We start from the raw sequence: 57,671 nt of genomic DNA, 5'->3' as shown, positions 1-57,671 counted from the left end.
TGCTTCCGCCAGGTAAGATATGCGTTATTCGGACGTCGTCAGAACACATTCTGACTATATAACAGTATCAATGTAAAGGAGCCGTGAACAAAATATTAGTTTTGTCACGACTCCATCTTTTTGATTTATTTTACTGCTGCCGGAACTGGATTCTTTACAATGGTGGTTCCTTCGTTGCCTTCAATAATCTCTTGAACGTCTTCCAAATCACCAATTACAACCGGATTGCCGGTATTGCGGACAAATGCGACCGCAGCTTGGACCTTTGGCATCATGCTGCCTTTGGCGAACTCATTGGCATCGATGTGTTGTTGAATATCGTCAATGCCGACTTCTTTGAGTTCAACCTGATCAGGTTTGCCGTAGTTATAGTAAACCCCACCGGCAGAAGTCAGGATGATCAGCTTGTCAGCGTCAATCAATTGGGCAATCTTTGAAGCACTGAAATCTTTGTCGATTACAGCTTCTTTGCCAACCAGTCGATTGCCTTTGCGGACAACCGGGATTCCGCCGCCACCGGAAACGATTGGGATAATCCCCGCGTCAACAACCTTCTTGATTGCAGTATATTCGTTGATTTCCAAAGGCTTAGGGGATGGAACCACCCGTCGGTATCCACGGCCGGAATCTTCGATAATAACCCAGTCTGGGTGCATCGACTTTAATTCAGATAATTCGGATTCTTTGTAGAAGGGGCCAATGGGCTTTGAAGGATTCTCAAATGCCGGATCATTTTCGTCGACAATTGTCTGAGTGACGATGGCCATGACGTCTCTATCAATGCCAAGATCAAGAAGTTCTTCTTTCATGGCATTCTGGAACCAGTAGCCGATACTGCCCTGAGTCATTGCCCCGCAAGTATCAAGCGGCATAGCCGGATTGGTTTCGCTGTCGGCAGCATTCTGCTGAAGCAAGAGGTTGCCGACTTGAGGCCCATTTCCATGGGTGATAATTAATTGATCACCATTTTTGATAAATTTTACCAATTCTTTGGCAGTCTTCTTAACTGCCTTCATTTGAGCTTCGGCTGAGGCATCCTTTGACAGGATGGCATTTCCACCTAAAGCGACAACAATTTTAGCCATTAAGTTTCCTCCTATCTGCCGGATGGCACTTGTTGGGTGATGCAGTGAACGTTTCCGCCGCCTAATAAAATCTCACGAGCAGGAACGCCGACAATTTTACGATCGGGATATAAGCGCTGCAGGGTTTCTTCAGCTTTTGCATCATTTGGATCGCCAAAGGTTGGGAAGATAATCCCGCCATTTGCGGTGTAATAGTTCACGTAGCTGGCTGCCAAACGATCGCCTTCCTGACGAGGCAAAGTGCCGTCAACAGCGTCAACGCCTTCGCTTTCTTCCTTAGTGATTGTAACCGGCTTTGGTACATAGAGCTTTTCAACTTGAATCTTTCGACCCCGGGCATCAGTGGCGTTGCTTAAAATATCATAGTTTTCTTTTGAAATTTCATATTGGGGATCATTCTTGTCGTCGGTCCAGGCAAGGGCAACAACACCGGGCTTTACAAAGTTCGCAATATTATCAACGTGGCCGTTGGTTTCATCCAAATAGATTCCGCGTTTAAGCCAGATAACCTTATCCAAATTGAGATATTCCTTGAGGACATTTTCAATCTGTTCTTTTGATAATTGTGAGTTACGGCCGTCTGAAAGCAGACATTCTTCAGTAGTGATCAAGGTTCCCTCACCATCAACGTGAATTGAACCACCCTCCAAGATAAAGTCATCCAACCGGTAACGGTCCGCATGCTCTAATTCAGTCACTTTTTGAGCAACCCGGTCATCCTTATCCCATGGGAAGTAAAGACCATCTACCAGTCCACCCCAGGCATTGAATGTCCAGTCAACACCACGGACATCGCCGTCATCATTGACAACAAACGTTGGGCCACAGTCACGGATCCATGAATCGTCGCTGGAAATTTCAACCACTTCAACATCGTCCGGTAACATGTGACGGGCATTTGCATATTGGGCGTCAGAAACACCGACAGTGACTTGTTCGAATTGAGAAATTGCTTTGGCAACATTGACAAATGTGTGTTGAGCCGGCTTAGCGCCATTTCGCCAATTGTCCGGGCGTTCCGGCCAGAGAATGTAGACACCCTTGTGGTGTTCAAACTCGCCAGGCATCCTGAAACCGTCTTTTTTAGGTGATGATTGTAAAGTTTTCATCGTATTTTGCTCCTCTTAATAGTCGTTAGCTTTTACTTAGGATTTCTTCTGTGTGGTGACTGCTCGCCTTTTCTTTTCTCTTCAAAGGGTGATGCTTTTCAGCAGCTCTGATACAGATTTCGCCCAGTAAAATGGTGATAATTGTGCCAATCAAAATTGGAATCTTGGTATTCAATTCTTCGGCACTGCCATTAAGTGGGAATGCTGAAAGAATGGTGGTGATTGCAAGTAAAGCAACCGGAATCCAGGTCATCAGGTTGATCATTAAATGGTTGCCGGGAACTTTGAATGGCCGTTCAGTGTCTGGATCGACTTTCCGCAGCTTCCAGAATGACGGGAACATCAACAGATATGATCCCAACAATGCAACGACGTTCAGTGAGAAGAATGCCCAGAAAATGTTTTGATTAGGAATCAGTGGTGAAATAACCACAAGGATTGCGGCAATTCCGCCATTTAACAAGTTGGCACCGGTTGGCATCCCGGTCTTTTTGCTTTCAATCCCAAAGACTTTTGGCAAATCATGGTTCTTAGCTGCATATGAAGCAACGTAGTTCACGCCGGCCGACCAGGAAATCAAGTTGGCAGCTAAAGTATACATGAACAGGACTGCAATCAGGATAACGAACCAATTGTTACCGCCAATTAATAATAGAATACTTTCCATTAAACCACTTGAAGTGGATAATTGGCTGCTTGGAATCGCAACACCCATGCCGAATGCGGCAAAGACATAGAAGACTGCGATCAAGACACCGCCCCAGATAATCGCTTGGGGAATTTGTTTCTTAGGGTTTGGCATTTCACTGGCCATTGAAGTCACCACTTCAAATCCCAAGAAGTTAAACAGAATAACTGAGATGTAGCCAAGGCTCTTGACGTCCATCTGTGGAAGCATTGTTTTTACGGTAAAGTTACTTGCAACACCCTTGGTCATTGCGACATAGATTCCCAGTGCGCCCAAACTGACCATGATGATAACCTTGGCAATTGCAGCAAGGTTCAAAATCCATTTACTGTCCGCAACCGGATATGACGAAATTAAAGTCACAATTCCAATGAAGACCAGCTGGATCAAGACGTTGGTCCAGGTGCCAAAGTGAGTCGGGAAGACTTGGCCAATTACGCCTGTAAACAATACCGCCAAACTGGCCATCCAAATTGGAAAGTTAATCCAGTACAGCCACGCTGCCCGACCACCCCAACGGCGGCCAAAGGCTTTTCTGACCCAGTCATAGATCCCACCATCTTCATCATAGGTGGTTCCCAGCTCTGCGGATATCAATCCATAAGGCAGGAAGAAGAATACTAACAGAATCCCCCACCAGAAGAATTGCGAAGGGCCAATTGCGGCTGCCGGTGCAACTGATTCAACCACCAGAACAACGACCACCGACATCAGCACAGCATCAAATAATCTAAATTTTTTCTCTTTTTGCATTTCTTTCACCTTCACAAATCAGTCTGAACGACACGATTAATGGGTCGTATCGTCAACTAGGTTTAAAATCATTGATTTCAATTTAGGATCGTTGAGATCGTCCAATTGTTTTTCGGTGTAGTTCATTCGTGGTGCCATCAGGTAAACCAGCAGTGATCTCATGGCAGTCAAACGATTTTCGGCTTCATCCCATGCAATTGAGTGTGGTGAATCGATCACGCTGTCGGTTACTTCTTCACCACGGTTGGCTGGCAAGCAGTGCATAAACATTGTGTGGCTGGTTCCCTTACTCATCAGGTCATCGTTAACCTGGTACTTAGGATAGAAGATCTTCATTCTTTCGTCGTATGAAAGTGGTGCTTCGTACAAGCCGTACCATACATCGGTATAGACAAAGTCGGCATCCTTCATTGCGGCATCAGCATCTTCGGTAATTTCAACACTACCACCGGATAATTCAGCATTCTTTTTGCCGATTGCCAGGGTTTCTGGTTTGATTTGGTAACCCTTTGGTCCGAATTGAACGAACTTCATTCCCATCTTTGACGCGATGAACATGAGTGATACACAAACTTGAGTTGCATCCCCGACAAAGACCACCTTACAATCGCTTAACTTCTTACCTGCAGGTAAATTTTCTGCCATGGTAATGATGTCGCCGATTTCTTGAGTTGGATGATTGTAATCGCTCATTCCGTTAAGAACCGGAACAGTTGCGGATTCAGCAAGTTTCTCAACAGTTGAATGCTTGGCAACCCGTGCCATTAAGATGTCCACCAGCCGGGAAAGCACGATTGCGGTGTCGCCCAGGGATTCGCTTTCAGCTGAACCCAAGTGAATTTGACCTGGTGCCAGATACTGTGCATGACCACCAAGTTGGGTCATGGCTGTTTCAAATGAAACCCGGGTCCGGGTTGATGATTCTTCAAAAATCATTCCCAAAGTTCTGTGTGATAATAAATCAGGATAGTTGCCGTTTTTAATGTCGCGTTTGATTTGTAAGCCCAAGTTGATCAAATATTGAATTTCTTCTCGTGTGTATGTGTTGGTATCGATAAAGTCGCGTTTCATAATTAGCATCTCCTATAATTTGTTTGTCGTGTGTTCCAAGAAATTCTCGAGTATTTCTTTACGTCTCTAAATATAACGGATGTAAGCGCTAAAATATATAGGTTGAGGCTTGATAGACCGCGACAGAACAACGATGTACTTTGTTCCACCTTTGTTAACAGGTTCCACGATGTTGATGTATAAACGTTTTACTTACGTTTTGAATAAAAAATCCTTGGACGATGGATTAAATGATTTATCCATCGTTCAAGGATTTGATGTTGATTTGTGAAGCAAACCATAGCGATCCTGGAATGCGATCGCCTTTTGTTCTCCTACCAAAAAGTCATTATACAAGCCGATGCATCTCCGGTATCATTAAAGAGCTGACCTGTTTCTTTGAAACCAAGAGAGGTGGTGATTATTTGTCTTCATTGTTGGCACAAATGATAGTTGCAATTTTAGCGGGAATCGTTGTGGCATTATTCAGCAGCTGGTTAAATCATCGCTAGAAAAACAACCAAAATATATGAAAAAGGGAACCCGGGCATGGGTTCCCTTTTTGATTATTTGTCTTCATTGCACATGTTTATTATGCCACGAAATAAGATTAGACGTCAATAACTATTATTCAGAATTAAAAAGCAAATGCACGCCTTAATGTCTTGCCCTTAAGCTAATATTAACGGTCCAACACATGTTCCTTATCCTTCAAGCTGATCTTGCCGTCTAAAATTTCATATGTCTTATCGGCAAAGTCCAAGAGCCGCAGATCATGAGTTACCACGACCACCGCTTTATTTCTGGTTTCAGCCAAGTCTTTAAACAGCTTACCCACTTCTGCAACTTTTTGACTATCCAGTGCTGCTGTTGGTTCATCGGCCAAGACAATGTCCGGATCGGCATACAATGCTCTGGCAATTGCCACCCGTTGAGTTTGACCACCGGAAAGTTCGCCGGGGAATTTGTTAATCAGTTCAGAAATGCCAAGCTGTTCAAGCAGGCCCTTCAAGCCTTCTTTGCTTAGATTTCCTTGATGCTTGACCTTATCGACAAAGTCGAATTGTTCTTTGACTTTCAGGTATGGAACCAAATTGTACGATTGAAGAACGAAACCGACCTGGTTCAATCTTAATTTATCCCGCTGAGCTTTGGACAGATTTTCGACAGAATTCCCTTCGACTTCAACAGAACCGGAAGTTGGTGTCTGCAGGCCACCGGCAATCGTTAAGAAAGTACTTTTACCAGATCCGGATGGACCGACAACCAGGATTAATTGACCACGGTCCGCTGCAAAATTGACATCCTTCAAAACGTGGACCTTGCTGATGCCTGATCCAAAGTATTTATTAATATTCTTTAATTCAATAACTGCCATAATTAACCTCCAATTACACTGACGGGGTCAACGGTGGCAATTTTCCGAGCCGGAATTGCCGCACCAATGACACCCATAATCATCAAGCCGATTGAAATCCAAATGAGCACTGGAATATTGAACGCCATCGGGACTCCCACCGGCAGCATCCAACCAGTCAATGCCGCTAATGCAGCTCCAATTAGCACACCTGAGGCCATCAGGACCAGTGATTGGCTGGTAATTGTGGACACAAGGGCTTTGGCCGGAATTCCCTGTGCTCTCAATACAGCGTATGTTGGCAGCGCCTGCATCGTCAAAATGTACAGGAATACCGCGATCAGAACCAGTGAAATAATCATCAGGAATCCAATCATAAAGCCAAAGGTTGTATTTTCAGCTGAATACCCGGGTAATTTCGAAATGAATTTATCCATGGAATACGTCTTCAAATGTGAACTGTGAGCCTTATAATTGGCATTTTTAGATACAATCGCGCTTCCGGTAACTGCCGCGTTTGGCATCCCCCGCAGATATTTCCAAGTGGAGACTGTTCCATAAGCCACAGGGGCCACGTTTAACTTGGCATTCTTGGTGAAGCCAACGATCTGATATTTATCCTTGAATGAATTCAACGTCACTTTGTCGCCCAACTTGTAGCCATCGGTCTTAAACTTTTCATCAACGACAATTTGGTGATTGTTCCTAGCTTTGTGGCCGGCCGTCAACTTCAAATCTTTAATAATAAATTGTGACTTCCGGGCACCAATGAATGATGCAGAAATTTTCTCTTTGCCTTTATGCTTGGCAACGACTGGGGTTGAGCCGATAACCGCCTCTTTGGACGTCAGCTTGGCATCCTTTGCCTGATCCTTGGTGATGATCGATTGGGTCAAGCTGATATTAGAATCCTTGTTCAACACAATACTCTTGGCATCCCAGGAATTGATTGCCTGGGTATTTTCACCGGCGAGTCCAAATGCCAGACTGGTCAGAATAAAGATTAAGTATGCGATTAAGACGATCATTGAAACGATCAAACCATAACGCAATTTTTCATGGCGAATTTCTTTTAATGCTAAATACATTATGCGTGCTCCTTTCCTGCTAACAAGTTCAATGCGTCTGAAAGATGATTCATTACCCTGGCCTGAGAATCCGGATTGATGATAATTTGTTTGATTGCCTCATGGCTCAAAATCATGGTTGCCCACTCAGGTGCGGTGACCGTTGCGGGATCAACACTCCCTTGCGAAATCAACGATTCGTTTTTCATTAAATGCATCTTAATCAAGCCAAAATATTCACTGTCACGGGCGCCTTGAACGAATGCCTTGACCTGATCAAGATAAAACTGAGGTTGAAATTGGCCTCCCGTTTCATTATTAATCTCACTATGAATATCGCGCATTGCAACGCCATATAAATATTTGTACGCATCGGTCAGATCGTCAAAGTACTTATAAAAAGCTCCCCGGGCAATCCCGGCAGTTTTCACAATGGGGGCAACTTGGGCGGTTGCCAGTGGTTCCGATGAAAATTCTTTGAGCAGTGCCCGTCGAATCTTGGTCTGCTTTTCATCGCTTAAATTATTAAAAGTTGTCGATACCATTTTCTCCTCCTTGAGTGACACTGTGTCATTAACTTATGAACTGAGTATAAATCATCAGTGACATCGTGTCAACAATTTAATTAAAAAACCGCAAAACTGCCAACAACGGCGGTTCTACGGTTAGTTATTTGTTTAATATCTGGTTGTTGATCTCAATAGTTCAGGGTTTCGATTCGACAATAGCATTGCATGCCCGGTGGAATCAAAAATCATACTTTCAAATTCCCGATGTGAATTAAACCGAGTGTATTTGATGTCACTTGGACGCAGACTCCCGCGACCATTCAGCTTTCGAGCTGGAAGGGTTTGGATTGAGTCATCTGAAACCAGGTACAGCCGGCCATTATGTGGGTTATATCCCATTGCCTGTTGATGAGTCCCGGTCTGCTTTCTGAGCATTTGCTTAGCCAGTCGAACTCGAATCGAGTGACTGCCCAGGCGGCCCTTATAAATCTTGACATGGCCGCTGGAAATTCCCCACCAGTATGCATTGCCGGAATTATCAAACGTCAGGTCATGTCCTGCAGGAACCATGGCGCCACGATTGTTCATATGGAACTTGATGGCTTTGTTTGGCTTCAATGAAGACATACTGATTCGTTGAATCGTTGACCAGGCAGTCGGCTTCATATCGGCGCGATCACGCCACATCCAGATGGAATGCTGCTTCTTGTTGTAAGCCAAAGATTGGCCATGACCAACATCAAACATCGGACCGACTTTCATGCCAGCAGTCTTCTTGTTCAATGAGTTTTGAGCCTTGCTTAAACTCATGTGATCCAAGGTGCTCTTATTATAGCGAACGATGAATCCTTTGCCATGGAATTGATGTGGCGCATACAAGACAAATAAATATTTGCCCGCCAATGCTGCCGCTTGAGGATTTGTCACATCACGGCTGGATTTTCCCAATGCCATATGTGTTGCTGGTAACAGATACTTAGTCTTCAAAGTCCACTTGGTACCGCGCACACTCTTAATAGTCTCGCTGCCGCTTGGATTCTTGGACCAGCCGTAATTTCCGGCCTTAACAAACTGAACTTTGCTGTTGTTCAAGATCCGTAAACTCGAACCTGAATACTGGCTAATTGCATTACTGTGCTGAACGATCATTGAAGCATCAGCCGTCCCAGCAAACGATGTACTCAACAAAACTGCCGTAGCAATTCCCACAGACAACTTACCAAATTTCATAGTACCCCTCCAGATATCTCATTAATTTGATATATTACATAACATTATTGTACATCTTAATAGCCAAAAGGGAATACCAAGTTTTTAATAAGGTCGATCTGCCTGCAAAACTTCGGGACAGTGGTTGACCAACAAATTACCTCTTGAAGAACCATCATAAGCAATCCCTTCAAATTCTCGTTTGGGACCAAACTGTGTCCATTCAAAACTACGATTGGTCAAATGACCATGACCCTTCAGCTTTTTAGCTGGAAAGCTGGCGATGGATGCATCGGACATCATCAATAAACGCTTGCGTATCGGGTTATAACCCATACTTTGGATCCGGGTTCCCGGCAAATGTTTCAGCACTTGATGGGTTAGACGGAAATGAACTGAGCGGTGATGGATCTTTCCTTTAAAGATATAGGCACCCCATCCTGGAAATGACCAGAAGTAGGCATTGCCCGAACGATCGAAGGTTAAATCATGGCCGCCGGGAACAGATAGCCCATGACTGCGTAACCGGAATCGAATGGAGTAATCTGGTCTGAGACTGGATGCTTTGATATGTTGAATGTACCCCCAATTACTGACAGGAACTCGGGGTGCTTTTTCCTTATCACGCCACATGTATAAACCGTGATTTTTCCAATTGTACGCCAATGATTGGCCATGGCCGGTCGTAAAGATTGGCCCAGCTTTGATATATTTATGGATTTGTTTTTGAGTCTTGGAATATTTGCCGTGGTGCTTATGATAAGCGTCCCGCAACTGTTTTGGATGCAGTCTAATTCCCATGGCATCCAACTTTTTAATATTAAATCTGACAATTCTGCCTTTATTTTTCAAGTTGGTTGGACAATAGACGATATACATGTAACTTTTGCCGTTCATTGCAATCGACTGAGGGTTCCCCCATCGTTGACCGTTCTTACCGGGCAGAGGCAAAATGTATCGGGTGTGGAATTTGACCTTTTTGCCGCGGGTTGATGCAATTTCATGTTCAATACCGGTGTGGGCAACGTGATAATACTCTTTAGGTACCTTGACATAGTGAACTCGATAATTGTTTAACTTACGCAGCTTTCCTTTATGCAGTGCCGATGAACGTTGATGATAAACGTGATATTTGGCGTGGGCATCAATCGGCCCTTTGCCAATCATAAATAATGCCAAAAATAAGACAACACAAATACATGTCTTAATGAACCTCATACAATTCCCCCTCAGAAATTAATGATTCTTAAGATTTCGTAAAGTTCCGAATACATCAATATTAGACTTTTTAGTAACAAAAGTAAATGTAAATTATATGTAAACAGTAATAATTAAATGGTGCCAGGGTATCAAACCAAAACATCTTATGTTTGTCCCAACAATCTTTATTGTAATAGGTCAAACCACTCATCGTCTAATTTTAAGTTTGAAATCAAATTAAACACTGCCATTGGCTGATACAAAAAATACCCACAGCCAAATTGATGGTTGCGGGTATGCCGAATAGTTAAATTTTAAAGGGATTTGGCTATTCTTGAGATGATAACGAATCAAGCATATTAATATTTTTCAATTTATAATGGGTGATCACACCAACTGCCAGGCTGAAGCAGGCAGTCAAAACCGCCGACCAGATGTATCCCGGATAATGAACGGTCAGCGGGAATAAAATGGCACCAGTCTGGGCCTTGATCATGATGAAGTGATGGAGAACCAACCCGATGAACCAGCCGAATACAATCCCGGCCAGAGTCAAAACCACATTTTCCCGCGCAACATATGCGGTCACTTCATTATCATAGAAACCAAGCACTTTAATCGTCGACAATTCCCGCATTCGCTCAGAGATATTGACGTTGGTCAGGTTGTACAAAACCACCAAACCAAGCGCTGCGGATAATGCAATGAAAATGAGGACGACTGAGCTCAAGCCAACCGTTCCCAATGCACTCCCAGCATACCTTGGATAGGTGACGTTCAAGACACCGGACTGCTTCAGCAGGTTTCGGCTGGTTTGTTGGCGATCACCTGTCGAGACACTCTTAAGCTTGAGCAACCGTGAATTGGCTGAATACTTCGTTGAGGATACTTTGTTAAAATACTTGGAGGTTAGATACATATAATGGCCGGCATAATTTTTAGTAACGGCTGCCACCCTGACCTTGAACAGCTTGTTACCAAGCTTGGTGGAAAGAATCGTCCCCTTCTTGGCATTCATATCGGTAGCCAGTTTCTCCGTGATGATCACGCCTGAGTTGGTTAACTTTTCATTTTGATTGGTTTTACTGTTTTTTAATGAAACATATTGTTCAAAATCAGCCGATGATTTTGGTGCAACCATCGTTACCGTGGCGTTACGTTTGGTTCCTTTTGTCGGTGAAACGGTAATTGACTGAACCATGGCTGACTTTTGAGATTTAATGTTTTTATCATCAATCTGTTTGTTGGCATCCGATAAGGTCACAATTCCCTGATAGTGCTGAACCTGATTAAATTGATCGGGAATCAAATCATTAACCGAATCACGAATTCCAAATCCGGCCAGCATCAACCCGGTACACCCGGCAATCCCGACAATCGTCATAATCATCCGAGTCTTGTACCGGAACAAGTTTCGATAGCTGACCTTTTGGTTGAAGTTCATTCGGTTCCAGAGTGGCTTAATGCGTTCCATCAGGATTCGTTTGCCGGCTTTTGGTGCCCGTTCACGCATCAATTCAGTAGGCTTTTCCCGGAGATTGATAATCAACACAACTGCAGCACTTCCCAGTGTCGCGACCAACCCGGCGATTACCGCTTCAACAATGAACGCCCAGGGAATGACCCCATGATACTGAGTTAGGTTATTATTACTGAGCATGCTGAAGATGAATTTAGGCAGCGTCATCGTTCCCAAAATACCACCTGCAATCGATCCTAACACCCCTGCCAGAACTGAGTAGATAACGTATTTCATGGAGATAAACCCTTTAGTATAACCGAGAGCCCGCATCAAACCGATTTCGCGCCGGTTTTTTTCAATCATTCTGGAAATTGTCGTGAAGGTAATTAGGACCGCAATAAACAAGAAGAAACCAGGGAAGATAACGGCAATTGCCGCAATACTCTTAGATTCATCAAAGTAATCCTGATAGCCGACGTTGGCAGTTCGATCATTATACATATAGATTGCCCGAGGAGTTTGTTGAAGTTCTTTTCGGGCTTCCTGCAGTTCGGTAATACCTGCCGTGAGTTTCTTGGCGGCAGCTTTTGTCGTTGCACTTTGATATTGAGCTGGTACGGCTTGCAGCTGTTTAGCTTGTTTCTGCAGCTTAGCCAATTGGCGATTAATCTTAGAGAGCGCCGTTCCCGTTAGCTCTGTTCGCCGCTGGGTTGGTCGGGCTTTCAATTTACTTTCCAACTGTTCCTGATCATGATTGACACGTTGATTATACGCACTGGTCCCGGCGGTTAAGTCAGCAGTGTTATCGAATCGCACCGCAATCGTGGCGAACGCTTTTTGGTCAAATGCCTGTTCTGGTGTGTAGGCAAAATAGTCCACCTCGCCACTGCCAACGTTGGTCGTCCCACGATCGGTTGAACTGACGAATAACGGTGAGTTGACAAAGCCGACAATTTTAAACGATTTGGACTTTAACCCATCCGTTTTGGGCAGCGTATATGTTTGCCCCAATCGATAACCGTCTGATTTGGCTTTAGAATCCAAGACAATTTGATTATTCATGGTTGGTAAATGGCCGGAGACAACTTTGAGTTTGTTAAGTTTGGCTGCTTTTGAGTAGGAATAGACTTGAACAACTTGATTCTGTGACTTCTTGATTGTCACCATGTGACTTGCTTCAGCGGTTTGGACATTGTCATCACTTTTGACCAAATTCAAATCTTTCTTGGTCAGTCCCAAAGTCGACGTTACATTCAGATTACCCAAATTCTGCTGGGCAAAATACCGGTCGGCTGAGTTGTCCAAATCAGGGCCGGTTGCCCGAATTCCAACGTATAGTAATGATCCCAACAGGATGATCAGGACAATCGAAATAAACTTACCCCAAGAGTAAGTTATTTCACGAATTGTTGCTTTAAAATAGGTCGAATTCAACTTCCCACCTTCCTACAAAATGGCTTTGGAATGAAGTGCTGTATAAATGGCTTCTTCCATTGCTTCCGGCTTAGTGATCGGGGCAAATCGATGAATCAATTTACCATCTTTACCAATCAAAAACTTTGTATAATTCCACTTAATCTTGCCATGGCCGGATTCTTCCTTGAGGTGAGCAAACAGCGGATCCTGATCATCGCCATTGACAGCTACTCGTTTAGTCATCGGAAATGTAACCCCATAATGTAGGCGGCAGTATTCGTCTGTTTCCTGGTCATTGCCAAGCTCTTGATGGAATTGGTTCGAAGGCAATCCGAGAATTACCAGTCCCTCGTCCTTATACTTTTTGTACAGCTCTTCCAAGCCTTCAAGCTGAGGGGCCAGACCACACTTGCTGGCAGTATTCACAACAATAACAACCTTATCCTTAAAATCGCTCAAATCAATTGTCTTACCGCTCATTTCAGTCTCTTGGTAGTCATAAATTGTCTTCATTGTTAGTCACCCGTTTTTCTGTATTTACGTTAAGTGTAAACTAAAAGGCTCAAAAACAAAACTGGTTTTGTTTTTGAGCCTTTTAGGGTACTTATTTAGATACGTACATCCCTTTTAAGTTAAATGATAGTCCAGCACTGTTGTAAACAATACCTTTAACCTTTGGATTTCTCATCTGCGGAATGGTTGCTTGATACAGCGGTGCTACACCTTGATCAGACATAATCACTCTCGACGCATCAATCATATCCTGCCAACGCTTGTTTGGATTGGTTGCATCCGTTGAAGCAGATTGCTTAACCAACTTGTCGTAACTCTTGTTGGTCCAACCACCTTCATTAAACGTATTATTTGACTGCAATACCTGCAGGAAGGTGTATGGATCAGAATAGTCGGCACCCCAATTTGAAACAAAGAAATCAAATTGATGATGAGTTTGACGTTGAATCAGAGCTTTCAGTGGAACTGAAGAAACATCAATTTTCAAGTTTGGAAGAATTTTTTCCAGCTGTCCTTGAACGTAAGCAGCTGAATGTTTAGCCGCGGTACTGTCACCACAGAGCACTTCCAAATGAAGCGACTTTTTATTGAGTTCTTTTAAAGCCTGCTTGTATTTTGTCTTGGCTTTGGTTGGGTTATATTCAAGCCCAGTATCTCCCTGCTTGGCTTCTTTGGTAAAATCTTCACCGGTTTTAGGGTTGTTTGCCAATCCTTGGGTTACAAATCCCTGGGCTGGAGCCGATCCATCTGCCAAGACATTTTTGGTAAATGACTTTCGGTCCATCGCATACGAAAACGCCTGACGCAAAGCCCTGTTTTTAAATGCCGGGCGAGTTCTTTGGTTGAATTCAAGATAGAAAATTCGTGAATCTTTCAAAAGATGCATGTCTTTATTCTTCAATTCATTTTTCACTTGTGACCCAGATAATGTGGCTACATCCAATTGATTTCCTTGATACATGTTGTACATCGTTGAAGGGTCTTTAACGACTTGATCTTTTATCTTGGCCAAATATACATGCTTCTTGTCCCAATAATTTTTGTTTGCAGTCAGCGTCCACTTCTCATTGGTACCAGTCCAGCCATTCATCTTGAATGGTCCATCGAAGACCATCTTTGAAGAAGATGTTCCGTAAGCCTTACCATATTTCTCAACGGCTTTTTGATTTTGAGGGAAGAATAATGGGAAAGCCATCAAGAGTTTAAAGTACGGGATTGGCCGCTCAAGGGTTACTTGGAGTTTATTATCGCTAAGAGCCTTCACTCCCAACGCGCTTGGTTTTGCCTTGTTGGCCTGAATTTTATTGGCGTTCTTAATTCCATCAAAAATATAACCATACTGTGAAGCCGTTTTTGGATTAATGGTTCGTTTCCAACTATATTCAAAATCATGTGCCGTGACTGGATCACCATTACTCCACTTGGCGTTCTTCCGGAGATTAAATGTATAAACCTTGCCATTTGGTGATTCGCTCATCTTTGTTGCAATTCCTGGCAGCAGTTTGTGGTTCTTGCCTAATCTGAACAATCCCTCGTTTGTGTTACCAACCATTGTGATATCAATAGGCTGTGTTAGCTTCGATGGATCCAAAGTTGTTAAGTCTTCCGTCTCCGACCAATTGACGACCTGTTTGGCAGCCATGTTGGCCGTCAGATTACCAGAATTCTCTGCAGATTCTTTCTTGCCACACCCCGACAATAATAAAACGATAGCCGCACAGCCACCGATAAAGTACCCAACTTTTTTCATCTTGAACCTCCATGCGAGTTCTCTCATTGTATAAAAATTCATCTCATTTGTTGATTAAAGCATAAAGGTATATTTCACGGGTGTCAATGTCGAAAACTAATAATATGGGAATCTTGTGAGTTCCCCCCTTAAACCAATACTTTTTATGGGATCTAAAAAACAGCAATGAGTTTGACATTCATTGCTGCAATTTTTACATCATCTATTCAAATTGAGCTTCATAAAGCTGCTTATAATACCCATCTTCATTCATCAATTCATCATGAGTCCCCCGCTCGACAATCTTGCCATCATCGACGACCAGAATCTGATCGGCATTATGAATAGTCGACAACCTGTGAGCGATCACCAGTGACGTCCTTTGTTCCATCAAGTTTTCCAAAGCATGCTGGATCGTCTTTTCGGATTCATTATCCAACGAGGCAGTCGCTTCATCGAGAACGACAATCTGGGCGTCCTTCAGCAAAGCTCTGGCAATCGCAATCCGCTGCTTTTGGCCACCGGATAACCGAATTCCTCGTTCACCAACCTGGGTTTTCAGTTGATTAGGCAGGCCCTTGATGAAATCATCAATGTCCGCCAACTTGGCAACTTTCCATAACTGGTCTTCGGTGGCACCCGGCGTTCCATAGCGGATATTATCGGCAATGGTTCCGTCAATAATGAAGATATCTTGAGAAACGATGGCGATATTTTGCCGCAGCGACTTCAATCTGATGTGCTTAATTGGAATGCCATCAAAGTAAATCTGACCGCTGTTAACGTCGTACAATCGATCCAATAAATCAGTAATGGTCGATTTGCCGGCACCGGAATGGCCCACCAATGCTGTCTGCTTACCGAATGGAATGTCAAAACTAACATCTTGAATGGCTGCTTTGTGTGGTGACTGCGGTTCGTCCGACGCATATGAGAAAGTCACATGATCGAACTTTACCCCGGACTTGATCTGTGGGAACGAAACGGCGTCCTTCTCGTCAACAATTTCCGGCTTCAAGCCCATAATGCTGACAATTCGGCCATAAGAAACCAACGATTGCTGGAACTGATTTAACAGTCTCGAGAAGGCACTGATTGGACTTTGCAGGATGCCGACATAACTCAAGTAGGCAACTAGCTGCCCGACTGTCAGCTGATTTTTGAACACAAATAATGTTCCCAAAAAAAGCACGATTGCTGTTCCCAAATACTCAATGAAAGTAACCAATGGCGAGAAGATTGCCTGGTTGCGGGTTGCTTCAATAATGTTGTCTTTGTTCATGTTAGCTAGTTTGTCAAAACGATGTGACTCCAAGTCTTCGGTCGTGTAACTCTTGATCAACTGGATTTGAGTCAGTGTATTTTGCAGCTGATTGGTCATCAGTGCCTGTGACTGCCGAGCCTTTCGATACGATTCCCGAATCCGGGTTCTAAAAATCCGGACAGCTAAGAAAATCAGTGGGAACGTCAAGCTAACTGCCAAAGCCATTTCCCAGTTAACAAAGAATACAAACCCCAGAACCCCGACAAACGTGAAGATACTGCCGATCAACGACAGCATGTTTGGTGAGATCAGGTTCTGCAGATTATTAATGTCAGAAGTCAGCCGGACCATCAAATCTCCGGTTTTACTGGATTCAAAGAAATGCGTATCCAGTCTGATCAGATATTGATAGAGCTGATTTCTCAGATTAGTAATGGCCCCTTGGCTCATCACCCCCATGTAATAGGTGGAAACGTATGTGAAGATCCCAGAAATTGTGACGGTCAGCAGCAGCAATCCCACGACAATTGCCAACTGAGCAGTACTCTTATTTGGAATAACGTGGTCAATGATATATTGATTAAATTGTGGCAGTAAAAAGTCCATCAACGATAGAATGGTCAGGACAACAACGTTCACGATCAGGATCCACGGCCGCTTAAGAACCGTTCCGAACACAAATTTGAACATCCCCATCATCGTCACGCCGGCCTGAATCTCATCGTTGTCTTGGCTTGGTGCCTGCTTCATATGCTCACCCCCGGTAACTTGTCGAATTACTTATGACGGTATATTATTCCACGAATGAGCAGGTAAGGTCAACGGATTAGCTTGCCCTTTTATATGGGGTTGAACTGTATTCAAACAAATTCATGATATGATGAGGATGCGTAGTTAAGTGAGCTCTTAATGAGGTGGTAACATGAAAAATATTAAAACTAAAAGATCAGGTGACGACATTACCGTAACTGTTCCAAAATCGTTCAATATCAGTTCTGGTGTGTCTTTTGAACCAATTCTGACGCCAACTGGAATTTTCTATAAGTTTGCAGATAAGGACGACTTTTGGGATTTTGATGCAGATATTCTCACCGATTTGATTAATCAAGGGTACAAAGGTGTTGAATTAGTAAAACAATTCAAGCAATCCAAGAAAAGCATTTCATCTGCCATTCCAAAATTGGCTGAAGAAGCTAAGCAAACCGCCCAGAAAACGACAAAAAGAGAATTTGAAAGAGAAATTGGCCTCTAGTTAATTGTTAATAGGATTTGCGGAGAAGGTGACATTCATGAATAAAAAGGAAAGGCTGATTATGGCCTTCTCAATCGTTATTGGGTATGTATCGGCGCAGTACTTGATGCAAACTTTTATTAAAATTCAGAATTCCACGCCCATTCCAACCCAGCTGGTCAACTTGGTCATATTTCTATTAATTGGCTATCCACTTTTTCTTTTAATCAACACATTGTTGAAATGGTTTTTTCGTAATATCAGTAATAAATAATAATAACGGGCTCTCTGCTAAGTTTGTAAAATACTTAGTGGAAAGCCCGTTATTTGTTGTTAATGGTAGTTCTTAGATGATTGATTGAATTTTTTGTAAAAAGTGATAGATTCTTTGCCAAATAATTCTAACTAATCTTGGTCTTCTCCAACAACAAGTCCGCCAACTCATCAGCCGAAATGTCCCCAAGATTGCCTTTAATATCAACTTTATTTAATGCAGCGACCAAAGCATCCTTGGTAAGTTCAACCCCATTCAAAGCTTTTTCAATCACTGAAATATCACCACCAGTGATAAAGTCACCGTAAATCTTAATATCAGAGATTGTATTGCCACTCAATGAATAGTTAAAACTGACCGTTCCGATGTCATAATGCTTGGATACATAGTAGTCAAAACCAGGATTCTTTCCGTAGTTCCACTCGTCGGTATCATACTTGCCCTTCAAACGCTCATCAATGATTGACCAGTCGTGATCATTCAAATGATAGGTTTCGATGTCATCCAATGATTTGGCGTTGAACAACCGCAGCAACAAAGCCTTCTTAAAGCCCTCAATATCCAAGTTCTGGAATTCTGGTTTCAAGAATGGCTTAACGTTGGTAACTCGGCTTTCAACAGATTTAACCCCTTTGGATTCCAACTTGTCCTTTTCGGGAGTCAGAACCTTGGTGGCGACATCCATTGCCAAATCAAACATCAACGTTCCGCCGGCCGCATATGACTTGCCGACCTTAAACATCGTCATCCCTGAAAACTTCTGATTGCCAATCACCATATCGTTTCGACCGCGCATCTCGGCATCGGTTGCCCCCATGTCATGCAGGGCATCAATGATTGGTTGGGCAAAGTATTTAAAATCACCAAAGTGCTCATCATCATTAATCACAATATTTTCAAAAATAATATTGCCATAATCGTGGTAGACCGCCCCACCACCGGAAGTCCGTCGAACCAGCTTAATGCCTTTTTCCTTCAAATAAGGCATGTTGACTTCGGCATAGGCATTCTGGTTAACGCCGACAATGACTGCCGGTTGGTTGACATACATAATCAACCCGTGGCCGGGGAGCTTCAAATCATTTACAAGATAATTATCCAACGACTGATTCACAATCGGATCATAGACAGGCTTGCCATTTCTTGATGTATCAATAAAGAACATAGATGAACCTTCTTTCATACGACTAGTTCTGGAACCGTTACCATTATGATAGAACGAAAGCTGGCGAATGTATACGCCATCCGTCAATTAGTGAATTTTTTATGAAGATTGTGAAGATTTTGTGACCGTTCTGTGAAGGATGTCTGAACTTATGGGTTAAGTGGTTGTGGAAATAATCCTATACGCTTAAGGTTGAAATAACATTTTATTCATATTCAAAATCTGATGATGACACAAACTGACAATGAGGTGATCGTTCTTATGGTAAAAAAATTTCATCTTCACACTGGCCAATAAAATTTTGGACTGGTTGGTTTCTATTTATCATGCTTCTGATCGTTCTTTCCTACGAAAAAGGCTTGCTGAACGTTCATGCAACGGTTCTCAACACAATGTCCTTGGAAACCATCAGCACTAGTATATTCACAACTCTAAAAATCCTGTTGGTGTATTTGGCAACATCTATCATCCCAATTCGGTGGCTATATGTTATCCCAACGCCTTTTTTTATCTCGACCTTTGATTTGTATTTTCTTCAACTAATCTTCAACATTTTCCATGGGACGCTTCTGATAACCGCAGTGTCTGCGGTACTGACAATCGCATTTATCGGCATTATCTATGAATTATCTGTTATCAATGTCCAAACAGTTGATAATTTGAAATACCAGCAGTTTGACCATTTTATCAGTCGCTGGTGGCACTCTTTAATTTCAACAATCAAGCCAAAATGGAAGCTTCTAGTGATCCTCGCCATTTCATACGTGGTTGTTTTGTCGATTACAAAATCATAATTATGTGGCAATAAAGGTGGTAACTCAACGTTTGAGAAATCTGACACATTTAACTAAAAGGGAAATCTCACAACAAATTCAATCCGAAATTTTCTATTTTGTACTATTCGTACTCATGGCCCTTTGCTTTTTCACATCATGGGCCCAATATTCTGCGTACAAAAACGATTCAAATGATTTAATTCAAACCCAACAAGCCTATAAAGAATCAATTGCCAGGGGTGATCCAACTTTGAGTAGTGGCTCATCCACGCCTGACGGTGAAAATAACTCAAGTATTGAAACTGATTTCAAGACGGCACGGATCAAAGTGAAGCAAGATTTGATGGAGATGGCTCCTCGAAATAGTGTTGATCACATTTTGAGTTCAGCAATGTTTATTATCTTTCCCGCGACTATGGTGGTTTATACAGTCTGCTTTGCTTATCGAGATTTGAAAAATCATCAGTTAAAAATCAAGCTGTCAATGAACAACGTCCAAAGCGTGATTCTCTCAAAACTAATAAGTTTGAGCATCATTACGTTAATTAGTTTAATCTTTGTCTGTTTATCTTCTTTTGTCTTTCAGTTGGGATTCAATAATTTTATCCACATCCCCGATAAATTATCATTCATTCAATATCTTGCTGACGGGAAATCCTACCTACCGTTGGCGCCAATTCAATTTTTGGCAATGTTTGTCCTAACCATGTTACCACTGGTAGTCAGTTATTATCTCACATTATTGGTACGAAATCCTTGGGTGGTTGGCGTTGCTATAAGTGGGTATTTTGCCGGCATGCCGATATTAGGAACATTCGATTTCAAACACAATGCGCTTCTGATTTACGCACAGTTATTCCATGAAAATGTATCATTTTCACCAATCAAAATTAATGGTGATTTTACATTTATGGGATTTGTAGGCTGTTGTGTGATAGTTCTTCTGTTTTCGGTACTCGTTCACTATATTGTGACTCGTAAAAAATATTTAATCCGCGTTTTGTAACCTTTCCAACGTAAAAAGTGCTAATTTTTAGACACAAGGGAGATGTTTCCAATGACAATGCAGCAACTCCGTGACCGCATGATTCAGTACCTAACAATCACAATTCCGCTGGGTACATTCATCGTTTCAGTTCTTGCCCTCTGCTACTTCGTGTGGTGGAGTGGTGATCATTCAACTGGCGCTTTAATTTACAGCTTAATTCCTTTTATCATGGGCATCCTGATTTCAATTCCCGGCTGGTTTTGGAAACGTGAAGCTCAAAAACATGATAACAAACAAAAATAAAGCATTGACCTCAAACGGCCAATGCTTTTTGTTAGTTAAACTCGGGATCATCACCGCCGTGAGCCTTAGCAGTAAATGACTTCACAGTAATCTTGATGATGCCCACATATTCGATTGTCTTCTCCGAAACTTCAAATTCGCTCAACTTCTGACCGGTTTCATGTGCGAGGACCACTTGAAGAGCGTGCTTCTTCGTTTCTGGATCATCCACCAACTCGGCATCCCCGTAACCCATCACACTGCGATAGGCAAAGCTGGGAGTATTTTTCTTTGGATCTTTCGGAACCATCAGGCGACCGCCATCATCTATTTCAAAGCCCATCCGACCGTCTTTTTTGATCAATTCCCGCTTGGTGCCGACCGGAGCGCCGTGAATATATAAGGTCAACCGGTTATCATCGTCAAATTCATAACCAAAGTTGGTGGGAACTACATATGGATAATCATCCGTCCGAAAGCCGCTATGGATCACATGCGAATCCTTTAAAATTTGTTTGATTTCATTGATGTCGACTACTTCCCGATCTTTTCTGCGCATCCGATCAGCTCCTCTTGTCTTTTCATTAAGTATAGCGATTTTACCCCATCCCGTACATAGACATCTGACTTTCCAGATATATTTTCAAGCCAATTGATTGCGTGCAATCTGTTTACAAGGTACGCTTTTAGTAGATCAAGATGTAATCGGTTTCTGTGCAAACTTATGGGAGGTTTATTTTATGGCAAATTATGATTATGACGTTTTATATATCGGTAGTGGCCACGGCACCTTTGATGGCGCAATTCCATTAGCTGCCCGCGGCAAAAAAGTCGGGGTAATTGAATCCGGCTTAATTGGCGGCACCTGTCCCAACCGTGGCTGTAATGCCAAGATAGCTTTGGATGCACCGGTTAAATTAACTCGATTAACCGAAAAACTGCAAGGGATCGTTAACGGCGACCTTTCAATTAACTGGACTGAAAATGAAAAGCACAAACAGGAAGTCATTGAAGGCTTACCTGACATGATCGGTGGTTTGATGAAGTCGGTTAACATTGACATCATCAAAGGCCACGGAACTTTCCAAGATGACCATACGGTGTTGGTTGGCGATGAACCTAAAACTGCAGAAAACATTGTCATTTCAACTGGTCAACATCCACATCGCGTGGATATTCCGGGCACTGAATTAGCTCATGACAGTGCTGACTTCATGAATTTAACCGACTTACCTGCCAACATCACAATTATTGGGGCCGGCTACATCAGCATGGAGTTCGCAACAATTGCCAACGCCGCTGGTGCCAAGGTCACAGTGATTACTCACGGCGAGAAAGTATTGCGGAAGTTCTACCAACCATACGTCGATCAAATCGTTGCTGACTTGAAATCCCGTGGGGTTGAATTTATCAATAATGCCAAAGTTTCCAGTTTTGAAAAAGATGGCAGTGACTTCATCGTCAATTACGATGGCGGCCAAGTAAAGACCAACTGGATTTTGGATGCCACCGGCCGAGTACCAAACGTTGATGATATCGGCTTGGACAAAGTTGGTGTCGACTACAGTGAAAAGGGCATCAAGGTCAACGATCATCTTCAAACTAACGTGGATAACATCTACGCTTCAGGTGACGTGATTGACAAGGATCAGCCAAAGCTCACACCAACGGCAATCTTCGAGTCAACCTACCTGATGCACACATTTGCAGGTGATACAACTGACGCTATTGACTATCCGGAAATTCCATCAGTTGTCTTCACCTCACCAAGAATTGCCAAAGTAGGTGTATCTGTGGAAGAAGCTAAGAAAGACGGCTTCACAACTAAAGAAAACCACTTACCGGACGACTGGTATCGTCAAGTTACCAAAGAAGATATTGGCGACAACACATTAGTCTACGACAAACAGAATCACTTGGTAGGAGCAACCGAAATCAGCGACCAGGCGGAAGATGCGATCAACGCATTGTTACCGGCAATCGTATTCAAGTTCGACCCGGCCCAATTGGAACGAATAGTAACATTATTCCCAACGATTGCGGCCGATGCGTGGGGGCAAATCTAAGCAGAGTGTGACGAGCAACGTTTTGACACGGAGAGCTAAGGTCGCTTTGATTTAAATCCCGCATTTGGATTTGAATCAAAGTGGCTTAGATCGCAGTGTCAGTTGCGTCGAAACACGTTTCCACTATATAAAAGAAAACCTCAAACAAATATTCAAAACCAAGTAAAACCACAAAAAAATCCCACCAATCACGGTGGGATTTTTACGTTTCTAATGATCCATTTTTCTCAAATTACTTTCAATAAAGAAACTAATAACCAGCAAATAAACCACTAAAATAATCGCATTAACTAAAATTGATAAATGCATGACCAAATTAACGGTCACGACAACCGCCTGGCAGATAATTCCCCAAAGATAAAACCAATTTTGTGAAGCACGCCACTTCTCAGGCGTGCTGCGACTTTGGGGTGTCCGGTAACCAACAATTGCCGATGGCTTTTTACTGCCGAAACGATAGTAAATCGCGGCACCGATAAAAATGATCAAGATAAGAACAGCAAATTCCGTTCCCAACTTCCTGGCCCCCATTAATAGTTCAACTCAAAGTCTTCCGAATCAAAATAATTCAACTTGGCGTTAAATAAGTAATTGCTTACATATCCAAGTGCAACGGGAATCACAAAGAACAGAAGGACAACTAATCCGATATTCAACAGACTGGCATTCCCGTATCCATTAACTGCCGCAATCGGCCCAATTAGACCGGCGAATCCAAAGCCGGCAGACATCGGTGTTCCGGAAACACCGAATAGTGCACCGATACCGCCCATAATTCCAGCGTTTATTGCGACTGGGACAATGAGTTTGGGGCGGGACAAAATATTGGCCATCTGCATTTTTGGCGATCCAAGAAAATGAGCTAATGAGGTGCCGACCGAATTGACTTTCCAGCCGTAGACCGCTAAAGCAAAACTGGCAGCAACAATCCCCAAGTTGGCCGATCCGGCAGCAACCCCGTTGATCCCGATGGCCGCCGCAATTCCAACCGAGGAAATTGGTGAAACGATTAGAATCGAGAAGACCATTCCAATCAGGATCCCCATCACAACCGGCTGGAGTTGAGTCAATTGTTCAACCCCCAAACCAATTAATTGGGTCACTGTTCCAACGGGTTTCAAGGTGATAACGCCAATTCCACCGGCGATAATCAACACCAGCAGTGGAATTAATAGAATCGTGTACGCTTTTAATGCTTGACCCAGCAGTGCAATAATCAAATAGCCGATCATGATTGTGATCGCAATATTAATCACATCACCACTGCCCGCCACGGCATAGCCGGCACCCTTCAGCTGAAAGTTGCCGGCACCGGCAATCGCTGCCAGTGCCAAAGATGACGTTTGAATCGGCGAAAAGCCGGCCATCATGCCAACACAAACAGCACTAATGGGTGCCATTAGCACAGCTGCCATTCCAGTTAATGTCAGGAGGAAAGCAGCCTGTGGAAATACCGGAAGCAAGGCCTTTAATAATTGATTAAGCAGGGCGCCGGGGACCAAAGCAACAATGATCCCAACCGACAAGCCGTTTAGTGTGTTCATTATGAGGTCACGGCCGCTCAGTCGCGTTGATGGTTCCGATATCATATTCATATTATTCTCCTACTTCGTGGGGACTCTTTTGACCATTCAAGATGGTGACAACATCGTTCAATGCAATTTCAACCATGTTTTGAACAGCGACTTCTGTGTAGAAACCAATGTGTGGTGTCACGTTGACATTTGGCATTGCGAGTAACCTTTTCAAGTTGTCGTTATCAATCTGCTTGCCGGTCAAGTCCTGACCGACAATCGTATTTTCCCCTTCAAATGTATCAATAGCAGCCGCAGAAATTTCCTTATTTTCAAGGGCTGCGACTAATGCGCCCGTGTCGACAACCTGTCCACGTGAACAATTGATGAAGATTGCGGACGACTTCATCTTTTTGAAAATGTCCGCGTTGATCATCTGGTTGGTTTCATCCGTCAACGGGGTGTGCATTGTGACGATATCCGCCGTTTTGAAAACCGTGTCGTGATCAACGTAGGTCAATGTATCGTTGAGCTCTGGTCGATGAATTGGGTCGGCAGCAATGACTGTGGCACCCAGTGCTCTGAAAATCCGGGCAACGGCGCTACCAATTTTGCCGGCACCGATAATTCCAACAGTCAACGTATGAATTTCACGGGCTTCAACACCCTTCCAGCTGAAATCCCCATGCTTTTCGCGTTCGCCAACTTCACCAATGTGCCTGAGCAAGCCCATGACATCAGCTAACACCAATTCGCTCACTGAACGTGGTGAATAGGCTGGCACATTGGTAACAATCAAATCATTTTTCTTAGCTTGATCCAAGTCAACAATTTCAAACCCAGTGATCCGCAAGGTAAGCTGCTTGATACCAAATGAATGCAGCTTTTCATAAATCGATGGGTCGGAAATCGGACCATGCTGCTGAATAACGATGCCGTCGTAACCTTTGGCAAGATCGACGGTTTCAGCATTCAATGGCACCGAATTGGTGTCAACTTGGACACCGTTTTGCTTAACCCAGGCATCTAAAGGCTTTTGTTCATCTGGTCGGACGTTGTACATTAAAATTTTCAAAATAATTCAAGCTCCTTCATTTAATTGATTATTTAACGGATTGCTTATCCACGTATTTTTGAATGCGGGTGACTGCTTCTTGAATGGTTCCTTCACTGGCAGCGTAACTGATCCGGACGTAGCCTTCACCACCTGGCAGGAAGTAAGATCCTGGAATCAGGGCAACTTTGGCTTCTTTAGCCAAATCGTAACAAAATGCCTCACTATTTTGGTTCAAGCCGTCAGGAATCTTGGCAAATACATAGAAGGCACCATTAGGATTAGGACAGCTGAAGCCGGCTTTTTCCAAACCAGCAACCAATAAGTCACGGCGTTTCATATATTCCTTCTTCATTGGTAAGGCATCGTCCATGCCGTTCTTGAAGGCTTCTTCAGCAGCAGCTTGGGCATTGGTTGTCAGTGAGGTTATGGTAAATTCACTAACCTTGGCAACTTCATTGATAATATCTTCAGGGCCACAAATCATTCCAACTCTCCAGCCAGTCATCGCGTGTGATTTGGAAACCCCATTCATAACGAGGGTTTGTTCAGGTAGAATTGAGCCCATGGAAACATGGGTGCCGTCGTATGTTAATTCGCTGTAAATTTCATCGCTCAAACAAATAATGTCATGCTTTGAAATGACGTCAGCCAGCTTCTGCAGATCTTCCTTGTGGTATGTAACGCCGGTTGGGTTGTTCGGGAAGTTCAGGATGACGGCCTTAACTGTGTCCTTGTTGGCTTCAATCGCTGCGGATAATTTTTCAGGCGAGAGAACAAAGCCATTGTCTGAGGTATCAACGAAGACTGGCTTGGCACCTGCCAGCATCAAAATCGGCACGTATAAGGGGAAGATTGGGGTTGGCACGATAACCGTGTCACCGGGGTTGATCATCGCCGTTAAGGCAGCGTAAATGGCGCCGGTTGCCCCTTCAGTCATGATGACCTGCTTGTCGGGGTCATAGTTCAGGCCGTACTTCGTGTTCAAGAAATGAGCGGCCGCTTGACGCAAGCCTTCAGTTCCCCGTGAGTTGGTATAATGACTTTCATTATCCTCAATTGCTTTAATAGCGGCCTGCTTAACGTGTTCTGGGGTATTGAAATCAGGCTCACCCAAAGTTAACTTCACGATGTCTGGAATCGCCGAAACCGTTGCGTTGAAGGTTAAAATTGCTGCGGGGGTTAATGCGGCCACCCGTTTGTTCATCTTTTCCGATAATCTGCTCATTATGTTCTCCTCCTAAAAATAGGGTCCTCAAAGTCAACGGAATGACTGTGAGGACCCACCATTGGTATAATCCCGCACAGTCAACTCAGTGATCTGTGCGGCCTTTAATCTGCATTACGAAATGCTCTTGGCTTATCCACAGATCACACTCGGAAAAACCAAAAGTAATATCGACAACTATTCATTTGGATGTTTGAATTATTTTGCATAATTAAAATCTCCTTAGAATATGTTAAACACATGATAACGTTATTAATCTTGTGAATCAAGGGAAAATTTATGATCGCTTGGTACCAAGATGAAATGCCGCCGCGCCAAATGTGAACTGACGGTAACTGACATCAGTAAGACCGGCATCTTGAAACATCTCAACTAATTTAGCTGCCGAAACAAACTCAGCTGTCGTTCGCTGCAGATAAGAATATTCCTGATATTTATTCACGGTGAGCTTTGCCATAATTGGCACCAGATTGAAATAGGCTTTCCAACCCAGCTTGACAATCGGATTTGTCGGCTTGGAGGTTTCCAGACAAGCAACCTGACCGCGATTATGGATCACCCGGGTCATCTCATGAAGTACTTGATCAGCGTCTGGCACATTTCGCAAGCCAAACCCAATCGTTGCCAGGTCAAACTTGTCATCGTCATAAGGCAAGTCCATGGCATCCCCCTTGACCAGAGTGACCCGATCCTGCAGTCCGGCGGCAATAATCTTCTTTTGGGCAATCTTCAGCATTTCTTCACTGAAATCCAAGCCGACCACCTGTCCGGATGGACCAACTGCTTTGGCAAGGGCAATCGTCCAGTCACCGGTCCCGCAGCATACGTCAATCGCGAACGTGCCGGGCTGAACGTTTAGCTGTCGCATAACCAGTTTGCGCCAATGTTTATGATTACCCAGACTGATAAGTGAGTTCATACTGTCATAGTTATCGGCAATTTTATCAAACAATGATTCAACTTTTGTTTCCGGGGTGTTGTTTGTCAGGCTCATTTTCCTGCTCCTTTGTTATAATAGTAAGTGTTTTTTAAATGATTGAATTTTTGGAGGTCAAGATGAGTTTATCAACTTTTTCACAGCTAGTCGAACTCCGAGCCAAGGCAGCCAGTATCTTCCCGTTTTTCACAGGGTTATTTTTCAGCTGGTACCTGCTTGGATCAGTCAACGGACTGTATGCCACGCTATTTTTTATCGCAATGATTTTATTCAACATGACCGTTGATACATTGGATAATTACAACGATTACATGCATTCCAATGAGGAAGAGTGGAAATCCGGCACCAACATTATCGGTGTCAAACACATTTCATTGAATCTCATTCGGACGATGATCGTCGTCATGGTCGTGCCGTCAGCTCTCATCGGCATTTACCTGGTCTTCCAAGTTGGCTTGCCGTTACTTTGGATGGGACTGATTTGTTTCGCAATTGGCATTATGTACTCATCAGGTCCACACCCAATCTCAAGCACCCCATATGGTGAAGTCGCCTCGGGGTTTGCCATGGGTGTGATGATTACCCTGATTTCAGTATACGTCAACTCATTCCAGATGTTTGTCTGGAAAGCATCCCTTTTGGGACAAATTTTGTTGGCGTCAGCTCCGCTATTCTTCTGGATTGCCAACATCATGCTGGCTAACAACATCTGTGACGCCCAAGAAGATGAAGTGAACCATCGCTGGACGATTGTCCACTACATTGGTATCAAGAATTCCCTGTTGATGTTTAATTCCGCCAATGTCTTGGCGGTTTTGTTGGTATTTTACGCCATGTATATCGGCGTCTACCCACTGGCACTATTCTCAATCCTGCTGGCGGTTCCGTTGATCATCAAACAGTCATTGATCTTTAATCATGAACAGATTAAAACCAAAACTTTTGTCTGCGCCGTTCAGATTATGATCTTCGGTTCGCTTAGCATGTGCGTCGGATTCTTGGGCTACTGGATTTATACGCTTATTTATCATTAATGAAAAAGTTTGTCGCTATCCGCATTAAATCGCGCTCCAATAAAAATAATCATTAAGGTCACGATCACCATTTGGAGAGCCGGCATGAATTTCAGCACTAAAACCGAGACAATAACTTGAATGCTAACCAATTTCCAATTGCTCATATACCGATAAATCACCATCGACCGAATGGCTTCTGCCGCTTTTGGTTGGTGGTCTTTTTCGTTTGCCCGGATCAGACGGTTGGATAAATAAAAATAGGCAACCGACCAAAGTAAAAAGACGATAAAATAAAAGATTTCCGGACCCTGCTCGTTCAATCCCCGGCCAACCCAAGCGGTCGCGACAGGAATAAATGATGTCGTGAACATCCAAATGTTGTTCGCCCAGTAAACGTTTTGAGTAATCCAGCGAGTTTGGGAAAACATATAGTGATGGTTGTACCATGCCACCCCGATAAATAAGTACCCAATTGCGTACGAAATCAGGTACGGAATCTGATCCAAAATAGCACTCAGCTCAAAGGATTCCGGTGTTTTAAATTCCAGTATCATGATGGTTAAAATGATCGCCAACACGGCATCAGTGAAGGCTTCAACTCTTGTTTTGTTCATACTGTAATTCCCCCTTAACCATATAGAGCAATTATACAATGTTCCCATTTTTAGGACCGAAAAAAGGCTTTTCCCAAACTGTTTGGGGAAAGCCTATTTCAATGGATAAAAGATTATTCAGTCGCAAAATCTTTTGCTTTTGATTCTTCAAATTTTTCAGTAATTATTTTGGCACAATTTTGAAGCTTTACCAGTTCTTCATCGGTTAAATCAAGCTGTAGTTGTTGAACAATGCCATCGCGGCCGACAATTGCCGGATATGACAGATATGAACCAAGTTCTTCACGGTAGTTGGAAACCGGCAGTTCAGTTTTGGCATCGTTTAAGATGACGTCTGCCAGTCGTACAGCAGCACTGGCGATTGCATAGTTGGTATAGCCCTTGCCCCGGAAGACGACGAAGCCACCCATCCGGGCATCTTCATCAATTTTATCCAGGTCAAGTCCTTCTTTGTCAGCCAATTCAGTGATCGGTTTGCCAAGAACCCGAACCGTTGACCATGCAGTGAATTGGGAATTCCCATGTTCACCCAGATTGTAGCCGGAGACGGAACGAGGGTCGATATTTAATTTCTTTGCCACAGCCCGCTTCATTCTTGATGAATCAAGCAAGGTTCCGGTACCGATGACGTGTTTCTTGGGTAAACCGGTGACAGCCTGATAAATTGACGTGATCGCGTCAACCGGGTTGGTGATCACGATTAAGATCCCATTGAAGCCTGAATCCTTGATCTTGCCAGCAACTGATGCGGCTGCTTTTTGGGTAAATGGGTACTCAATAAAGCGGTCGTTGCTTGGATTATCGCGTTGTAACTGCAGCTTACCAATTGCTGAAATCACGATATCGGCATCTGCTAATTCACTGTAATCATTCACGGCGATGTTAGTATGTGTCGGCAGGTTGGCCATGGCATCTTCAAAGTCCAATGCATCGGCTTTAACCTTTTTCTCATTTACATCAATCAGGACCAAATCATCCGCAAATCCACCGGACACTATGTAGTGAGCAACTGTTGAGCCCACACTACCCATTCCAATAACACCAATTTTTCTTGTCATTAAATCACCTCAAAATTTTTTAATGATGAAAGCATAACACATTGAGATGTTAGTTCAACAGTGAATTTTAATTTAATGAGATTTGTCCAAATTTAGTTTAATGTATTCCGCCAAATATCCTCAGTTAAATAAGGCAGCTGTCTGGCCCGCTGCTGCACGACTTTCAGTCGATAGGTCAGCATGCGGTTGAATGACCGTCGGAAGTCCTTTCCATTCGTTGCGTACTCGGTTTTGGGAAACCGGTCAATGCCGCTATTATCACGATACTCAATTGAAATATCCCGCATCAGCCACTCGTGATTTTTCATGTAGCGCATGACGGCATTTGGTGACGATACCGTCAATCCAATCCGGGTAAGAAACTGTTTTTCTCCTGCCTGGTCACGATAATATTCAGCTTCACGAGCGGATATATAATTGGTGTCGGTCACGACCAGCTGGTTGTCCAGCAACGACTGGAATTTATCATATACCGTGAGCTTCCTGGTTGCCTTTGGATCTTCATATTCAATTCGATTCAACTCATATTCCTGGTGTGAGTTCAATGTCTGAATGACCTGCTGTTTCGTGCCCGCTTCTCCTGCCATCTGAACATGGAAATTGTTCATAATCAAAGGCATGTCAAGAACGAACGCCATTTGAGAGATTTGTGGTGACACCATTAGTGGCAAGACTTTCTCGATGATTAAATTGATCAACGGTTCTTCAGGAACATTTAAAAATCGGTTAGGTTCAATAGACAGTGTTACCAGCACATCATGATTCGGATTGCCTGCCAGTCGTTCACTGGTGATGGTAAAGAACTTACTGACGGTGTAGCCAAATCCAAGCGGACTCCGAACGACATACTGTGTGGAATCAAATAACCTGTAATTGTCATATAAAATAATACTTTGATAGTCATCCTTCCCGGTAACCGGATCTTTGCCGCTTCTCTGCTTCTTTGGAAATGATTCCACAAAGCTCTGAAGTTTGAGATATTGCTGCTGACTCATGGTACTTGTGATCTTGATAGTTTCAATGCCAAACTGTAGCTTTTTTGCCGGATAGTCAATCCGCCGACGGGAAAATTCTTCGGTCATTTTTTTCTGATAGGAATAATTAAAGCTTCGATATTCTGGAGATTGATAACCATTTGAACTAAATACTTCATCGTAACTTGGCAAAATTTATTGCTCCAATCGTCATTTATTGGCTCAATTTTAAGCTGAACGTGCCACCGTGTCAAACTGGAATTTATTTTGGTGGCAACGTTGACAGATATTATTTTTGGCGTTACAATATAAGTATATTAACAATTCGAGTTTGATAATTTGATTTTAGCCACTGGCATTTCGATGTTGGTGGCTATTTTTTTGTCCCTAAATCGTGAAAAGAAAGTCTGTGCAGCTGTGTTCTAAAACTACTCAAACAACCAGTTACTTTGGGAGCTGCGATGACCATACAAAAAGAGTTGGCGCAAAAACTTGCCGCCAACCCCTTATAATTTGTGTCCGATCTGATCGAAGTCCTTATCCTTCCATTGATTCCTTGAACTTTGTCTTAATGTAGTCTGCAGAAATCTGCAGCTTTTTCTTTTCTTCATCAGTTAATCGTAATTCAACCTGTTCGATGATCCCGTCACGGCCGACCACTGCGGGATATGACAGGTAAGTCCCAAGTTCCTCACGGTAATTAGAGACTGCCAGTTCGGTATGGGCATCACTCATCACCGTATTGGCAAGGCGAACCGCTGCGGTGGCCACACCATAGTTGGTATATTTCTTACCATGGAACACATTGAAGCCACCTTCTCGGGCAGTTTTGTCCAACGCATTTAAATCAAGTCCGCGTTCTTCAGCCACCTCAGTGATTGGCCGGCTCAATACGCAGACAGTTGACCACGCAGTGAATTGAGAGTTTCCATGTTCACCTAAGTTAAAGCCGGTAACCGAACGAGGGTCCAAGTTTAATTTTTTGGCAACGGCGCGTTTCATACGGGATGAATCAAGTAACGTTCCAGTCCCGATAACATGTTTTTTGGGAAGTCCAGTAATTTGTTGATAAATGGACGTGATGACGTCAACAGGATTGGTGATTGCCACAATGACACCATTAAAGCCGGAATCCTTAATTTTTTGAGCAACCGATTTAACTGCCTTACTGGTAAACGGCAATTCCGCGAACCGATCGTCATTTGGATTATCCTGAAGCTTGATGTTACCTAATGCGGAAATAATGACATCGGCATCTTTCAATGCTGAATAATCATTAACCGTAATATTTGTGTGCACCGGCAGGTTCGACATTGCGTCTTCAAAATCAATTGCGTCAGCATTGACTTTGTCTTCGTTAATATCAATCAATACCAAGTCGTCCGCAAAGCCGTTCGCAACAATATAATGGGCCGCCGTTGAGCCCACGTGGCCCATTCCGATTACACCAATTTTTCTTGTCATCTATTATCACCTCAAAAGTATTTGTTGAAATGATTTTATCATGACTGGCCAACAATTTGTCATAATACTCTCATTTTGTGATAATCAGGTTAACCAAATACACAAAGATCCTCACAATCATCTCGACTGTGGGGATCTTTTTGGATTCTAAAAACTTATTTCATATAGGCATATTTGTAGTTCCATTGAGTCCCAGCGGTATTATGAATAATTCCCTTTACAGCCGGCTTTTGAAGGTATGAAGTCACTTGTTGATAAAGTGGTGTCATTCCTTGATCAGCATTAAATAATTTAGCTGCTTGAACCAGGTCGTTCCAACGTTTGTCAGCGTTGTTGGCATCCTGATTCTGTGCCCGCTTAATCAGCTTATCATAAGCAGCGTTACTGTACTTGCCGCTATTATAAGGTGTGCCGGTTTCCGGAATCTGCAAGAATGAGATCGGGTCGTTAAAGTCGGCACCCCAGCCGGAAAGTGAAAGGTCAAAATCACCCTTCAAGACTTCCTGGTTGGCCACTTGACCGGGAACGTTTCGAATATTGAGCTTAAATCCAGGCAAATCTTTCTGGAGTTCAGCCTTCATATACTGGGTAATCGGGTTACTGGTTGGATCATCGTTACCTGCCGTAATCGTTAAAGTCACATTCTTGGTACCCAGTGCTTTGAGTCCCTTTTGCCAATGCTGTTTGGCTAGCTTAACGTTGTAGTCAACAGTATTTGGAACTGATTGTTCCTTGGCAAAATCCTCACCGGTCTTTGGGTTGTTCGCAAGTCCCGAGGCCACGAAACCGGTCGGTGTATCCGAACCATCCCCGAGGACTTTCTTGGTCAATTGCTGACGGTTGATTGCTAATGAAATAGCTAGTCGGATGTCCTTATTGCTCATGGCTTTTCGTTTAGCCTGATTGGCATCTTTGAAGTTAAATTTGATATAGCCAACAACTGAGTATGGATATTGTTTGAATTCTTTGTCACCCTTGTAATGTTTAACCTGTTCATTGGAAAGTGGAGTCAAATCCAGCTTGCCTTGTTGATAGAGTTCAAGACCGGTCGATGGGCTGGCAACCACCGTGTAGTTGATCTTGTTCAGCTTAACGACGCCTTTGTCCCAATACTGATTGTTCTTCACAAATTGCCACTTGTTACCGGTTCCGTTCCAGTTTTGAATCTTAAACGGTCCGGAGTACACCATGTATTTGGAGTTGGTACCATACTTCTTACCGTATTTATCAACAATTTTTTGATTCTGTGGTCCAAACAATGGGTAGGCCATTAAGACTTTGAAGTAGGCAATCGGCTTTTCAAGTTGGATCTGAACAGTCTTGTCATTTACAGCCTTGATACCGATCTTATCTGGTGAAAGCTTGCCGGCATTAACTTTATCTGCATTCTTAATCCCACTAAACAAGTATGCGTAAGTGGATTTGGTGCTTGGCTTTAAAGTCCGGCGCCATGAATAAACAAAATCTTGGGCGGTAATCTTGTCACCGTTGCTCCATTTAGCATTCCGTAACTTAAATGTCCAAGTCTTGCCATCCTTGGAAACTTTGCCGCTCTTGGCAAGACCTGGTGTTGGTTTGCCATCTTTACCCAGACGGTAAAAGCTTTCAAACACATTACCTGACTGGCCGTAACCAGTGCTTTTTGAAATATCAATTGTATCAAGTGGTGCCGTTGTGCTAAGATTTAAAGTTTGTTTTTGACTGTTGGACTTGGTTGATGACTTTCCGCAGGCTGCCAAAGTAACCACAAGAACGGCCGCTAAGGCTAACAATAAAAATGATCTGAATTTTCGCATGAATGATTCCTCCAAAGAATTAATTAAGTATTTTCACATCAATCAACATCAGACTACACACCACAACCGCCACCTTTAAGAATTTTTGAATGAAAGAGATAATTTTGCAAATAAAAAAGTGCCATCGCACAGTGTTAAACACTGAAGCGATGGCACTTTGGACATTCAGGATGGAGAAAGCCCCCTACGACTAGAGTTTTCCCTCAAAATTGAATGTATTACCAAAGAAGCCACGATCAGCGCTAACCTGAGCTTGACACATTGAACAGCACATAAATTTAGCAGCTGACATTTGCATGAATGGCTTCCTCCTCTTTCGTTACTTGATGAAATCAATATAAATGATTAGAAATCATTTGTCAAACATTTGTTAAAAATGAGAATTAACAACCCGATTATAATACCTCAGGTAGTACGAGTCAGTTGACACATTTTTGGTAATTCTAGTCACACTGGTGTTGTCAGGCTCCTCGACAACCATCATATCCTCTGGACGCCCAATTGCTGCCAAGACGGCCGCTTTGATGGTAAAGCCATGGGTAACTAAAATGATACTTTGATCGGGATACTTCTCTGAGACGTCTGTCATGAATGCGTCAACTCGCCCAATTACCTGGTTAAAGGGCTCCCCATCGGCTACATCCGCATAACTTGGGAAGACATCATTCAGGGTGTGATCAAATAAATCAGGGTATTGGTCCATTAAATCGGCATTTTTTTGACCATCCCATTTTCCATACGAGATTTCGAGAAGGCGTTTGTCATAAGTTACCGGTAAGTTTGCGCTCTGGTTTAAGATGGCCGCGGTGTCTTTTGTCCGCTGTAGTGGGCTTGCAATAATCTGATCCGCAAACGAGATATCGAAACCTTTCTGCAAACTTTCCGCCTGTTTCTTTCCGGTTTCCGATAAATAGGTTATTTCAGAATTGATTGTTCCCTGCTTCAACCCAGCCGCATTTGCAGCGGTCTGTCCATGCCGCACAAAGTAGAATTCCGTCATCTTGTTGCCTCCCAGTCGTTATCTGTTATCCATTGAATTTACCATGTTATTTATGCACTTGCAAACATCACCGTGTAAAAATATTCAATCTTGTGGTTGCTTTTATCTGTGGATTCTGTTAGATTTTAATTATAAGAAATGGAGGTTGTTCACATGAACATCAATTTTGCTGCCAATAGAACAATGACATCATCCTCCTGGTCTACAGTCACATCTGTGTGGGCCATCTTTTGAGACGCATGAATTCACAAAAGGCCTTGCATAGATGAACTTCTTCATCACTGTGAGACCGCTAATAACGCAAGTTTGAAGCTCTCACAGTCTATCTGTGGGAGCTTTTTATGTCGTTTTTGCTCAGGCTTTTAACTTATACAAAGGAGATTTGGTAATGACTATCTATAATTTTGCGGCTGGGCCCGCAACTCTTCCTGATCCAGTAATCAAACAGATTCAAGACGAACTCCCTTCGGTTAACGGTAGTGGAATGTCCATCATGGAGATCTCCCACCGCTCTGAACTGTTCGACAACATCATCAATACCGCTGAACAGGATGTTCGGGATTTGATGCACGTTCCGGACAACTACCAAGTCCTGTTCTTCCAAGGCGGTGGTACCGGTCAATTTGCAGCCGTTCCAATGAACCTGGCAACTAATCACAAAAAGATTGCGCTGTTGGACAGTGGCCACTGGGCTTCTCGAGCCGGCGACGAAGCTGCCAACCTCGAGTATCAGGTTGACGTTCTGGCTTCCACCAAGGATCAGCATTACCAAGAATTACCCCATTATGATAAACCAATCTCCGCAAGTGATTATGATTATCTCCACATCACAACTAATAATACCATTGAAGGAACCGCCTACCACACGATTCCTGAACATGGTGATGTCACCCTGGTTGGCGATTTATCTTCCAACTTCATGGCTGAAGAATACAACGTCAAAGACTTTGGCCTGATCTTCGGTGGTGTTCAAAAGAACCTTGGCCCAGCTGGCGTCACGCTTGTGATTGTCCGAGACGATTTGATTAAGCCGGTTGAGCACATCCCAAGCATCCTCAACTATAGTCTGTTTGTTAAGAAAAATTCCATGTTCAATACGCCACCAGTCTTCAATATCTATGCGACGGGTCTCGTATTGAAATGGCTGAAAGAACAAGGTGGAATTGCCGGAATTGAAAAGTTGAACAAACAAAAGGCATCCCTGCTCTATGATTTCCTGGATGACTCAAAATTATTTGCCAACCATATCAAACGATCAGACCGTTCACTCACAAACATTCCATTTACCACCGGGGATGACGATCTCGACAAACAAGCGATCAAAGCCACTGCCGATGCCGGATTGATGAACCTAAAAGGTCACCGAAGCGTCGGTGGTCTCCGGGCTAGTCTGTACAACGCCATGCCACTTGAGGGCGTCCAAGCGTTGGTTGACTGCTTACACAACTTTGAAAAACAACAATAGGGGGAATTCACATGTATCAAGTAAAAACATATAACGCCATCGCCCAAGCCGGCTTAGACCGGTTCACTGATAACTACCAAATCAACAAAACGGATGATGCCGATGCTTATCTGATTCGCTCGGTTAATCTTCATGACCAAAAATTTCCTAAAAGCTTAAAGGTCATTGCGAGAGCCGGCGCCGGCTTTAACAACATCCCGTTGGACCAGGCAACCAAAAACGGAACGGCTGTCTTCAACACACCGGGAAGTAACGCCAATGCTGTGAAGGAATTGATCATCGCCTTACTGGTATCATCATCACGAAATCTGTTTGCTGCTGCTGATTACGCTGCCCATAACAGTGGAGCCGATATTTCGCTTCGGACTGAAAAGGACAAAACCAAGTTCAAAGGAACTGAATTAACCGGCCGGACTTTGGCTGTGATCGGTGTCGGTCACGTCGGTTCACTGGTTGCCAATGCTGCCAGCGCCCTTGGTATGAAAGTCATTGGTTACGATCCTTACTTATCAGCCGATGCCGCATGGCATATTTCGACCACCATCACTCGTGCCAATACACTTGGAGAAGCCCTTCAACAAGCGGATTACGTGACTGTGCACGTGCCAAAGAACGAAGAAACCACCGGCCTGATCGGACCCGAACAGATGGAAATCATGAAAGACGGCGTCAAGTTGTTCAATTATTCTCGTGACGGGATCGTTGATAACGAAGCCGCTGTCGACTATTTAGATGCTCGAAAAATCAAAACCTACTATACTGATTTCGGTGAAAATATTTTATTGAATCGCGAAGACGTTGTTGTGACCCCTCATATTGGCGGCTCAACCCTTGAAGCTGAAGCCAATGGAGCTACTCAAGGGGCCAACACCATCATGACCTATTTGGAAACCGGAAATATTCAAAACTCGGTTAATTTACCAAATCTCCAGGTGCCGTTTAACACCCCTTATCGCCTCACACTGATTCATAAGAACATCCCCAACATGGTTGGTCAAATTGCCACTTTGCTGGCAGATGCGGACATTAACATTGAAGGAATGAGCAACGCAGCCCGAGATGGCGTTGCCTACACCATTGTCGATTTAGACGATCTCAAGAACGAGGAAGAACACAAGTTGGTTGACCGGCTTGGGAAAATTGACGCGGTGTATCGAGTACGGGTACTGCAGAAATAGTTTTCAATAGTTGAACCGGTGGATGGCTGATGTCATCCATTTTTTGTGCCATCTATCGCTTATAACTGCCACCTGTCCAAAATAGATACTAATCTGATGCATCAAACTATATGATTAACATAAGAGGTGAGGGTAATGGAGGTTATGGTAAAAATTATTCAAGGGTTAAGCCCTAATACAGTCGAACTCGGAGTAAGAAACAAAGACTCCCAGATCGATAAAATTATTTCATTCATCAAAGGACAGGAAGTTGCACGGATTGTTGGTAAGAAAGGTGACCGTAACCAATATGTGCCCCTTGATATTTGTGTTTCATTTTATGCAAATCAGAAAAAGGTATATGTATCGACGGTCGACCAAGCAACTTTTACAGTCAATAATCGGCTCTATGAACTGGCTGATAATCTGCCTCGTAACTTTGTCCGTATTTCAAATAACGAGATTATTAATTTGAACTTTGTATCTGAATTTCAACTCTCAAAGTCAGGGATTATCCTTATTTATTTCAAAAACGGGACACAAACCAGTTCATCGAGAAGATACTTGAAACAGGTAAAGGAGCGATTAATATGATAAAGAAAGTCATAAATAACGCTGTTATTGGGATTGTTGGCGGTGTATTTATCGGTTTCATGATTTCACTGATACTTTCATATGCAAGCGGCTCAACAACATATTATCCATCTTCAATGGAATTTGTTTCTAGATTTCATGGAACGCTGACAGCAACTGTTACCTCAGCAGTCCTTTGGGGGTTGATCGGCGTTGTTTCTGCAGTAAGTTCTTTGATCTTCACTGATACAGACTGGAGTATTGTCAAAATGACGGTCATTCATTTTTCACTGACTTACTTCATTTGTCTTCCACTCGCATTCTTAGCTGGATGGTTTTCATTTAACTTTGGTTCATTCGTCAGTTTCACAATTATATGGATCATCTTATACACAATTATGTATTTCACAAGTATGATTGCGGCTCGAAAAGAAGTAGCTGCGGTGAATCAGAAGTTAAAAAATTAATCTTCACTATACTTGATTCTTGTCCCAACAGACTATAAGTTAAAACATGAATTTTAGTGATTATCATGAACGACGGCAATATTAGCGAGTATCGTCGTGAACATCATTCGGTCATCTAATGTGACCCGAGAATTCACTTTCAAATCCAAATGTGCTACACTAATATCAACTTCATATTCGACTGCCACCGGGCAGCAACTTTTGGTACTTTTTACAATTCCGTTAGGTCATAGAAGGAATTGTGAGGGGTACCCTTTTTCTTTAGGAGGATTTTTTATGAATTGGGTATATTTGGTTATTGCAGGGATCTTTGAGGTTGTCTGGGCAACCGCGATGAAATACAGTCATGGATTTACCAACCTAACCCCTTCAATCGTCACCATTGTAGGCATGCTAATCAGTTTCTTCCTGTTGGCACACGCCACGAAAACACTACCGCTGAGTATCGCCTACCCGGTTTGGACGGGAATTGGTGCCGTTGGAACCGTCATCGCTGGCATCATTTTATTCGGCGACAAGATCTCTCCCATTACCTGGGGATTTGTGATCTTACTGTTGGTTAGTATTGTTGGCATTAAAGTGACTAGCTAAGAACAGTTTGGACTTGATGAGTAGGCAAAATATGGTAAAATGAACCTTGTAATAGGTGTATATCTTTTCACACCCGACCTCGTCAATCGGGTACACTTAAGCCGCGGAGTTGCGGCTTTTTTAATACACAAAAAATGAAGCTCTGATTCGTCATATCAGAGCTCCATCGTCTATTTTCGCCTCGTATGTCTACCAGACGGCCGATAAGAGTGTTTCCCGATAGGCTCATTCATCATTAGATTCAATAACCATTTCCAATAACTAAGTATGCCATGGGTAAACAAATTACCAGCGACAGCCACCACAGCTGTCAGTAATAGGTATATGTCAGTTCACCGCCCCTGGTCTATATAAAGTTGCCAGCAGCATTAAAATTGTATCATGGTCAATTAATCAGCTGTCAAACACTTTTTTCATCAGACTATAAAGGAGATCACAAAATGTTCAAAACATGGCATCAGTCAGGAAAAATTCTCGATGACAAAAACGTTTATAAGGGCCGTGTCTTCTCGGTTGATCAACTGCACATTCAAACTCCGGATGGTTTAAAGATTGAGCGCGACTTGATTAAAACCGATCCGACAATCACCATTTTAGCTTTGTCGCCCGATGGACAGGTTGTCATGAGCAGTGAATACCGCGCCGGTGTGAACGGTGATTCGGTTTCGTTACCTGCCGGAATTGTTAATCCTGGGGAAACCAGCGAACAGGCAGCTGTCCGTGAACTGAGGGAAGAAACCGGCTACGTTGCGACATCGGTCATCAAGATGACCCGGATTACTTCATCAGAAGGCTTCATGGATCAGTTTGCCGATCTAATGCTCATCAAATTCAACCCGGAAGAACGGGTGCAACGTCATTTTGATAAAGACGAATTCGTGAACAGTGAGTTAGTACCGTTGGATCAAGTGATTGAATGGATCAAAGAAGGCAAAGTCAATACTGCCCAAGCGGTGTCGTCAATTGGTTATTATATGATGTTTATCAAATAAGAAAAAAGCTGCCGTTCACCGAGTTAGGAGTCTCGATGAACCACAGCTTTTTGATTTATTTTGAATAGACGATTTTTCCATCCACCAAGGTCATCACAGTGTCGCCATAAACGGTTTCACCTGTGAATGGTGAATTTTTACCTTTTGATAAGTACTCGCTTTCTTTGATCTCATGTTCATGATTCAAATCAAAGATTGCAATGTCTGCCGGCTGGCCCACTTCGAGGGTGCCGGCATTTTTCATTTTAAACACTGATGCAGGTTTGTTGGTCATCCAGTTGATTAACTGTTCCAAGGTAAATCGACCGGTTTTAACAAATCTGGTGTACAGCATACTGAACGCTGTTTCTGAACCGGTGATACCAAACGATGCAGTCGCAATTGACTGATCCTTGTCTGCTTTGGTATGAGGTGCATGATCGGTTGCAATCATGTCGATAGTCCCATCCAGCAAACCTTTAATAAGTGCTTGGCGGTCATCTTCCCCACGCAGAGGCGGATTCATTTTATACATCGAATTATCTTCTTTGATGTTAGCATCTGATAATAACAGATGATGAGGTGATACCTCCGCAGTAACATTGATACCAGCTTGCTTGGCAGCCCGGATCACGTTAACGGTATGTTTGGATGATGCATGGCAGACATGGTAATGAACGCCGGTTGCTTCTGCGAGAATCACATCTCTGGCAACCTGAGCAGTTTCGCTGACCCATGGCATTTCTTTCATTCCAAGGCGCTTGGCAGCCCCACCATTTAAGACACCACCATAAGTCAGATCATCGTCTTGAACGTGTTCAACGATTGCCATATCGAGCTTGGCTGCCTGCTGCATCGCTTCGTACATTGTGCTGCTCTTTTGAATCCCGTTGCCATCGTTACTAAATGCAAAGGCACCGGCATCTTTTAATGCTTTGAAATCAACCAGTTCATCACCACCACGATTGGTCGTGATGGTCGCATATTGCTTGATGTGGACAGCCCCATCAGATTGGTTCAATTTAATTAAAGCTTCTATATTATTAACTGAGTCTGGAGCCGGGGTAACATTGGGCATTGCACATACGGTGGTAAATCCACCATGAGCAGCTGCATGACTACCGGTTTTAATGGTTTCTTTGTCTTCCTGGCCAGGTTGTCGATAATGAACATGAACGTCAATCAACCCTGCACTGACAAAGTTCCCTTTGGCGTCAATGACATCATTAACCCCATCCCTGGAAATCTCAGGAGCAATCTCTGCCACCTTGTCGTCTTCAATTAAAATATCGCGCTTAACTAATTCTCCATGATCAAGGACTTGTCCGTTAGCAATTATGCGTTTCATCAGTTGAGATTCTCCTCGCTATTAATATTCTTCCTTAATAAGGCCGCGGTTACGAAGCATGCTGGTCATGATTGCCATGCGGACGAATACACCGTTGTGCATTTGTTGGAAGATCCGGGATTTGTCGCATTCAACCAATTCATCGGCGATTTCAACCCCACGGTTAACGGGAGCTGGATGCATGATGATTGATTGTTGTGGCATTCTTGATTCACGTTCGGCAGTTAAACCGTATTGTTCATGATACTTTTCAGCTGAGAAGGAACCATTCTCGTCATCAGCGATTCGTTCGTGCTGAACCCGTAAGAACATCATAACGTCCATTTCTTCTACTAAATCATCGATTGGCATCCATTCGCCGTACTTGGCAAATTCTTTGGTGTACCACTTCTTTGGTCCGCCAAAGTAGACATGAGCGCCAAGCATGGTTAATACTTCCATGTTGGAACGGGCAACTCGTGAATGGGTCAAGTCACCAACGATGGCAACCTTTAATCCTTCAAAATGACCAAACTCTTCATATATAGTCATCATATCGAGCAATGATTGTGATGGATGTTGTCCTGAACCGTCACCACCGTTGGCAATTCCAAGATGGATGTTTGGATCAGCGATTAAGTCTTTGTAGTATTCGTTCTTCTTATCACGGATGGCAACCAAGTCAACACCAATAGCTTGGAATGTCTTAACTGTGTCACTCATTGATTCACCCTTGCTTAATGAACTGTTTGCAGGGTCAAAGTTGACAACTTGAAGCCCTAATTTACGTTCTGCCATTTCAAAGCTGGTGTGAGTTCTTGTGCTGCCTTCAAAGAAAAGGTTGGCGGCGTATACTGGCCGTTTCAATTCAATCTGCTTGCCGGCCTTGAAATCCTGTGCTTCGTGGATAAATGATAAAACATCGTCGGTTGAAAGGTCTTCCATACTTACAACATTTTCAAAACTTACCGGTTTAGTAATCTGCATCATTGTGATTTCCTCCTAAAATTAAAAGCGCCTTGCCATGTTCGCAAAGCGCTCCTTATGTGTAGGGAACCACATTCCAGGACGTTTTGCTCTCACGGGAACAGTTAAATCGTCAATAAGAATCTAGATATGTAACAAAAAACCTCTTCACCGCGTTCGGTAAAGAGGTTTTAGTTTGCCCTGAGTTATCCTCAAGATTCGCCATACCTTCTTAACCTCACGGGGTTAATGTTAAAGGTTCTGTTTGATTACTTAGAATCATATTCTATTTTGGGAGAAAAAACAAGTCTATTTTGAAAAATAATTTTTCAAAATGATTATTTATCCAAATAATCGAATATATTTATAAACAACGTATAACTTATCTATAAGGCCGGTATTTCAGACCATTTTCAGATATTTCATAAATATACACAATTTATTTTATTTGTACATAATTATCCGAATATTGGCTTATATTGCATATTTTTGCTTGACATTTGTTCAAAATACTTCTATCTTAAATAATCAAAAGCGTTAACTGTAAATGTCACATCGTTGCGTAGGAAAATTTGAGGAGGTTCGGACATGAAAAAATATCTAACTCTGGAAAATGGGGATGTCTTCGTTGGTGAAGCTTGCGGAGACCTAGGTGCCGAGATTGACGGTGAACTTGTCTTTACCACCAGCATGACCGGTTACCAGGAAACATTAACCGATCCATCGTACAAAGATCAGATCATCAGCTTCACATATCCATTAATCGGCAACTACGGTATCTCACTGGGAACCAGCCAATCGGACACCGTTCAAGCAGCAGCGGTCATCGTTAAAGAAATGACCGATCAAGTATTTCACTATCAAAGCGTTATCAGCCTCGATGCTTTCTTAAAGCAGTCAAAGGTTCCAGCAATCAGCGGGATTGACACCCGACAGTTAACCAAGATAATTCGCCGCTATGGCACAATGAAGGCCAGCCTGACTAATCAACCAATCGTTGATAAACCTGAAGAACACCAGGCATCAATCATCAAATCAGCCACATTGTCCGCAGGCGACGCCAAAGATGTTGAACACGTTGTAGTCGTTGACTTCGGTGTAAAAGATAACATCGTCAAGTCGCTGCAGCGTCCAGGCGTAGATGTCACTGTTGTTACTCCTGAATCAACATTTGAAGATATTACCAACTTACATCCAACCGGAATTCTGTTATCCAATGGTCCTGGCGATCCAACCGACTATTCCGATTTCCTCCCGGTTATTCAAAAACTCCAAGATAATTTCCCAATATTTGGTATCTGCTTGGGACATCAACTCCTGGCATTGGCAAATGGTGCTAAGACTTACAAGATGACATTCGGTCATCGTGGCATCAATCACCCAGTCAAGAATTTGATCACAGGTGATATCTACATCACCTCACAAAACCATGGTTATGCAGTTGATGTTGACTCCGTTGATGATACACCACTGGAAGTCACAGCTCTTGAAGTTAACGACCAGACATGTGAGGGTCTCCGTTACCCAGGCCGGCCAGTATTCTCAGTTCAATACCATCCTGAAGCTGCACCGGGACCACATGATGCAACTAAGCTGTTTGATAAATTCATCGAAATGATGCACGTAAACGGAGGGGTTCATTAATGCCAAAAAGAGAAGATATTAAAAAAGTATTGATCATCGGCTCAGGCCCAATCGTAATCGGCCAAGCCGCAGAATTTGACTATGCCGGAAGCCAGGCGTGCTTAAGCCTCCGTGAAGAAGGTTATTCAGTTATCCTGGTCAACTCCAACCCTGCCACCATCATGACAGATGACGAAATCGCCGACAAAGTCTACTTGGATCCATTAACCGTTCCAAGTCTGAAGAAAATTATCAATAAAGAGCACCCCGACGCAATCCTGCCGACTTTGGGCGGCCAAACCGGTTTGAACCTGGCCGTTGAACTCAGTAAAGACGGCATCTTGGACCAACTCGGAATCGAACTTTTGGGTACCAGCTTACAAACCATCAACGAAGCCGAAGACCGTGAGAAGTTCAAGGATTTGATGGAGGAATTACACCAACCAATCCCTGATTCAAAGACCGTGTACGACCTTCAAGACGGCTTGGACTTTGCCCACCAAATCAATTACCCGGTTATTATTCGTCCTGCATACACTTTAGGCGGAACCGGTGGTGGAATTGCCCACAACGACGACGAAATGAAGACCATTTTGAACCGCGGCTTAACCATGTCACCTTCAACCGAGTGTCTGGTTGAAAAGAGTATTGCCGGATTCAAAGAAATCGAATTTGAAGTGATGCGTGATCACCATGGCAGTTCAATTATTGTCACTGGTATGGAAAACTTCGATCCCGTTGGAATTCATACAGGCGATTCAATTGTTTTCGCACCCACTCAAACATTGACCGATAAAGAATATCAGCGTCTCCGTGACGCATCATTGACCATCGTCAATGCCCTTAAAATCGAAGGTGGCTGTAACGTTCAGTTGGCTCAGGATCCTAATAGTGAAAACTACTACGTCATCGAAGTCAACCCTCGTGTTAGTCGTTCATCAGCCTTGGCATCCAAAGCAACTGGTTATCCAATTGCTAAGATTGCCGCAAAAATTGCTGTCGGCTTAAACCTAGATGAAATCATGAACCCAATAACGCAAACCACGTTCGCGATGTTTGAACCTGCTCTGGATTACGTCGTTGCTAAGATTCCACGTTTTGCTTTCGATAAATTCACAAACGCCGATCGCAAACTGGGAACTCAAATGAAAGCAACCGGAGAAGTCATGGCAATCGGCAGTACCATTGAAGAGTCACTGCTTAAAGCCGTTCAATCTTTGGAACTTGATCAACAAGCGCAAACCGACCTGATTCCGACTTATACCCGTGAAATGTCAATGGGTGATCTGTTGGAAAAGATCAAGACGCCAACCGACTACCGTTTATTTGAAATCTTTGCCGCCATTGGTAAAGGTGCAACCATTCAACAAATCAACCGCTCGACTCAAATTGATATGTACTTCTTATCCAAACTAGAAAACATTATCAAGATGCAGCAACAGATGACCGACGGTTTATTGAGTGCCGATGAGGTCTTAAAAGCTCGTAAGTTAGGCTTCAACAACACCATGATTAAAGCAATCCACCATGCAACTGACGATCAGTTAGCTAAGTTGGACTCAATGGAAGACCAACACCTCGTCTACAAAATGGTTGATACCTGTGCCGCCGAGTTCGAAAGCACAACGCCTTACTACTATAGTACTGTGGGCAATGAGAACGAAAGTAAGCCGCTTGGTAACAGCATTATCGTTATCGGTGCCGGCCCAATTCGAATCGGCCAAGGTGTTGAATTTGATTACGCCACTGTCCACTGTGTTAAAGCCATTCAAGCCACTGGTTACAATGCCATCATTATTAACAACAACCCTGAGACGGTTTCAACCGACTTCTCAATTTCAGATAAACTCTACTTCGAACCATTGACGATTGATAGCGTCATGAACATCATCAACTTGGAACAGCCAATCGGTGTGATCGTTGAATTCGGTGGTCAAACTGCTATCAACCTGACTGAAGGCCTAACTCAACATGGTGTTTCAATTCTCGGCACTTCGCTTCACGGAATCGAACAAACCGAAGACCGTCATCAATTCGAAGAACTATTGATTGATCAAAATATTGCTCATCCAAAGGGTAATACCGCAACCAACGCTCCTGAAGCGCTGAAGATTGCCAACAAGCTCGGTTACCCGGTATTGGTACGTCCAAGCTTCGTCCTTGGTGGTAAAGGAATGGCCGTTGTCCACAACGATGACGAGCTGAACGAATACCTTATCCCCGCCCTCAAGAACAGCCATGGTGAACCAATCCTGATTGACCAATATATCCCTGGTACTGAATGTGAAGTTGACATCCTCAGTGACGGAAATGAAGTCTTCGTGCCCGGTATCATGGAACATCTCGAAGGTGCCGGCATTCATTCCGGTGATTCAATTGCGATGTATCCACCACAGACGTTGACTGAAGACCAAAAGCAAAAAATCGTTGCCATCGCAACTAAGATTGGTAAACAGGTTCATGCGGTGGGAATGATGAACATTCAATTTATCGTTGCTGACGAAGTGTACGTCATCGAAGTGAATCCACGGGCATCAAGAACCGTGCCATTCATGAGTAAGATCGTTAAGCTGCATTTGGCACAGTTGGCAACTCAACTGATTCTTGGCAAATCACTCGATGAACTCGGCTTAAAGCCAGGCTTGCATCCTGAACCAGCCAAGGTTTATGTTAAAGCCCCAGTCTTCTCATTCGCCAAATTACCAGGTGCCCCAACTGCCCTGAGTCCAGAAATGAAGTCAACCGGAGAAGATATCGGCTCTGGCGACAACCTCCAGGAATCGCTGCATAATGCGCTGTTTGACAGTTATCACATTGACACCAATAACTTAAGTGGTGATGTTCTCCTGTCAGAATTTGACGCTAAAAATGCCAGCTTAGTCGACCAGCTTAAAGGCGGCGGTTTCGGTATTCAGACCTACCATCAAGGGATGGAATGGCCAGACAACCTTGCCTTTGTCCTGAGTTCAGAAGATGAAACCACTGATCAAAAACAACTTGTTGCAAATGCTTTAAGTCACCAAGTTCCAGTGTTTACCGCACAGGATACAGTAATGGGTGTGTTTCAACCGCAACTAATTAAATAAGTTTTTTGAAATGACAAAGCACCCTTGGAGTTGAATGCTCCAAGGGTGCTTTACTGTTTCATTTATCTTTTCTTACTATTACGATCTTTAAAATAGACTTGATAGATTCCAATTCCAAAAGAAATAATAAATAGCCCACCAAATATTGCCGGCACTATAATCATGTCGCTATCAAACAAATTAGCAGGCACATCATTAAAATACGAAGCGGACACGAGTTGGAAGAATTGCAACAGGAATGTTGTAAATAGTCCGAAGCTCAGAAAAATTGCAGATATTCGAATATATTGCATAAGATACCTTCTTTATTTGAAATTTGACTTTACATTTTAGTTTGACATACAAAAAGTTGAATTTCAATATAATAAATGACGGATTAACTTGTGAATTCCAAGATAGAAAAGTCAAAAGTCCAATCGCTTGCCCTCCCCTGCCAAACGCGGTTCAATGAACTTGAATTAAAAATGACCGTTACTGATTTAGGGGAGGTAATGATATGTTAGACGTTATCAAATCATTGGATCGATTAACTTGGAACACACAGCACCACTTTGCCCACATTGAGGCCCAACACGACTTCATCCGGGCATGGGCAATTCAGTTCGAACTTGGCTACACCGATGTCCGCGTTGTCCAAATGGCTTTGCAGTTGGATGGCGAGCATCACGACTTACTGCAGAAATTCACCGCAGCCTATGAGAAAGTATATGATTATGAATATGCTTTCGTAGCCGGTGGCTTGGAAGGCTTCAACGAAAAGTATGGCGATAAGATTGAGGATTACCGTGATGCAGCCAATGAATTCCTAGGTTTGATTGATCAAGTACGTGCCTTAAACGGTAAATAAGTAAGTAAAACAAAAACGGAGTCGTGAACAAAACTAACATTTTGTTCACGACTCCGTTGTATTTTTCTGTTTATATAGCCAGAACGTGTTCCAAAAGGCTGCTTCCTATGCATAACCTACTTGGCGGAAGCAAAACCGCCTTTTCTCACACTCCCGTTTTTATTATCCATAGTTATTAATCTCACTACGATTCGAATCCCACGGGAACGTGTACACCACACCTTCCATGTGCGATTTCGGTACAAAGCCCCAGTAGCGGCTATCATAAGAAATGTTTCGATTATCCCCCATCACAAAATAATGGCCTTTTGGAACCACGGCGGTTTGCTTGCCTTTATTCCACTTCTTCGAGAGGATCGACAGATTAAAGCCGTTGTCATCCACGTTGCTCAATGTACCGGTGGTCTGCTGCTGACGGGAAATGAATGGCTGCTTAATATATTTACCGTTCACATACAAATGGCCCGTCTTGGTATAAGTGATCCTGTCACCGGGAATCCCAATAACTCGCTTTACAAATTCTGTCTTCGGGTTGGTATCCGGCGCTAATTTATACGCGTTGAACACAACCACCGACAGACGCTTAATCGGCTTTGTTTTTAAAATCACCACATGCTCGTTGTTCTGTAAATTGGGCATCATCGAGTCCCCATCAACTCGAACTGGTGAAATAATGTAAGTCTTAAGGAGCAGTGCCAGTCCCAGCCCAATCACAATTGGCAGGATCCAGCTGAAGATACTTTTGATAATTCTCATCTTTTCCTCCTATATGTGTAGTTAGCATGACTACCAGTCTAATCCCCACCGTATTAAATTTCAATACCTAAAGTAAAGCCCCGGAGCACTATACTCAGGGGCTTTCACTGTAACTAATATCTAATTGGCTTCTTCATCCAAAATTGAATAGTGTTCACAAACTTCCACTTATCATGACCAACTTTCATGTAGTATGTGATAATGGGTGTTTTATGTCCATGTCGAAAAATCAACTTCCGGTAATTGTACTTTGTTTTCAGATAATAACGTTGTGGATTTTTGTAGCGCATCACCATGGTTCTTGAGTGCTTCGCGTACTTGTATTCTACATGCTTGGTATCTTTGAATAAGTCCTGGCGATCGCCCTCAAACTCACCCCAGTTCACAGAATTGTACTTGAGTACCTTTTGTTTAGAAGCATATCCAAGGGAATTCATATCAAGATGCTTCCAGTTAGTGCTGGCAGATGCTGACATCGGAACTAAAACCAACAGAGTAAAGAAAGCGAATAATAACCACTTTAAAGTGATCTTATGTTGTCGAATACCAAACAAGTTCATCATCAACCTTTCATTTAATGGATGATTGTGAATGATGCTCATCCACAATCCGGTAAATCTCAAATTAAACTAACAAGATTAGTACTTAATCGGCTTGACCAACCAGAATCGATAGGTCACCGTGTAAGCCCATTTCTGCTGGCCCAACTTATAGTAGTAGGAATATTCAGGCGTTTTATAGCCATGACCAAGAACAATCTTTTGATAATTATATTTTGACCGAAGCGCCTTATCATGGTTGTTATACCGATAAATCACGGTTCGAGACTTTTTGATGTACCGATACTGAATATGCTTATCGGAGCTAAAGTAAGCTTTTCTATCCCCACCTTCAAAATCTCCCCATCCCGTAGGACTATATTTGATTACCTTGTGCTTATAAGGTTTGCCAAGCATATTTGAATATGCAGGTTTCCATTCCACCCGCGCAGCGGACACTTGATTGGCTCCCAGAATAGCAAGGAGCATAATTACACTGAACACTCCAAAGAATAGCCATCCAGCTAATTTTTTCATACAATTTCCTCTTTTCCAGTTAAAAACTCATCATTTGAATCGTACCCTTTCTTATACGGGATCGTATACACAGGCTGATGAATAGCACGACTTTGAACCTTGGTATACTTCGGATCACATTTAATTGCAGTCACGGGATGACCATGGATTAAAATCCGTACCCGAATGGACTACAGCAGCAATACCACGAGAATGCAGAAGGCTAAAAAGGCCCCCAGTACTCTAAACATCCTACTTAAGTATTTGTTCAATTTTGTCTCTTCTTCTCACATAATACTAATTAATTCGATGACATGGCTTCACATCATATCATTAGCAATCGACGCATAATGAAAATCCAGGATGAGTTCACTTTGAACTGAAATATCTCGGTCGACCCAACTTTATATGCATACTTGCTTGAGATCGTATACACATTGTCGCTAAGTGCCCTACAGCCATCTTTTCTATGCTTTGGGTTACATTTGATGGCAGACATTGGACGGCCATCAATAATCATCCTAGTTCTAATAGCATTTTTAGTGGACAATGACATTCCACTCAGGTCAAAGACAGTGATGATGGCAAATGTTATCACAAGTTTTGTCAAAATGTACCCCATCTTTCTTGTGCTGAAGAAGATGATTACACCTACATTTCGACTGAACAGATATTCACAAGCTGACATATCCCGTGCCTGTGTTGGTAATCGACATTACTGATTTGTTTCAGCAGTGAGATTCAAATGCGGTTCTAAACGTCTCTTAAATCTGTTTCTTGTATTGACTTTGCCCCCCTAAAGAACTATACCATTTACGGATGGACTTAAAATATTCAACTTCCTTAATAATGGGGCTTTAGATACAAATTAATAAGTATGAGGAGAATTGAGAATAATGAAATGCAAGAAATATCTTAATAACATTTTGAATAAGATCTGCACCTATAAAGTAACTGCAGATCGTATCAGTTCTTGGGCTTTTTATATTCTTCTCGTACTTTTTTTTAGTATTGCGTTAAACACTAACCTGTCATTACTTGAATATTGGTTGGGTCTTTTATTCACATTTGGGCTAATCTGGCTGTTCCAACCCGGAACCCGAATTAATAAAAAGATTTTGAGCCTCTTTAATAGACATAACAATCATCCAGATAACTAATCCGTCATTTTTTGCCGTCTGGGTATTGTAATACGTACATATATTTACTTAAAACCTTGTTGTAATTGATTAATACACAAAACGAGAACCGCACAGAAAGTTATCCGCGATATCAGTGTGATCCAAGAAGTGCTACTTTGTCACATAACTTTCTCGACATCTTACACCTAGTACTGAAACTCGAAGGATTTAATCGGACTGCTCTAACTCGATGACTGATTCAAAACCAAATGATATTCGATTGGACAGAACAAAGAAGTTAGAAAAAGCTCATTTATAGTCTTGTAAAAACAGGCCTTTGGAAATTTTTTTAGCAATACTGTTTACATAGTCTTTAGGGAGCCCTTTTGGTGTTTGCCCTTTATTCAGGATAGTGTAACCAATGTGGATTTGTGAGTTAGCTTTATTAGCGCGGACAAACCACCACACATTTTTTCTTACATTCGTTTCATAATCACCGATTAATATATAACCAGTATGAAATTTCATATAGACCATATGATTTGCCATAATTTTCTTGCCATCATGGTTAAAAAGAGAAAAGGTGTCCTTCGTACCATGGTAGTAATTCAAAGCTGTCCTGATCTTGTGCGGCTCCTGAGTCTCCCAGTATGTATCGACTAGTGCTTTTGGCATTCCAACTTTTGTATCGCTAGCATATGCAACTCCTGAGGTCATCACTAAGAATAACACTATAACAGAAACCGTATATAGAATGATTCTTGTCGTTCTTTTAAACATCTTATAATCTTCTCGTAACTGAAAGTATTCCGTTAAACTTCATTTAGAATAACTGATTGAGGCTCTGTGCTTGCCCAGAAATAGAATTACTTTCGTAAATTCTACTAATTCCCGAACCAAATGATTCATTTTCATCATTCATTCCCCCAAAATTATAATTTTCTCTCGGGTTACTTTTATTGAACCCATTTCTGGTTATAGCACTTTACAAATAGATTACAAGACCTTGTTCAATTGGTAACGGCATGTTGGAATGGGTTTTCATTTTTTCTTCCATATGCGAAGAANAACCCATTTCTGGTTATAGCACTTTACAAATAGATTACAAGACCTTGTTCAATTGGTAACGGCATGTTGGAATGGGTTTTCATTTTTTCTTCCATATGCGAAGAATCAACAAAAGGAGAAAAATATTTGAAGAATTTTCTCACAATTATTTCGAAAAACAATTAACAAGCTACACTAACAGAACTAATCTAATTTCTTGGGAATAAAATCACGTCTGTCAATGGGGAGCCAAAATATCCAGCTATTCATTACCAGCATTACACTGCTACCCCAGTTTCCAAAGTCACAGCAATTGTGCATTAAACGTCAATAATTATAATATACAAAATAGAAGCCCCAGAGCATTTTTTGCTCCAGGGCTTCTATTTGTTATTGATTTTATATTATTAATAGTAGGTAGTAATAGACTAAACAATTTCAAGATGCAACTGTTGATCCTTAACCCAGTGCATTGCGAGAAGAACTCTGTAAAGCACAATTGAGATAACGGCAGGAACAACAATTCCCATTACCAGATAAGCAACAAACATGTTCATGTTGGTTGAGGCGAGGTTAAGTGGGGCGATAAATGAGTTCAAGCCAAGTCCGCCTAATGTATAAGGGACCTTGAAGCCGAAGAACATTGTCGCGATTGGAGCAGCCACCACAGCGGCGGTCATTGAAGGAAGTGCAAGCCGTGGATTTGCTAATAAGTTAGGGAACTGAACTTTTGGTGTGATGAATCCTTGAGCGATGTTTGCACCAATGTTGTTTTGTCTCCATGAGATGATGGTAAAACCAACAAATTGAGCGGTGGTTCCGATCAATGCTGCCCCTGATGACAATGGATCAAGCATAACGGCAACCGCCAGGGCGGCTGATGAAGCTGGTGTCATCAAGAAGATTGACCAAGCTAAAGCAACAGCCATTGAACCCAAGACAGGGTTAACTTGCATAGATTGTGCGATAAATGCACTTAACCAGTTAAGTGCTGGGGTTGTGATACTTGCAAGACCTAATCCGGCGATTGAACCAACTAAAGTTGCGGCAAGTGGTACCAACATCATATCAAGTGGTGTCTTACCGGTTAAATACTTACCGACTAATGCGGCAATTAATCCAGCGGCAACGGCACTGATAGGTTGACCAGTTGTGAAGACACCGGTTCCGGCTGCTTGTGCCATTTGGTTACCAGTGGCAGTTGCTGCGTGAACACCGGATGAAATGAAGTAAACGGCGTTGGCGCCAACGGTCGAGGCGATCATGGAACTAAACAGGACCAGTGTATTTGTTTTTAATTGAGATGCTACAGCAGCACCAAATGCTGGTGCAAGTAACCATTGAGCAATTGCACCGACTTGGTGTAATTGTGGCCAATTGACGAAGTTGGCAATGGTTTGGGTTAAAAGTCCGACCCCTAACATAACTAGGACGGCGTTTGAAACCCCTGCTGAAACTAAGTATACGTAATCTTTAACTGTCAGCTTATCTGCTGGCTTATTTGCTTCTGTATCCATTGGCATTACCTCGCTTTTTTCTATAATTATAATTGCATGAGAAAATAATGATAAAAATGAAATTGTTATCATTTAAACATCCTTCCACGACGATGTCAACACCCATTTTAGAAAAGATTGATTTAAAAAACATTTAATGCCATATACCACTTTTAAGGTAAGCGGTAGCAATATCGATTAAACCAACATTATATGGTTTAGACAGATTGCTTCAAAATATCTACCATTAAAGTGAATATTAATTTTATCCGTGAAGAAATAACGCTCATTTTTACAGTCATTTCCATTAGAGAACAATCAGATTCTTGTCATCTATTATCTTCCCACCTCAATTCACAACCCATTGCGGCATGGCCTATCACACCATATGCTATAATCGATTTAATAATAGGAAGATCTGGAGATGAAATCATGAGCAAAATCGCAATTGTTACCGATAGTACGGCCAGCCTTTCTGAAGACGAAGTGAAAAAGTTGGGAAATGTGACTGTCGTTCCCATTGTTGTCAACATGAACGGTAATACCTATCGTGAGGGCATTGATATTACCAACAATCAATTCTACTCGGCACTGGCAAAGGTTAAAAAGCTGCCGACGACCGCGCCGCCAACCCCGATGGAGATGCTGAAAGTGTATGATCAGCTGGCTAACCAAGGCTACGATGACATCATCAGCATTCATTTAACATCCGGAATTACCGGATTTGTGAATAATCTTAAGACAGTGGTCCGCGGTTACTCAAACGCCAAAGTCACCGTCTATGATTCCCACATCACTGTTGAACCACTGGGCTATTTGGTTAAATACGCATCATTGTTGGCTAATAAAGGAAAATCCGTTGAAGAAATCCTTAAAAGCTTGGATGATGTTCGGGCAACCATTGATGAATACTTTGTCGTTGATGATTTGAAGAACTTGGTAACCGGCGGGCGACTGACCAACGCCGCCGCATTTGCTGGTGGCCTGCTCCGGATTAAGCCGATTTTAACTTTGAACGATAAATACCAGATCGAAGCGATTGGCAAGATTCGCACCATGAAAAAGGCGCTCCAATATTTAGATGATGAATTTAACAAGCAGTATCAGAAGTTGGATTATCCAATCCACGTCATGATGACTGGGACAAACAACTTACCTGCGATCACCAAATGGTGCGAGTCAGTCAAGCCAAAGTATCCAAATGCCAGCTTCCAGGTTGGGCAAATAGGGCCGGTTGTCGGTACCCATTTAGGTGCCAATGCATTTGTTATTCTCTGGTGTAAACAAGTCCCTGAATTAAAGGTTTGAAAGCGGTTAGGAGTTGGGACTTGAGTAAGGTATAATAATCTTAATACCCAAACTATTAAGCGTATTGAAGGGAGAAATTTCATGCTTAGTTATTTTGCGCTCATTACCCTGGTTAAGCTGTCAGGTTTGCTGATTCCATTTATCTGGCTGCTGGTAATCGCTGACCGCCGGGGTCGACTGTTCGGGACGTTAGCCATCGTGCTGATGTTCATCGTCAGTTATGTCAACACATACTTTAATTTACCGGATCTTGCCTATCCATCCCTAATCGATGGCTGGCTGATGTGGTTTATCTTCGGAATGATTGTGGTAACGGCGCTTCGCCGATTCCTATATTCACCAAACGCCGAAGTAGCCCGTTCATCACAAGCCGGCGGCGCCGGGATTGTCAGTCAAGTCGTTCAACGCTTTACCGGCGCATTCGGCTGGCTGGGTAAAATTGCCATGGTTGTCGTTATGGCCGTCATCGTCTTCATTATCCTGGGAAGTATCACTTCTCTGGTAACCACGATGAATCCACGACCTGCCGTTCAATCAATCAAAACCGATATGAACGACGATACCAAGGGTGCACCAATGCCGGTTATCAAGAACAGTGCGGAAACACCAGTGGTTAACGCACCCCAGACAATTTCCACCGATATGAACAACTCGCTGAACAGTTTTAAGAATTCCAACGTTTACGATTTAAATCACATGCGGGTTCAGATGTACAAAGGCAAAATGGTTTACGTTGCCCCCGTTGAATTCTCAGGTGGCTTCTGGCGTTACATTCACTACTTGAAAGTCCCTGGTTACTTCAGGACAAATGCCACAGATAAAAATGCCGATCCTAAATTTGTTGCCAAGCCAATGAAGTACACACCAAGTGCTTACTTCAATAACGATGCCGATCGTCGAATCAGTGCCCACAGCTTGGGTTACTCAATGGTCGGAGCAACTGCTCAGTTGGAAATTGACGACAACGGAACACCTTACTATGTCCGGACTTTAGCAAAACCAATTTCATATATTAACCGAAATTACGATTTCAAAAACTATAAAGTAGCGGTATTGAATACCATTACCGGTAAAGTCAAAGTCTACTCACCAAAACAGGTTCCGAAGTTCGTCGATATTGCCGTTACGCCGGAATTTGTCAGCAAAGAGGTTTCCTTATTCGGCCGCTACCGTCACGGATTCTGGAACGCTACCAGCTTCGGTGGCCACAGTGGCGTTATGAAGCCCACCACTGCCGGAACTGAAGGTGGCGACAAGTTAACCCCTTATGCGTATAAAGGTCGGGTTTACTACTTCACTGGAATGACCAGTGTCAACGAACACCAGAGTTCCATTCTGGGTTACACGTTCGTGGATGCTCGGACCAACACCTTGCATTACTACCGTGAACATGGAAACGTCATGACGCCTGAACGGGCAATCTCTTACGCCCAACAGGATATCAACCCACAGAACTATCGCGGAACGCTACCATTGCTGTATCGAATCAATGGTGATCCAACCTGGGTTGTTTCCATGCTTGACCGAGATAATAATTCATTCATGAAATACGTTTATCTTCTGGCAGATGGTAATAACCAAAGCGGGACTTACGCAATTGGTGATGACGCTCAAAGCACCCTGGCTCTCTTCGAACAACGAGTTGAAGCTAAGACCGGCGTTGCGGCAACTATCCCAACTGGAAAGACCGTCAACGGAACCATCAACCGAATCGTTCGGACCGATGACAGTCTGATGTTTATCTTGAAGAACAACAACCAAGTCTACAAGATGGATACAACTGCCAAGAACTTTAACCCATTACTCCAGTTCATCGCTGAAGGTGACCGGGTAAGCTTTAAAGCCGAAGCAGCCGGTGGAAATGGCCTTGCGACAGCGAACGTTTCACTTTCAACATTTAAAGATACTGCATTAACAGCTAAGAAATAGATCCACGAAAAAAGGGGCTGGGACAAAAGTCCCAGTTA

Annotated in this window: 50 protein-coding genes; 17 read left to right on the top strand and 33 right to left on the bottom strand. The window is 42.9% G+C overall.

Annotated features, from left to right (window positions below):
- Positions 1-125: 125 nt before the first annotated feature.
- From arcC to FD17_RS07770, 13 genes are all read right to left on the bottom strand, one after another.
- Positions 126-1,085: a carbamate kinase gene (arcC, locus tag FD17_RS07835; protein ID WP_057825342.1), complete on the bottom strand. Its 960-nt coding sequence runs from the start codon at positions 1,083-1,085 to the stop codon at positions 126-128.
- A gap of 11 nt (positions 1,086-1,096) precedes the next feature.
- Positions 1,097-2,194, bottom strand: a complete 1,098-nt coding sequence (aguA, locus tag FD17_RS07830) for an agmatine deiminase (protein WP_057825340.1) — start codon at positions 2,192-2,194, stop codon at positions 1,097-1,099.
- Between the two features lie 25 nt (positions 2,195-2,219).
- Positions 2,220-3,635, bottom strand: a complete 1,416-nt coding sequence (locus tag FD17_RS07825; RefSeq protein WP_057825338.1) for an APC family permease — start codon at positions 3,633-3,635, stop codon at positions 2,220-2,222.
- A gap of 36 nt (positions 3,636-3,671) precedes the next feature.
- Positions 3,672-4,706 carry a putrescine carbamoyltransferase gene (gene ptcA / locus FD17_RS07820; RefSeq protein ID WP_057825336.1) on the bottom strand — a complete coding sequence of 345 codons (1,035 nt, stop codon included), beginning with the start codon at positions 4,704-4,706 and terminating at the stop codon, positions 3,672-3,674.
- Positions 4,707-5,367: 661 nt separating this feature from the next.
- Entirely contained in the window at positions 5,368-6,063 is a 696-nt protein-coding gene (locus FD17_RS07810) for an ABC transporter ATP-binding protein (protein WP_057825332.1), read from the bottom strand.
- 2 nt (positions 6,064-6,065) lie between these two features.
- Positions 6,066-7,130 carry an ABC transporter permease gene (locus FD17_RS07805; RefSeq protein ID WP_057825330.1) on the bottom strand — a complete coding sequence of 355 codons (1,065 nt, stop codon included), beginning with the start codon at positions 7,128-7,130 and terminating at the stop codon, positions 6,066-6,068.
- Entirely contained in the window at positions 7,130-7,654 is a 525-nt protein-coding gene (locus FD17_RS07800; RefSeq protein ID WP_057825328.1) for a TetR/AcrR family transcriptional regulator, read from the bottom strand. The genes FD17_RS07805 and FD17_RS07800 overlap by 1 nt, the downstream gene beginning before the upstream one ends.
- A gap of 132 nt (positions 7,655-7,786) precedes the next feature.
- Positions 7,787-8,848 (bottom strand): hypothetical protein, encoded by a 1,062-nt coding sequence (locus FD17_RS07795; protein WP_057825325.1) that lies wholly within the window; start codon positions 8,846-8,848, stop codon positions 7,787-7,789.
- An 84-nt stretch (positions 8,849-8,932) separates the two neighbouring features.
- Positions 8,933-10,045 (bottom strand): hypothetical protein, encoded by a 1,113-nt coding sequence (locus FD17_RS07790; protein WP_057825323.1) that lies wholly within the window; start codon positions 10,043-10,045, stop codon positions 8,933-8,935.
- A gap of 310 nt (positions 10,046-10,355) precedes the next feature.
- Entirely contained in the window at positions 10,356-12,923 is a 2,568-nt protein-coding gene (locus FD17_RS07785; RefSeq protein ID WP_057825319.1) for an FtsX-like permease family protein, read from the bottom strand.
- Positions 12,924-12,935: 12 nt separating this feature from the next.
- Positions 12,936-13,418, bottom strand: a complete 483-nt coding sequence (locus FD17_RS07780; protein ID WP_057825317.1) for a glutathione peroxidase — start codon at positions 13,416-13,418, stop codon at positions 12,936-12,938.
- Between the two features lie 91 nt (positions 13,419-13,509).
- Positions 13,510-15,168 (bottom strand): peptide ABC transporter substrate-binding protein, encoded by a 1,659-nt coding sequence (locus tag FD17_RS07775; protein WP_057825315.1) that lies wholly within the window; start codon positions 15,166-15,168, stop codon positions 13,510-13,512.
- Positions 15,169-15,370: 202 nt separating this feature from the next.
- Positions 15,371-17,161, bottom strand: a complete 1,791-nt coding sequence (locus tag FD17_RS07770; protein ID WP_057825313.1) for an ABC transporter ATP-binding protein — start codon at positions 17,159-17,161, stop codon at positions 15,371-15,373.
- Positions 17,162-17,333: 172 nt separating this feature from the next.
- On the opposite strand from FD17_RS07770, the gene FD17_RS07765 reads away from it, so the two are divergent.
- Positions 17,334-17,663, top strand: a complete 330-nt coding sequence (locus FD17_RS07765) for a hypothetical protein (protein WP_057825310.1) — start codon at positions 17,334-17,336, stop codon at positions 17,661-17,663.
- A gap of 380 nt (positions 17,664-18,043) precedes the next feature.
- On the opposite strand, the gene FD17_RS07755 is transcribed toward FD17_RS07765, so the two are convergent.
- Positions 18,044-19,081 carry a lipoate--protein ligase gene (locus tag FD17_RS07755; RefSeq protein WP_057825305.1) on the bottom strand — a complete coding sequence of 346 codons (1,038 nt, stop codon included), beginning with the start codon at positions 19,079-19,081 and terminating at the stop codon, positions 18,044-18,046.
- A gap of 326 nt (positions 19,082-19,407) precedes the next feature.
- Between FD17_RS07755 and FD17_RS07750 the strand changes: the two genes are divergently transcribed.
- The 3 genes from FD17_RS07750 (at position 19,408) to FD17_RS07740 (ending at position 21,148) form a co-directional block, all read left to right on the top strand.
- Positions 19,408-19,875: a hypothetical protein gene (locus FD17_RS07750; RefSeq protein ID WP_057825302.1), complete on the top strand. Its 468-nt coding sequence runs from the start codon at positions 19,408-19,410 to the stop codon at positions 19,873-19,875.
- A 232-nt stretch (positions 19,876-20,107) separates the two neighbouring features.
- Entirely contained in the window at positions 20,108-20,863 is a 756-nt protein-coding gene (locus FD17_RS07745; protein WP_235803194.1) for an ABC transporter permease, read from the top strand.
- A gap of 51 nt (positions 20,864-20,914) precedes the next feature.
- The gene (locus tag FD17_RS07740; RefSeq protein ID WP_057825297.1) at positions 20,915-21,148 is read left to right on the top strand and encodes a hypothetical protein; all 234 of its coding nucleotides are present in this window, start codon (positions 20,915-20,917) and stop codon (positions 21,146-21,148) included.
- Between the two features lie 31 nt (positions 21,149-21,179).
- Here the strand turns inward: FD17_RS07740 and FD17_RS07735 are convergent, their stop codons facing one another.
- On the bottom strand, positions 21,180-21,686 hold the full coding sequence (locus FD17_RS07735) for a pyridoxamine 5'-phosphate oxidase family protein (protein ID WP_057825294.1): 507 nt from the start codon (positions 21,684-21,686) through the stop codon (positions 21,180-21,182).
- Positions 21,687-21,867: 181 nt separating this feature from the next.
- Here FD17_RS07735 and FD17_RS07730 point away from each other — a divergent pair, with 181 nt between their 5' ends.
- On the top strand, positions 21,868-23,193 hold the full coding sequence (locus FD17_RS07730) for a dihydrolipoyl dehydrogenase family protein (RefSeq protein WP_057825292.1): 1,326 nt from the start codon (positions 21,868-21,870) through the stop codon (positions 23,191-23,193).
- Between the two features lie 210 nt (positions 23,194-23,403).
- On the opposite strand, the gene FD17_RS07725 is transcribed toward FD17_RS07730, so the two are convergent.
- The 5 genes from FD17_RS07725 to FD17_RS07705 form a co-directional block, all read right to left on the bottom strand.
- The gene (locus tag FD17_RS07725) at positions 23,404-23,709 is read right to left on the bottom strand and encodes an SdpI family protein (RefSeq protein WP_057825290.1); all 306 of its coding nucleotides are present in this window, start codon (positions 23,707-23,709) and stop codon (positions 23,404-23,406) included.
- 14 nt (positions 23,710-23,723) lie between these two features.
- Complete coding sequence (locus tag FD17_RS07720; RefSeq protein WP_057825286.1) at positions 23,724-24,788, bottom strand: PTS sugar transporter subunit IIC; 1,065 nt, start codon at positions 24,786-24,788, stop codon at positions 23,724-23,726.
- A gap of 1 nt (position 24,789) precedes the next feature.
- On the bottom strand, positions 24,790-25,785 hold the full coding sequence (locus FD17_RS07715; RefSeq protein ID WP_176744942.1) for a D-2-hydroxyacid dehydrogenase: 996 nt from the start codon (positions 25,783-25,785) through the stop codon (positions 24,790-24,792).
- 25 nt (positions 25,786-25,810) lie between these two features.
- Entirely contained in the window at positions 25,811-26,989 is a 1,179-nt protein-coding gene (locus tag FD17_RS07710) for an aminotransferase class I/II-fold pyridoxal phosphate-dependent enzyme (protein WP_057825281.1), read from the bottom strand.
- A gap of 277 nt (positions 26,990-27,266) precedes the next feature.
- Positions 27,267-27,983: a demethylmenaquinone methyltransferase gene (locus FD17_RS07705; protein WP_057825279.1), complete on the bottom strand. Its 717-nt coding sequence runs from the start codon at positions 27,981-27,983 to the stop codon at positions 27,267-27,269.
- A gap of 62 nt (positions 27,984-28,045) precedes the next feature.
- On the opposite strand from FD17_RS07705, the gene FD17_RS07700 reads away from it, so the two are divergent.
- Positions 28,046-28,960, top strand: a complete 915-nt coding sequence (locus FD17_RS07700; RefSeq protein WP_057825277.1) for a 1,4-dihydroxy-2-naphthoate polyprenyltransferase — start codon at positions 28,046-28,048, stop codon at positions 28,958-28,960.
- On the opposite strand, the gene FD17_RS07695 is transcribed toward FD17_RS07700, so the two are convergent.
- The 6 genes from FD17_RS07695 to FD17_RS07670 form a co-directional block, all read right to left on the bottom strand.
- A complete protein-coding gene (locus FD17_RS07695; protein WP_057825274.1) occupies positions 28,957-29,556 on the bottom strand; it encodes a TMEM175 family protein in 600 nt (199 codons plus the stop codon). The genes FD17_RS07700 and FD17_RS07695 overlap by 4 nt on opposite strands.
- Positions 29,557-29,669: 113 nt before the next feature.
- Positions 29,670-30,614, bottom strand: a complete 945-nt coding sequence (locus FD17_RS07690; RefSeq protein WP_057825271.1) for an L-lactate dehydrogenase — start codon at positions 30,612-30,614, stop codon at positions 29,670-29,672.
- Positions 30,615-30,706: 92 nt separating this feature from the next.
- Positions 30,707-31,780, bottom strand: coding sequence for a hypothetical protein (locus tag FD17_RS07685; RefSeq protein WP_057825268.1), 1,074 nt, complete (start codon positions 31,778-31,780; stop codon positions 30,707-30,709).
- A 345-nt stretch (positions 31,781-32,125) separates the two neighbouring features.
- Entirely contained in the window at positions 32,126-33,052 is a 927-nt protein-coding gene (locus FD17_RS07680) for an L-lactate dehydrogenase (protein WP_057825266.1), read from the bottom strand.
- A 155-nt stretch (positions 33,053-33,207) separates the two neighbouring features.
- The gene (locus FD17_RS07675) at positions 33,208-34,848 is read right to left on the bottom strand and encodes a peptide ABC transporter substrate-binding protein (RefSeq protein ID WP_057825264.1); all 1,641 of its coding nucleotides are present in this window, start codon (positions 34,846-34,848) and stop codon (positions 33,208-33,210) included.
- Positions 34,849-35,218: 370 nt separating this feature from the next.
- Positions 35,219-35,848: a histidine phosphatase family protein gene (locus FD17_RS07670; RefSeq protein ID WP_057825262.1), complete on the bottom strand. Its 630-nt coding sequence runs from the start codon at positions 35,846-35,848 to the stop codon at positions 35,219-35,221.
- 388 nt (positions 35,849-36,236) lie between these two features.
- Between FD17_RS07670 and serC the strand changes: the two genes are divergently transcribed.
- The 6 genes from serC to FD17_RS07640 all read left to right on the top strand — a co-directional run bounded on the left by serC (position 36,237) and on the right by FD17_RS07640 (position 41,093).
- On the top strand, positions 36,237-37,313 hold the full coding sequence (gene serC, locus FD17_RS07665; protein WP_057825260.1) for a 3-phosphoserine/phosphohydroxythreonine transaminase: 1,077 nt from the start codon (positions 36,237-36,239) through the stop codon (positions 37,311-37,313).
- An 11-nt stretch (positions 37,314-37,324) separates the two neighbouring features.
- Complete coding sequence (locus tag FD17_RS07660; protein WP_057825258.1) at positions 37,325-38,491, top strand: phosphoglycerate dehydrogenase; 1,167 nt, start codon at positions 37,325-37,327, stop codon at positions 38,489-38,491.
- A 144-nt stretch (positions 38,492-38,635) separates the two neighbouring features.
- Positions 38,636-39,064 carry a LytTR family DNA-binding domain-containing protein gene (locus FD17_RS07655; protein ID WP_235803193.1) on the top strand — a complete coding sequence of 143 codons (429 nt, stop codon included), beginning with the start codon at positions 38,636-38,638 and terminating at the stop codon, positions 39,062-39,064.
- The gene (locus tag FD17_RS07650; protein WP_057825254.1) at positions 39,061-39,510 is read left to right on the top strand and encodes a DUF3021 domain-containing protein; all 450 of its coding nucleotides are present in this window, start codon (positions 39,061-39,063) and stop codon (positions 39,508-39,510) included. The genes FD17_RS07655 and FD17_RS07650 overlap by 4 nt, the downstream gene beginning before the upstream one ends.
- A 276-nt stretch (positions 39,511-39,786) precedes the next feature.
- Positions 39,787-40,101, top strand: a complete 315-nt coding sequence (locus tag FD17_RS07645; RefSeq protein ID WP_057825252.1) for a DMT family transporter — start codon at positions 39,787-39,789, stop codon at positions 40,099-40,101.
- Positions 40,102-40,541: 440 nt separating this feature from the next.
- Complete coding sequence (locus FD17_RS07640) at positions 40,542-41,093, top strand: NUDIX hydrolase (RefSeq protein WP_057825250.1); 552 nt, start codon at positions 40,542-40,544, stop codon at positions 41,091-41,093.
- A 55-nt stretch (positions 41,094-41,148) separates the two neighbouring features.
- Here FD17_RS07640 and FD17_RS07635 read toward each other — a convergent pair whose 3' ends face one another.
- Together FD17_RS07635 and FD17_RS07630 are read right to left on the bottom strand one after the other, a co-directional pair.
- The gene (locus FD17_RS07635) at positions 41,149-42,420 is read right to left on the bottom strand and encodes a dihydroorotase (protein WP_057825249.1); all 1,272 of its coding nucleotides are present in this window, start codon (positions 42,418-42,420) and stop codon (positions 41,149-41,151) included.
- A 21-nt stretch (positions 42,421-42,441) separates the two neighbouring features.
- Positions 42,442-43,389 carry an aspartate carbamoyltransferase catalytic subunit gene (locus tag FD17_RS07630; protein ID WP_057825247.1) on the bottom strand — a complete coding sequence of 316 codons (948 nt, stop codon included), beginning with the start codon at positions 43,387-43,389 and terminating at the stop codon, positions 42,442-42,444.
- Positions 43,390-43,953: 564 nt separating this feature from the next.
- Between FD17_RS07630 and FD17_RS07625 the strand changes: the two genes are divergently transcribed.
- The 3 genes from FD17_RS07625 to FD17_RS07610 all read left to right on the top strand — a co-directional run bounded on the left by FD17_RS07625 (position 43,954) and on the right by FD17_RS07610 (position 48,921).
- The gene (locus FD17_RS07625; RefSeq protein ID WP_057825245.1) at positions 43,954-45,009 is read left to right on the top strand and encodes a carbamoyl phosphate synthase small subunit; all 1,056 of its coding nucleotides are present in this window, start codon (positions 43,954-43,956) and stop codon (positions 45,007-45,009) included.
- Entirely contained in the window at positions 45,009-48,074 is a 3,066-nt protein-coding gene (gene carB, locus FD17_RS07620) for a carbamoyl-phosphate synthase large subunit (protein WP_057825243.1), read from the top strand. Before FD17_RS07625 ends, carB begins: the two co-directional genes overlap by 1 nt.
- Positions 48,075-48,570: 496 nt before the next feature.
- Positions 48,571-48,921, top strand: a complete 351-nt coding sequence (locus tag FD17_RS07610; RefSeq protein WP_057825240.1) for a hypothetical protein — start codon at positions 48,571-48,573, stop codon at positions 48,919-48,921.
- 162 nt (positions 48,922-49,083) lie between these two features.
- Here the strand turns inward: FD17_RS07610 and lepB are convergent, their stop codons facing one another.
- From lepB to FD17_RS07575, 5 genes are all read right to left on the bottom strand, one after another.
- Positions 49,084-49,677 carry a signal peptidase I gene (lepB, locus tag FD17_RS07605; protein WP_057825238.1) on the bottom strand — a complete coding sequence of 198 codons (594 nt, stop codon included), beginning with the start codon at positions 49,675-49,677 and terminating at the stop codon, positions 49,084-49,086.
- A gap of 113 nt (positions 49,678-49,790) precedes the next feature.
- Positions 49,791-50,231, bottom strand: a complete 441-nt coding sequence (locus FD17_RS07600) for a hypothetical protein (RefSeq protein WP_235803192.1) — start codon at positions 50,229-50,231, stop codon at positions 49,791-49,793.
- 84 nt (positions 50,232-50,315) lie between these two features.
- Positions 50,316-50,753 carry a hypothetical protein gene (locus FD17_RS07595; RefSeq protein ID WP_057825237.1) on the bottom strand — a complete coding sequence of 146 codons (438 nt, stop codon included), beginning with the start codon at positions 50,751-50,753 and terminating at the stop codon, positions 50,316-50,318.
- Positions 50,754-52,162: 1,409 nt separating this feature from the next.
- A complete protein-coding gene (locus FD17_RS07580; RefSeq protein WP_057825231.1) occupies positions 52,163-52,633 on the bottom strand; it encodes a hypothetical protein in 471 nt (156 codons plus the stop codon).
- Positions 52,634-53,328: 695 nt separating this feature from the next.
- A complete protein-coding gene (locus FD17_RS07575; protein WP_057825230.1) occupies positions 53,329-54,417 on the bottom strand; it encodes a PTS sugar transporter subunit IIC in 1,089 nt (362 codons plus the stop codon).
- Positions 54,418-54,828: 411 nt separating this feature from the next.
- On the opposite strand from FD17_RS07575, the gene FD17_RS07570 reads away from it, so the two are divergent.
- Positions 54,829-55,704, top strand: a complete 876-nt coding sequence (locus FD17_RS07570) for a DegV family protein (protein WP_057825228.1) — start codon at positions 54,829-54,831, stop codon at positions 55,702-55,704.
- An 81-nt stretch (positions 55,705-55,785) separates the two neighbouring features.
- Positions 55,786-57,633: a hypothetical protein gene (locus FD17_RS07565; RefSeq protein ID WP_057825226.1), complete on the top strand. Its 1,848-nt coding sequence runs from the start codon at positions 55,786-55,788 to the stop codon at positions 57,631-57,633.
- The last annotated feature ends 38 nt before the right edge of the window (positions 57,634-57,671 follow it).

Source organism: Lentilactobacillus sunkii DSM 19904 (genome assembly GCF_001435575.1).
Lineage (GTDB): Bacteria > Bacillota > Bacilli > Lactobacillales > Lactobacillaceae > Lentilactobacillus > Lentilactobacillus sunkii.
This window is presented reverse-complemented; position numbering and strand designations above follow the sequence as displayed.

Coding starts and splice junctions, on each gene's coding strand:
- FD17_RS07570 (WP_057825228.1), top strand. CDS start 54,829: ATGAGCAAAATCGCAATTGTTACCGATAGTACGGCCAGCCTTTCTGAA.
- FD17_RS07765 (WP_057825310.1), top strand. CDS start 17,334: ATGAAAAATATTAAAACTAAAAGATCAGGTGACGACATTACCGTAACT.
- FD17_RS07650 (WP_057825254.1), top strand. CDS start 39,061: ATGATAAAGAAAGTCATAAATAACGCTGTTATTGGGATTGTTGGCGGT.
- FD17_RS07750 (WP_057825302.1), top strand. CDS start 19,408: ATGCTTCTGATCGTTCTTTCCTACGAAAAAGGCTTGCTGAACGTTCAT.
- FD17_RS07800 (WP_057825328.1), bottom strand. CDS start 7,654: ATGGTATCGACAACTTTTAATAATTTAAGCGATGAAAAGCAGACCAAG.
- FD17_RS07810 (WP_057825332.1), bottom strand. CDS start 6,063: ATGGCAGTTATTGAATTAAAGAATATTAATAAATACTTTGGATCAGGC.
- FD17_RS07790 (WP_057825323.1), bottom strand. CDS start 10,045: ATGAGGTTCATTAAGACATGTATTTGTGTTGTCTTATTTTTGGCATTA.
- FD17_RS07565 (WP_057825226.1), top strand. CDS start 55,786: ATGCTTAGTTATTTTGCGCTCATTACCCTGGTTAAGCTGTCAGGTTTG.
- FD17_RS07640 (WP_057825250.1), top strand. CDS start 40,542: ATGTTCAAAACATGGCATCAGTCAGGAAAAATTCTCGATGACAAAAAC.
- FD17_RS07705 (WP_057825279.1), bottom strand. CDS start 27,983: ATGAGCCTGACAAACAACACCCCGGAAACAAAAGTTGAATCATTGTTT.
- FD17_RS07740 (WP_057825297.1), top strand. CDS start 20,915: ATGACAATGCAGCAACTCCGTGACCGCATGATTCAGTACCTAACAATC.
- lepB (WP_057825238.1), bottom strand. CDS start 49,677: ATGAGAATTATCAAAAGTATCTTCAGCTGGATCCTGCCAATTGTGATT.
- FD17_RS07630 (WP_057825247.1), bottom strand. CDS start 43,389: ATGATGCAGATTACTAAACCGGTAAGTTTTGAAAATGTTGTAAGTATG.
- FD17_RS07755 (WP_057825305.1), bottom strand. CDS start 19,081: ATGTTCTTTATTGATACATCAAGAAATGGCAAGCCTGTCTATGATCCG.
- carB (WP_057825243.1), top strand. CDS start 45,009: ATGCCAAAAAGAGAAGATATTAAAAAAGTATTGATCATCGGCTCAGGC.
- FD17_RS07770 (WP_057825313.1), bottom strand. CDS start 17,161: ATGAAGCAGGCACCAAGCCAAGACAACGATGAGATTCAGGCCGGCGTG.
- serC (WP_057825260.1), top strand. CDS start 36,237: ATGACTATCTATAATTTTGCGGCTGGGCCCGCAACTCTTCCTGATCCA.
- FD17_RS07780 (WP_057825317.1), bottom strand. CDS start 13,418: ATGAAGACAATTTATGACTACCAAGAGACTGAAATGAGCGGTAAGACA.
- FD17_RS07595 (WP_057825237.1), bottom strand. CDS start 50,753: ATGAAAAAATTAGCTGGATGGCTATTCTTTGGAGTGTTCAGTGTAATT.
- FD17_RS07710 (WP_057825281.1), bottom strand. CDS start 26,989: ATGAGCAGATTATCGGAAAAGATGAACAAACGGGTGGCCGCATTAACC.
- FD17_RS07645 (WP_057825252.1), top strand. CDS start 39,787: ATGAATTGGGTATATTTGGTTATTGCAGGGATCTTTGAGGTTGTCTGG.
- FD17_RS07795 (WP_057825325.1), bottom strand. CDS start 8,848: ATGAAATTTGGTAAGTTGTCTGTGGGAATTGCTACGGCAGTTTTGTTG.
- FD17_RS07775 (WP_057825315.1), bottom strand. CDS start 15,168: ATGAAAAAAGTTGGGTACTTTATCGGTGGCTGTGCGGCTATCGTTTTA.
- aguA (WP_057825340.1), bottom strand. CDS start 2,194: ATGAAAACTTTACAATCATCACCTAAAAAAGACGGTTTCAGGATGCCT.
- FD17_RS07730 (WP_057825292.1), top strand. CDS start 21,868: ATGGCAAATTATGATTATGACGTTTTATATATCGGTAGTGGCCACGGC.
- FD17_RS07625 (WP_057825245.1), top strand. CDS start 43,954: ATGAAAAAATATCTAACTCTGGAAAATGGGGATGTCTTCGTTGGTGAA.
- FD17_RS07660 (WP_057825258.1), top strand. CDS start 37,325: ATGTATCAAGTAAAAACATATAACGCCATCGCCCAAGCCGGCTTAGAC.
- FD17_RS07670 (WP_057825262.1), bottom strand. CDS start 35,848: ATGACGGAATTCTACTTTGTGCGGCATGGACAGACCGCTGCAAATGCG.
- ptcA (WP_057825336.1), bottom strand. CDS start 4,706: ATGAAACGCGACTTTATCGATACCAACACATACACACGAGAAGAAATT.
- FD17_RS07700 (WP_057825277.1), top strand. CDS start 28,046: ATGAGTTTATCAACTTTTTCACAGCTAGTCGAACTCCGAGCCAAGGCA.
- FD17_RS07680 (WP_057825266.1), bottom strand. CDS start 33,052: ATGACAAGAAAAATTGGTGTAATCGGAATGGGCCACGTGGGCTCAACG.
- FD17_RS07695 (WP_057825274.1), bottom strand. CDS start 29,556: ATGAACAAAACAAGAGTTGAAGCCTTCACTGATGCCGTGTTGGCGATC.
- FD17_RS07635 (WP_057825249.1), bottom strand. CDS start 42,420: ATGAAACGCATAATTGCTAACGGACAAGTCCTTGATCATGGAGAATTA.
- FD17_RS07580 (WP_057825231.1), bottom strand. CDS start 52,633: ATGTTTAAAAGAACGACAAGAATCATTCTATATACGGTTTCTGTTATA.
- FD17_RS07690 (WP_057825271.1), bottom strand. CDS start 30,614: ATGACAAGAAAAATTGGTGTTATTGGAATGGGTAGTGTGGGCTCAACA.
- FD17_RS07825 (WP_057825338.1), bottom strand. CDS start 3,635: ATGCAAAAAGAGAAAAAATTTAGATTATTTGATGCTGTGCTGATGTCG.
- FD17_RS07575 (WP_057825230.1), bottom strand. CDS start 54,417: ATGGATACAGAAGCAAATAAGCCAGCAGATAAGCTGACAGTTAAAGAT.
- FD17_RS07610 (WP_057825240.1), top strand. CDS start 48,571: ATGTTAGACGTTATCAAATCATTGGATCGATTAACTTGGAACACACAG.
- FD17_RS07805 (WP_057825330.1), bottom strand. CDS start 7,130: ATGTATTTAGCATTAAAAGAAATTCGCCATGAAAAATTGCGTTATGGT.
- FD17_RS07655 (WP_235803193.1), top strand. CDS start 38,636: ATGGTAAAAATTATTCAAGGGTTAAGCCCTAATACAGTCGAACTCGGA.
- FD17_RS07675 (WP_057825264.1), bottom strand. CDS start 34,848: ATGCGAAAATTCAGATCATTTTTATTGTTAGCCTTAGCGGCCGTTCTT.
- FD17_RS07735 (WP_057825294.1), bottom strand. CDS start 21,686: ATGCGCAGAAAAGATCGGGAAGTAGTCGACATCAATGAAATCAAACAA.
- arcC (WP_057825342.1), bottom strand. CDS start 1,085: ATGGCTAAAATTGTTGTCGCTTTAGGTGGAAATGCCATCCTGTCAAAG.
- FD17_RS07720 (WP_057825286.1), bottom strand. CDS start 24,788: ATGAATATGATATCGGAACCATCAACGCGACTGAGCGGCCGTGACCTC.